General features: G+C 60.1%; 62 protein-coding genes, 1 tRNA gene, 1 pseudogene and 1 riboswitch (2 of these 65 running past the window's edge). Of the genes and pseudogenes, 40 read left to right on the forward strand and 24 right to left on the reverse strand.

Annotation, left to right across the window (positions count from 1 at the left end; all coding sequences use genetic code 11):
- Positions 1–474, forward strand: the 3' end of a protein-coding gene (locus ACP0KA_RS17445) for a transporter (protein WP_424629992.1). 528 nt of this gene lie to the left of the window's left edge; 474 of the gene's 1,002 nt are visible here — the last part of the coding sequence; the start codon falls outside the window, past its left edge; it ends in the stop codon at positions 472–474.
- A gap of 24 nt (positions 475–498) precedes the next feature.
- Positions 499–1,866 carry a carbohydrate porin gene (locus ACP0KA_RS17450; protein ID WP_424629993.1) on the forward strand — a complete coding sequence of 456 codons (1,368 nt, stop codon included), beginning with the start codon at positions 499–501 and terminating at the stop codon, positions 1,864–1,866.
- Between the two features lie 24 nt (positions 1,867–1,890).
- Here the strand turns inward: ACP0KA_RS17450 and ACP0KA_RS17455 are convergent, their stop codons facing one another.
- Both ACP0KA_RS17455 and ACP0KA_RS17460 read right to left on the reverse strand, forming a co-directional pair.
- Positions 1,891–2,139 carry a hypothetical protein gene (locus ACP0KA_RS17455; RefSeq protein WP_424629994.1) on the reverse strand — a complete coding sequence of 83 codons (249 nt, stop codon included), beginning with the start codon at positions 2,137–2,139 and terminating at the stop codon, positions 1,891–1,893.
- Positions 2,078–3,067 (reverse strand): helix-turn-helix domain-containing protein, encoded by a 990-nt coding sequence (locus ACP0KA_RS17460; protein ID WP_424629995.1) that lies wholly within the window; start codon positions 3,065–3,067, stop codon positions 2,078–2,080. Before ACP0KA_RS17460 ends, ACP0KA_RS17455 begins: the two co-directional genes overlap by 62 nt.
- Before the next feature lie 196 nt (positions 3,068–3,263).
- Between ACP0KA_RS17460 and ACP0KA_RS17465 the strand changes: the two genes are divergently transcribed.
- Positions 3,264–4,097 (forward strand): class I SAM-dependent methyltransferase, encoded by an 834-nt coding sequence (locus ACP0KA_RS17465; RefSeq protein ID WP_424629996.1) that lies wholly within the window; start codon positions 3,264–3,266, stop codon positions 4,095–4,097.
- A 225-nt stretch (positions 4,098–4,322) separates the two neighbouring features.
- Here ACP0KA_RS17465 and ACP0KA_RS17470 read toward each other — a convergent pair whose 3' ends face one another.
- From ACP0KA_RS17470 to ACP0KA_RS17495, 6 genes are all read right to left on the reverse strand, one after another.
- On the reverse strand, positions 4,323–5,153 hold the full coding sequence (locus ACP0KA_RS17470) for a class I SAM-dependent methyltransferase (protein ID WP_424629997.1): 831 nt from the start codon (positions 5,151–5,153) through the stop codon (positions 4,323–4,325).
- A 270-nt stretch (positions 5,154–5,423) separates the two neighbouring features.
- Complete coding sequence (locus tag ACP0KA_RS17475; RefSeq protein ID WP_424629998.1) at positions 5,424–5,849, reverse strand: DUF4399 domain-containing protein; 426 nt, start codon at positions 5,847–5,849, stop codon at positions 5,424–5,426.
- 14 nt (positions 5,850–5,863) lie between these two features.
- Positions 5,864–7,528 (reverse strand): SUMF1/EgtB/PvdO family nonheme iron enzyme, encoded by a 1,665-nt coding sequence (locus ACP0KA_RS17480; protein ID WP_424629999.1) that lies wholly within the window; start codon positions 7,526–7,528, stop codon positions 5,864–5,866.
- A 176-nt stretch (positions 7,529–7,704) separates the two neighbouring features.
- The gene (locus tag ACP0KA_RS17485) at positions 7,705–8,406 is read right to left on the reverse strand and encodes a DUF1045 domain-containing protein (protein WP_424630000.1); all 702 of its coding nucleotides are present in this window, start codon (positions 8,404–8,406) and stop codon (positions 7,705–7,707) included.
- Positions 8,407–8,430: 24 nt separating this feature from the next.
- The gene (locus tag ACP0KA_RS17490; RefSeq protein ID WP_424630001.1) at positions 8,431–9,627 is read right to left on the reverse strand and encodes an alpha-D-ribose 1-methylphosphonate 5-triphosphate diphosphatase; all 1,197 of its coding nucleotides are present in this window, start codon (positions 9,625–9,627) and stop codon (positions 8,431–8,433) included.
- Between the two features lie 18 nt (positions 9,628–9,645).
- Positions 9,646–10,278 (reverse strand): chloramphenicol acetyltransferase, encoded by a 633-nt coding sequence (locus ACP0KA_RS17495; protein ID WP_424630002.1) that lies wholly within the window; start codon positions 10,276–10,278, stop codon positions 9,646–9,648.
- Positions 10,279–10,484: 206 nt separating this feature from the next.
- Between ACP0KA_RS17495 and phnC the strand changes: the two genes are divergently transcribed.
- The 4 genes from phnC (at position 10,485) to phnE (ACP0KA_RS17515) (ending at position 14,076) form a co-directional block, all read left to right on the forward strand.
- On the forward strand, positions 10,485–11,297 hold the full coding sequence (phnC, locus tag ACP0KA_RS17500; protein ID WP_424630003.1) for a phosphonate ABC transporter ATP-binding protein: 813 nt from the start codon (positions 10,485–10,487) through the stop codon (positions 11,295–11,297).
- 39 nt (positions 11,298–11,336) lie between these two features.
- Positions 11,337–12,275, forward strand: coding sequence for a phosphonate ABC transporter substrate-binding protein (gene phnD / locus ACP0KA_RS17505; protein WP_424630004.1), 939 nt, complete (start codon positions 11,337–11,339; stop codon positions 12,273–12,275).
- 68 nt (positions 12,276–12,343) lie between these two features.
- Positions 12,344–13,228, forward strand: a complete 885-nt coding sequence (phnE, locus tag ACP0KA_RS17510) for a phosphonate ABC transporter, permease protein PhnE (RefSeq protein ID WP_424630005.1) — start codon at positions 12,344–12,346, stop codon at positions 13,226–13,228.
- Positions 13,225–14,076, forward strand: coding sequence for a phosphonate ABC transporter, permease protein PhnE (gene phnE, locus ACP0KA_RS17515; protein ID WP_424630006.1), 852 nt, complete (start codon positions 13,225–13,227; stop codon positions 14,074–14,076). The genes phnE (ACP0KA_RS17510) and phnE (ACP0KA_RS17515) overlap by 4 nt, the downstream gene beginning before the upstream one ends.
- Positions 14,077–14,085: 9 nt before the next feature.
- Here phnE (ACP0KA_RS17515) and phnF read toward each other — a convergent pair whose 3' ends face one another.
- On the reverse strand, positions 14,086–14,811 hold the full coding sequence (gene phnF, locus ACP0KA_RS17520; RefSeq protein WP_424630007.1) for a phosphonate metabolism transcriptional regulator PhnF: 726 nt from the start codon (positions 14,809–14,811) through the stop codon (positions 14,086–14,088).
- A 133-nt stretch (positions 14,812–14,944) separates the two neighbouring features.
- On the opposite strand from phnF, the gene phnG reads away from it, so the two are divergent.
- From phnG to ACP0KA_RS17580, 12 genes are all read left to right on the forward strand, one after another.
- Positions 14,945–15,406 carry a phosphonate C-P lyase system protein PhnG gene (phnG, locus tag ACP0KA_RS17525; protein WP_424630008.1) on the forward strand — a complete coding sequence of 154 codons (462 nt, stop codon included), beginning with the start codon at positions 14,945–14,947 and terminating at the stop codon, positions 15,404–15,406.
- 4 nt (positions 15,407–15,410) lie between these two features.
- Positions 15,411–16,028 carry a phosphonate C-P lyase system protein PhnH gene (gene phnH, locus ACP0KA_RS17530; protein WP_424630009.1) on the forward strand — a complete coding sequence of 206 codons (618 nt, stop codon included), beginning with the start codon at positions 15,411–15,413 and terminating at the stop codon, positions 16,026–16,028.
- 3 nt (positions 16,029–16,031) lie between these two features.
- On the forward strand, positions 16,032–17,138 hold the full coding sequence (locus ACP0KA_RS17535; protein WP_424630010.1) for a carbon-phosphorus lyase complex subunit PhnI: 1,107 nt from the start codon (positions 16,032–16,034) through the stop codon (positions 17,136–17,138).
- Positions 17,135–18,010, forward strand: a complete 876-nt coding sequence (locus tag ACP0KA_RS17540) for an alpha-D-ribose 1-methylphosphonate 5-phosphate C-P-lyase PhnJ (RefSeq protein WP_424630011.1) — start codon at positions 17,135–17,137, stop codon at positions 18,008–18,010. Before ACP0KA_RS17535 ends, ACP0KA_RS17540 begins: the two co-directional genes overlap by 4 nt.
- Positions 18,010–18,792: a phosphonate C-P lyase system protein PhnK gene (gene phnK / locus ACP0KA_RS17545; protein WP_424630012.1), complete on the forward strand. Its 783-nt coding sequence runs from the start codon at positions 18,010–18,012 to the stop codon at positions 18,790–18,792. The genes ACP0KA_RS17540 and phnK overlap by 1 nt, the downstream gene beginning before the upstream one ends.
- 7 nt (positions 18,793–18,799) lie before the next feature.
- A complete protein-coding gene (gene phnL, locus ACP0KA_RS17550) occupies positions 18,800–19,498 on the forward strand; it encodes a phosphonate C-P lyase system protein PhnL (protein WP_424630013.1) in 699 nt (232 codons plus the stop codon).
- A gap of 10 nt (positions 19,499–19,508) precedes the next feature.
- The gene (locus tag ACP0KA_RS17555) at positions 19,509–20,666 is read left to right on the forward strand and encodes an alpha-D-ribose 1-methylphosphonate 5-triphosphate diphosphatase (RefSeq protein ID WP_424630014.1); all 1,158 of its coding nucleotides are present in this window, start codon (positions 19,509–19,511) and stop codon (positions 20,664–20,666) included.
- Entirely contained in the window at positions 20,663–21,241 is a 579-nt protein-coding gene (gene phnN / locus ACP0KA_RS17560) for a phosphonate metabolism protein/1,5-bisphosphokinase (PRPP-forming) PhnN (RefSeq protein ID WP_424630015.1), read from the forward strand. The genes ACP0KA_RS17555 and phnN overlap by 4 nt, the downstream gene beginning before the upstream one ends.
- 43 nt (positions 21,242–21,284) lie before the next feature.
- Positions 21,285–21,710 (forward strand): GFA family protein, encoded by a 426-nt coding sequence (locus tag ACP0KA_RS17565; RefSeq protein ID WP_424631645.1) that lies wholly within the window; start codon positions 21,285–21,287, stop codon positions 21,708–21,710.
- 178 nt (positions 21,711–21,888) lie between these two features.
- The gene (locus ACP0KA_RS17570; protein WP_424630016.1) at positions 21,889–22,872 is read left to right on the forward strand and encodes a lytic transglycosylase domain-containing protein; all 984 of its coding nucleotides are present in this window, start codon (positions 21,889–21,891) and stop codon (positions 22,870–22,872) included.
- 174 nt (positions 22,873–23,046) lie between these two features.
- Entirely contained in the window at positions 23,047–23,772 is a 726-nt protein-coding gene (locus ACP0KA_RS17575; protein ID WP_424630017.1) for a sulfite exporter TauE/SafE family protein, read from the forward strand.
- A 151-nt stretch (positions 23,773–23,923) separates the two neighbouring features.
- The gene (locus ACP0KA_RS17580) at positions 23,924–25,156 is read left to right on the forward strand and encodes a DUF2336 domain-containing protein (RefSeq protein WP_424630018.1); all 1,233 of its coding nucleotides are present in this window, start codon (positions 23,924–23,926) and stop codon (positions 25,154–25,156) included.
- Between the two features lie 170 nt (positions 25,157–25,326).
- Here the strand turns inward: ACP0KA_RS17580 and ACP0KA_RS17585 are convergent, their stop codons facing one another.
- The 4 genes from ACP0KA_RS17585 to ACP0KA_RS17600 form a co-directional block, all read right to left on the reverse strand.
- Positions 25,327–25,911, reverse strand: a complete 585-nt coding sequence (locus tag ACP0KA_RS17585; protein ID WP_424630019.1) for an Hpt domain-containing protein — start codon at positions 25,909–25,911, stop codon at positions 25,327–25,329.
- 8 nt (positions 25,912–25,919) lie between these two features.
- Positions 25,920–26,465: a response regulator gene (locus ACP0KA_RS17590; protein ID WP_424630020.1), complete on the reverse strand. Its 546-nt coding sequence runs from the start codon at positions 26,463–26,465 to the stop codon at positions 25,920–25,922.
- A 103-nt stretch (positions 26,466–26,568) separates the two neighbouring features.
- Positions 26,569–27,348, reverse strand: coding sequence for an NAD kinase (locus ACP0KA_RS17595; protein ID WP_424630021.1), 780 nt, complete (start codon positions 27,346–27,348; stop codon positions 26,569–26,571).
- A 359-nt stretch (positions 27,349–27,707) separates the two neighbouring features.
- Positions 27,708–28,283, reverse strand: a complete 576-nt coding sequence (locus ACP0KA_RS17600; protein ID WP_424630022.1) for a tetratricopeptide repeat protein — start codon at positions 28,281–28,283, stop codon at positions 27,708–27,710.
- A gap of 237 nt (positions 28,284–28,520) precedes the next feature.
- Here ACP0KA_RS17600 and ACP0KA_RS17605 point away from each other — a divergent pair, with 237 nt between their 5' ends.
- On the forward strand, positions 28,521–28,742 hold the full coding sequence (locus ACP0KA_RS17605; protein ID WP_424630023.1) for a His-rich protein BRANT: 222 nt from the start codon (positions 28,521–28,523) through the stop codon (positions 28,740–28,742).
- Between the two features lie 126 nt (positions 28,743–28,868).
- Here ACP0KA_RS17605 and ACP0KA_RS17610 read toward each other — a convergent pair whose 3' ends face one another.
- Complete coding sequence (locus tag ACP0KA_RS17610; RefSeq protein WP_424630024.1) at positions 28,869–30,842, reverse strand: TonB-dependent receptor plug domain-containing protein; 1,974 nt, start codon at positions 30,840–30,842, stop codon at positions 28,869–28,871.
- Positions 30,843–31,031: 189 nt separating this feature from the next.
- A riboswitch (cobalamin riboswitch) is annotated at positions 31,032–31,275 on the reverse strand.
- Positions 31,276–31,343: 68 nt separating this feature from the next.
- On the opposite strand from ACP0KA_RS17610, the gene ACP0KA_RS17615 reads away from it, so the two are divergent.
- The 3 genes from ACP0KA_RS17615 to ACP0KA_RS17625 are packed head-to-tail and all read left to right on the forward strand — an operon-like array spanning position 31,344 to position 32,590.
- Entirely contained in the window at positions 31,344–31,778 is a 435-nt protein-coding gene (locus ACP0KA_RS17615; protein WP_424630025.1) for a hypothetical protein, read from the forward strand.
- Between the two features lie 48 nt (positions 31,779–31,826).
- Positions 31,827–32,108, forward strand: coding sequence for a SemiSWEET family sugar transporter (locus ACP0KA_RS17620; RefSeq protein WP_424630026.1), 282 nt, complete (start codon positions 31,827–31,829; stop codon positions 32,106–32,108).
- Entirely contained in the window at positions 32,105–32,590 is a 486-nt protein-coding gene (locus ACP0KA_RS17625) for a TspO/MBR family protein (RefSeq protein ID WP_424630027.1), read from the forward strand. Before ACP0KA_RS17620 ends, ACP0KA_RS17625 begins: the two co-directional genes overlap by 4 nt.
- A 171-nt stretch (positions 32,591–32,761) precedes the next feature.
- Here ACP0KA_RS17625 and ACP0KA_RS17630 read toward each other — a convergent pair whose 3' ends face one another.
- From ACP0KA_RS17630 to ACP0KA_RS17640, 3 genes are all read right to left on the reverse strand, one after another.
- Complete coding sequence (locus ACP0KA_RS17630; protein ID WP_424630028.1) at positions 32,762–33,961, reverse strand: serine hydrolase domain-containing protein; 1,200 nt, start codon at positions 33,959–33,961, stop codon at positions 32,762–32,764.
- 520 nt (positions 33,962–34,481) lie between these two features.
- Positions 34,482–35,021, reverse strand: coding sequence for a PRC-barrel domain-containing protein (locus ACP0KA_RS17635; protein WP_424630029.1), 540 nt, complete (start codon positions 35,019–35,021; stop codon positions 34,482–34,484).
- Positions 35,022–35,111: 90 nt separating this feature from the next.
- Positions 35,112–35,321, reverse strand: a complete 210-nt coding sequence (locus ACP0KA_RS17640; RefSeq protein ID WP_424630030.1) for a hypothetical protein — start codon at positions 35,319–35,321, stop codon at positions 35,112–35,114.
- Between the two features lie 476 nt (positions 35,322–35,797).
- Here ACP0KA_RS17640 and napE point away from each other — a divergent pair, with 476 nt between their 5' ends.
- The 6 genes from napE to ACP0KA_RS17670 all read left to right on the forward strand — a co-directional run bounded on the left by napE (position 35,798) and on the right by ACP0KA_RS17670 (position 40,208).
- Complete coding sequence (gene napE, locus ACP0KA_RS17645; protein WP_424630031.1) at positions 35,798–35,989, forward strand: periplasmic nitrate reductase, NapE protein; 192 nt, start codon at positions 35,798–35,800, stop codon at positions 35,987–35,989.
- 9 nt (positions 35,990–35,998) lie between these two features.
- Positions 35,999–36,301, forward strand: a complete 303-nt coding sequence (locus ACP0KA_RS17650; protein WP_424630032.1) for a chaperone NapD — start codon at positions 35,999–36,001, stop codon at positions 36,299–36,301.
- Between the two features lie 3 nt (positions 36,302–36,304).
- The gene (gene napA, locus ACP0KA_RS17655; RefSeq protein WP_424630033.1) at positions 36,305–38,800 is read left to right on the forward strand and encodes a periplasmic nitrate reductase subunit alpha; all 2,496 of its coding nucleotides are present in this window, start codon (positions 36,305–36,307) and stop codon (positions 38,798–38,800) included.
- Complete coding sequence (locus tag ACP0KA_RS17660) at positions 38,773–39,270, forward strand: nitrate reductase cytochrome c-type subunit (RefSeq protein WP_424630034.1); 498 nt, start codon at positions 38,773–38,775, stop codon at positions 39,268–39,270. The genes napA and ACP0KA_RS17660 overlap by 28 nt, the downstream gene beginning before the upstream one ends.
- A gap of 32 nt (positions 39,271–39,302) precedes the next feature.
- The gene (locus ACP0KA_RS17665; RefSeq protein ID WP_424631646.1) at positions 39,303–39,983 is read left to right on the forward strand and encodes a cytochrome c3 family protein; all 681 of its coding nucleotides are present in this window, start codon (positions 39,303–39,305) and stop codon (positions 39,981–39,983) included.
- Positions 39,984–40,133: 150 nt separating this feature from the next.
- A tRNA-Thr gene (locus ACP0KA_RS17670) sits at positions 40,134–40,208 on the forward strand.
- Positions 40,209–40,222: 14 nt separating this feature from the next.
- Here the strand turns inward: ACP0KA_RS17670 and ACP0KA_RS17675 are convergent.
- From ACP0KA_RS17675 to ACP0KA_RS17690, 4 genes and pseudogenes are all read right to left on the reverse strand, one after another.
- Positions 40,223–41,404, reverse strand: a complete 1,182-nt coding sequence (locus tag ACP0KA_RS17675; protein WP_424630035.1) for a tyrosine-type recombinase/integrase — start codon at positions 41,402–41,404, stop codon at positions 40,223–40,225.
- Positions 41,405–41,433: 29 nt separating this feature from the next.
- Positions 41,434–41,634: pseudogene (locus tag ACP0KA_RS17680) on the reverse strand (helix-turn-helix domain-containing protein); the annotation flags it as partial.
- Positions 41,595–41,978 (reverse strand): hypothetical protein, encoded by a 384-nt coding sequence (locus ACP0KA_RS17685; RefSeq protein ID WP_424630036.1) that lies wholly within the window; start codon positions 41,976–41,978, stop codon positions 41,595–41,597. The gene ACP0KA_RS17685 and the pseudogene ACP0KA_RS17680, both read right to left, overlap by 40 nt.
- 17 nt (positions 41,979–41,995) lie before the next feature.
- Positions 41,996–42,901 carry a hypothetical protein gene (locus ACP0KA_RS17690; protein ID WP_424630037.1) on the reverse strand — a complete coding sequence of 302 codons (906 nt, stop codon included), beginning with the start codon at positions 42,899–42,901 and terminating at the stop codon, positions 41,996–41,998.
- Positions 42,902–43,032: 131 nt separating this feature from the next.
- Between ACP0KA_RS17690 and ACP0KA_RS17695 the strand changes: the two genes are divergently transcribed.
- Both ACP0KA_RS17695 and ACP0KA_RS17700 read left to right on the forward strand, forming a co-directional pair.
- Positions 43,033–43,506 (forward strand): hypothetical protein, encoded by a 474-nt coding sequence (locus tag ACP0KA_RS17695; protein WP_424630038.1) that lies wholly within the window; start codon positions 43,033–43,035, stop codon positions 43,504–43,506.
- Between the two features lie 4 nt (positions 43,507–43,510).
- Positions 43,511–43,714 carry a hypothetical protein gene (locus ACP0KA_RS17700; protein WP_424630039.1) on the forward strand — a complete coding sequence of 68 codons (204 nt, stop codon included), beginning with the start codon at positions 43,511–43,513 and terminating at the stop codon, positions 43,712–43,714.
- Positions 43,715–43,728: 14 nt separating this feature from the next.
- Here ACP0KA_RS17700 and ACP0KA_RS17705 read toward each other — a convergent pair whose 3' ends face one another.
- Positions 43,729–44,163 carry a hypothetical protein gene (locus ACP0KA_RS17705; protein WP_424630040.1) on the reverse strand — a complete coding sequence of 145 codons (435 nt, stop codon included), beginning with the start codon at positions 44,161–44,163 and terminating at the stop codon, positions 43,729–43,731.
- Positions 44,164–44,219: 56 nt separating this feature from the next.
- Between ACP0KA_RS17705 and ACP0KA_RS17710 the strand changes: the two genes are divergently transcribed.
- From ACP0KA_RS17710 to ACP0KA_RS17735, 6 genes are all read left to right on the forward strand, one after another.
- Positions 44,220–44,381 (forward strand): hypothetical protein, encoded by a 162-nt coding sequence (locus ACP0KA_RS17710; RefSeq protein ID WP_424630041.1) that lies wholly within the window; start codon positions 44,220–44,222, stop codon positions 44,379–44,381.
- A 371-nt stretch (positions 44,382–44,752) separates the two neighbouring features.
- Positions 44,753–45,469: a hypothetical protein gene (locus tag ACP0KA_RS17715; protein ID WP_424630042.1), complete on the forward strand. Its 717-nt coding sequence runs from the start codon at positions 44,753–44,755 to the stop codon at positions 45,467–45,469.
- A complete protein-coding gene (locus tag ACP0KA_RS17720; protein WP_424630043.1) occupies positions 45,466–47,739 on the forward strand; it encodes a hypothetical protein in 2,274 nt (757 codons plus the stop codon). Before ACP0KA_RS17715 ends, ACP0KA_RS17720 begins: the two co-directional genes overlap by 4 nt.
- 25 nt (positions 47,740–47,764) lie before the next feature.
- The gene (locus ACP0KA_RS17725) at positions 47,765–48,358 is read left to right on the forward strand and encodes a hypothetical protein (RefSeq protein WP_424630044.1); all 594 of its coding nucleotides are present in this window, start codon (positions 47,765–47,767) and stop codon (positions 48,356–48,358) included.
- 28 nt (positions 48,359–48,386) lie between these two features.
- Positions 48,387–50,642 carry a choice-of-anchor R domain-containing protein gene (locus ACP0KA_RS17730; RefSeq protein ID WP_424630045.1) on the forward strand — a complete coding sequence of 752 codons (2,256 nt, stop codon included), beginning with the start codon at positions 48,387–48,389 and terminating at the stop codon, positions 50,640–50,642.
- 23 nt (positions 50,643–50,665) lie between these two features.
- Positions 50,666–51,223: a TIGR02594 family protein gene (locus ACP0KA_RS17735; RefSeq protein WP_424630046.1), complete on the forward strand. Its 558-nt coding sequence runs from the start codon at positions 50,666–50,668 to the stop codon at positions 51,221–51,223.
- Between the two features lie 315 nt (positions 51,224–51,538).
- Here ACP0KA_RS17735 and ACP0KA_RS17740 read toward each other — a convergent pair whose 3' ends face one another.
- Positions 51,539–51,706, reverse strand: a complete 168-nt coding sequence (locus tag ACP0KA_RS17740) for a hypothetical protein (RefSeq protein ID WP_424630047.1) — start codon at positions 51,704–51,706, stop codon at positions 51,539–51,541.
- Positions 51,707–51,807: 101 nt separating this feature from the next.
- Here ACP0KA_RS17740 and ACP0KA_RS17745 point away from each other — a divergent pair, with 101 nt between their 5' ends.
- The 3 genes from ACP0KA_RS17745 to ACP0KA_RS17755 all read left to right on the forward strand — a co-directional run bounded on the left by ACP0KA_RS17745 (position 51,808) and on the right by ACP0KA_RS17755 (position 53,113).
- Positions 51,808–52,275 carry a hypothetical protein gene (locus ACP0KA_RS17745; protein ID WP_424630048.1) on the forward strand — a complete coding sequence of 156 codons (468 nt, stop codon included), beginning with the start codon at positions 51,808–51,810 and terminating at the stop codon, positions 52,273–52,275.
- Between the two features lies 1 nt (position 52,276).
- Positions 52,277–52,528, forward strand: a complete 252-nt coding sequence (locus tag ACP0KA_RS17750; protein WP_424630049.1) for a hypothetical protein — start codon at positions 52,277–52,279, stop codon at positions 52,526–52,528.
- A gap of 258 nt (positions 52,529–52,786) precedes the next feature.
- Positions 52,787–53,113: a hypothetical protein gene (locus ACP0KA_RS17755; RefSeq protein WP_424630050.1), complete on the forward strand. Its 327-nt coding sequence runs from the start codon at positions 52,787–52,789 to the stop codon at positions 53,111–53,113.
- 183 nt (positions 53,114–53,296) lie between these two features.
- Here ACP0KA_RS17755 and ACP0KA_RS17760 read toward each other — a convergent pair whose 3' ends face one another.
- A protein-coding gene (locus ACP0KA_RS17760) for a lysylphosphatidylglycerol synthase domain-containing protein (RefSeq protein WP_424630051.1) crosses the window boundary here: on the reverse strand, positions 53,297–54,017 show its 3' portion. It continues 1,553 nt past the right edge of the window; 721 of the gene's 2,274 nt are visible here — the last part of the coding sequence; its start codon lies beyond the right edge, outside the window; the stop codon is at positions 53,297–53,299.

The raw sequence follows: 54,017 nt of genomic DNA on the forward strand, positions 1-54,017 counted from the left end.
GAGGAACGGGTGCTGTCCGACGACGTCGTCGACAAGCGCAAGGACCTCGGCCGCTTGCGGCGGACCTGCGTGCGGCTGCACCGGCAATTATCCGGCTTGCGGTTCACTTTTCATCGTCTCGAGCAGCAGGGCGGCGACGTGCTGAAACCGGCCCTGCGGCTGCGCGCGGGCAAGCTCGCGCAGCGACTCGATGCGCTGGATCACACCATCGTCGAGATGCGTGAACGCAGCCGCCTGCTTCAGGAAGAACTGCAGCTCAAGATCGAGGAACAGAGCAACAAGAGCCTGCATCTGCTGTCGGTGTTGACCGCACTGCTGCTGCCGCCGACATTGATCACCGGCGTCTTCGGCATGAACACCAAAGGGCTGCCGTTGACCGACGTCGATTCCGGATTCCTCTGGGCGGGAATCCTGATCATCGCGTCGTCCACGGCCGCCTACTACATCATGAAGCGCCTCGGGATCATGAGATAGTCCGGGGCTGTTGTGCAAAGCCGATTGTTCAAACTGCTGCGAACCGCCGCCGCCGTCGCTGCCGCGTTCGTGCTGTCGCAGCAGGTTGCGCTCGCCGCCGATCTTCCGGTGTCGGAACCAAAGCGGGCTGCAGAAGCGACGAAGACGAAAAATCCACGCGAGATTCTTGCTGACTGGGGCGTCCAGTTTAACGCGACCTATATCGCGGAAGTGTTCGGCAATCCGACAGGCGGTGTACGGCGAGGCACGATCTACACTGGCCGCCTCGATCTCGGCATGGATGTCGATCTCGAGAAAGTCATCGGCTGGACCGGCGCGACGTTTCACACAAATATGTACCAGATTCACGGGCAGGGGCTGTCGCGTGATTACGTCGGCAACCTGATGCTGGTCAGCGGTGTCGAAGCGTTGCCTGCCACGCGGCTTTATGAGTTGTGGATCGAGCAATCGCTGTTTGATGGCAAATTGCTGGTGAAGGTCGGGCAGCAGGCGTCGGATGTCGAGTTCATCGACAGCAAGTACGACGACATTTTCACCAATTCCGCGCTCGGTTGGCCGGGCATCACCGGCATCAATCTTTTGGCGGGCGGTCCGTCGCCGCCGCTCGCCGTGCCCGGCGTGCGCGTGAAAGCGCAGCTGTCGGACAGCATCACGGCTTACGCGGCGATTTTCGACGGCGATGCGGCCCCGCCGGACAGCCCGCTGGATCCGCAGCTTGCCAATCCGCACGGCGTTCTGTTTCGCGTCAATGATCCAGCCTGGATGATCGGGCAACTCAAATACAAGTTCGATCTCGGCGAGAGCAAATTGCCGGGAACGATCACCGGCGGTGCCTGGAAACACCTCGGCGAGTTCAACGACATGCGTTACTCCGTTGGCGGCTTTGCGCTGGCCGATCCGGCAGGTTCGGGCGAACCTCAGAAGCTGCGCGGTAATCAGGGCATCTTCGGCGTCTATGAGCAGATGTTTGTGCGCGCATCGTCAAGCCCGGACAAAGGAGCTGCCTTCTTCGCTCGTGCATCGGTCAGTCCGTCGGACCGCAACCTGATCAACTTCTATCTCGACGGTGGCTTTCAGTTCACCGGCTTCAGCGAGGCGCGGGCGAACGACAAGCTGGGTATCGCATTGACCTATGCAAAGATTTCGGACGCGGCGCGGCAGGCCGACCGCGATGCGAACACGTTCACCGGCATCGCAAGTCCGATACGCGACTACGAAGCGGTGTTTGAAATGACTTATGTCGCGGAAGTGCAAAGCAATTGGACAGTACAGCCGGTCTTTCAATATGTCTTCCATCCGGGCGGCGGCATCGTCGACCCTAACGATCCGACCCAGACCCACCGCATCAAGGATGCCGCGGTGTTCGGTGTTCGCTCGACGGTCACTTACTGAACGATATTGCTTTTGGAGTGATCGTCAGGTCCGCGGCACGCCCGCCGTCACCAGGCCGTCGCTCAGGCGCTCCATGAAGGCCGGCGTGAACGGCCACGCATCGCGCGCGGTGGTGACCGTGAGATCCTTGTCCTTATGCAGAAGCTTGAGGGCACAACGCCGCGCTTCGTCCCGCGCACCGGCATGAACGGCGGCCGCCACAAGCACCCGTTCAGCCCAGAAGGATTCCGGTCCCGCCACCATGCCGTCCTGAATCCATTTGAGCGCGGTCATAGCGTCCTGCGTTGAAATGGGCGCAGCCGATACCGATGAACACGAGGTGGCGTACGGGCTCGAACGGCATCAGGCGCAGCGTGATTTGGAGTTCACGCAGCGCGGCGTTGTCGTCGCCGAGATAGCCGGACAGCCAGCCGCGCCGCAGCCACGCCCATGGCGACCACGGCTCGATCGCCAGTGAACGTTCGATCAGATGATCAGCCGCGCCAAGCTTGCGGTTCAGCGTCAGAGCACCGCTGCACAGGCTCAAGACCAGCGCGTCGTGCGGCGCGAGCTTTTCTGCTTCGTCCGCGAATTGCTTTGACTGTGCGCGATCGAATTGGGAGGTCGTGTTGAAGTTATGTGCCGCGCGCTGGCCCCAGCACCAGGCGGCGATCGCTTTCGGCAAAGCGTAATGCGGTGCGAGCTCTTGCGCCTGTTCAGCGTCTTCCAGTGCCGCGCTACAGGATTGCGGTCCCACCATGAACGCCGAGCCCAGCGCCCGCCAGCTCAGGCGCATCGCTTCGTCGACAATGTCGTCATTGCCTGCCATCTGCCCGCGGATGGATTTGAGCGTGTCCGACGGCAGTTCGCCGAATTGCTCGCGATATTGCGCGGAAAAGCGGCCGAGCTGATTGAAGCCGTTGGCCGTGGCAATGTCGGTCACGCTCGCATGGGCGTCGGCCGACAACAGTTGCTGACGCGCGCGCGCCAGCCGCATGCGCCGCACCCAGCCAAGCGGCGTGGTGCCGAGATAAAGTCTGAAATGCGCTTCCAGCGTGCGCGGTCGAACGCCGGCGACCGCTGCGAGTGTTTCAAGTTGGATTGGCTCGTCCAATCGGCCGTTCAGCCAATGCAATGCATGGGAAACGCTCGCAGGCAATGCATGCCGCACGTGTAGCGTCGCGTCATCGGCCCCAGCGAACGTGTCTGACTTCACACTCATGGCACGCCTCCAATCCGGAATTGGGATCGGCGCAACCGGCGCTCAGGCCCGACAAAAAGTCTCAAAATAAAATTCGATGCGGATTCTGCACCATCCTGCGGAAGCTGCATAGCGGCACAGACAGCTCCGCGTCAGGGTGCCACACGCCCCGTGAGCGGGCGGTACAACTTTGAACAACTCTTTGGGAGCGAGTGCCATGACAATGACCATGACTGAAGTTCCACCCGGACCGGATCTCGTCGCTGTCAAGACGCGCCAGCATGGTGCGTGGTCGTCCGGCGATTATGCAGTGGTTGGTACAACCTTGCAGATCGTTGGCGAAGATCTGTGTGAAGCGATTGATTTGCGCGCCGGAAAACGTGTGCTCGATGTCGCAGCCGGTAACGGAAACGTGTCGCTCGCGGCTGCACGACGCTGGTGCGACGTCACGTCGACGGATTACGTGCCTGCGCTGCTCGAACGCGGCAAGGCGCGTGCCGCTGCGGAAGGTTTGAACATTGCATTTCAAGAGGCAGACGCGGAAGCCTTGCCGTTCAAGGACGCAAGCTTCGACGTGGTTGTGTCGACCTTTGGCGTGATGTTCACGCCCGACCAGAACAAGGCTGCCGCAGAGATGCTGCGTGTGTGCAAGCCCAAGGGAAAGATCGGGCTCGCGAACTGGACGCCGCAGGGTTTCATCGGACAGGTGTTCAAGACCCTCGGTCAATATCTGCCGCCACCGGCGGGTGTCAAATCGCCGGCGTTGTGGGGGACGCGCGACCGGCTTGGCGAACTGTTCGGCAATGGCGCAGCATCGATCCAGGCCCAGCCACGCCACTTCGCGTTCCGCTATCGCTCGCCTGAACACTTCCTTGAGGTGTTCAAGACCTATTATGGGCCGACCCTGAAGGCATTTGCCGCGCTCGACGAGACCAAGCAGCGTGGCTTGCAGGAGGATCTGGTCGCGTTGATTGGGCGTCTGAACACGGCTGACGACGGTACAATCGTGGTGCCGAGTGAATATCTTGAGATCGTGATCGTCAAGAAATGATCGGCGCAGCGGCTTGAGACATGAAAAGCCCGCCGACCCCGGCGGGCTTTTTCATCTAGTGTCCCGATTCCGAAGTTCGCACAGGCTCGCGGCTGGCTTGGATGCGAACTTCGGAATCTAAGGGACACTAGCAAGCCTACAACTCGAGTGTGGTTAGGTTCAGAAGTTCGCCGGAAGGACTCGCGGAAAAATGGAGCGAACTTCTGAACCACCACACTCGCGACGTTAGTGATGCATCGGCTTATGGGCCGAGACCACCAGCGCGGGCATCGGAACGGCGAAGCCGCCGTCGTGTTCAAAGCCCAAGATCATCTTGCGCAGATAATGTCTGATGTTTTCGAGGTTCGCTGGATTTTGCCGATTGAGAACAGCAGCGGCGCGGACGGTACCGGACGAAATCGCTTCGATGAAGGCTTCGGGAGAAGGGACGCGCCAGACCAATGGAAGTTCTGTTCCGGAGATATCTCTGAACCCCGCGCGGCCGAGCATGTCCGAGGCAAACTTCAGGTCGCCATAGCTGAAGAAATTGGGTCCCGGCGGCAGTCCGACATCGAGTGAACCGTGTTCGCGGATGGCGTCGTAGACCATCGATATGCCGATGCATTTGCTCGCTTCGCACCATGACGCATAAGCGAACCGTCCATCCGGCTTGAGCACGCGAAACGATTCTGTTGCGGCTCTTTGCGGATGTGGAACGTGAGGCATACCGAACGAGTTGACGACGGCGTCGAACTGCTTTTCAGCGAAGGGCAGGGCCTCGGCATCTCCTTCGATGAATCGGATGTGCGGATAGGTTTGTCTCGCCAGCCGGACCTGAGCCGCAGAGAAATCCAGTCCGATCGCTTCTGCGCTCACCTTGTGCGCGGCAGCTGCGACGTAACCCGCACCACATGCGACATCGAGAATCTTGTCGCCGGCCTTCAGCTTTACGGCCTGGAGGAGACCCGGGATACAGCCCGCTGTGACCTCTCCGAGATGCTGGTGATAGGAGGTCGCAAGGGCGTCCCTGTTCCAGCCCGCATGCTCGAAATCCCAGAACGTGTCGGATACGATCATGGCTTTTAACCCTCTGTTGCGTTTCCTCGATCGGCAAAGAGGCACGTGTGGCGGTTCTGAAGTCCGCATCATTCGAGTGGCGAGTCCGGAATGCGGACTTCAGAACCAAAGCCACACGAGAATAATAACCTACTAGAGTCCTTCGATTCCGAAGTTCGCAGACGAACGAGCAGCGCCATGATGCGAACTTCGGAATCGGGACTCTAGCGCGAGCGGCGAAACTCGCGCTGTCGAACATATAGACCGCAAAAACGTGCGCGGTAGCCTGGCCTATCGGATCGTGACGTTAATTTTCCTGGATACGACCGGCGGATCGAAGGGGTAGTGCTTGGCGTCTCCGAGGACCAATTGCAGCGTGTACCTTCCGGGCGGCAGTTCGATGCGCGCTTCCGTCTGGCCGGCACCGAAATGCAGGTGAGATTTGTCCTGCGGGATCGGTTCTTTGGGATTGAGCGGCTCGGTCACGTTGATGAGCAGATGATGATGGCCGGCATTGGCGAAAGTGTCGCCGGCGTGGGTGACGCCCATATTGCGCAAGCCGAACCGGGCCCAGAACGAGCCTTTGATCACCGCCCCATCCTGAGGCCAGACAAAATAAAGATAGGCATCTTTCGGCGCCGGTGTTCCCTGCGCGTAGGCTGCGAATGTCAGCAATGTCAGCGTCGTCGAGAGCATGATGATCCGGATGAGGCCCATTGCTGTCACGTCCTTTACGGCTTGTCCTCGCGAGAAAGGGCGACCCGGAAACCGTGGGTCGGATAGCGCACGACGGCGTCGTAACGGTCGCGGCTTGCGGGGCGGGCTGAGCGGGCGTCGTTGCGCCACGATCCTGATCTTATCACGCGTGAAGTACAATCGCCGTCGGAGGTCCATGCCGAACCATCGGATGGCGCCCCTTGATAATTCTTGTGCCAGCAATCCTCGACCCATTGATCGACGCCGCCGCCCATGTCGTGAAGGCCGAACGGATTGGGCTTGAGGCTTCCGACGTTCAACGGTTGTTCGGCTGTGGTATCAAGGCAATTTCGGCAATTGACGATGCCGTTCTGAAATTGGTCGCCCCACCAGTAGATGGTCTGCGTGCCGCCACGGGCGGCGTACTCCCACTCGGCTTCACTGGGCAGTCGGTATGGCTTCTTCGTCTCTTGCGAGAGCCAGGCAACGAATTGCTTGGCGTCGTTCCAGCTCACGTCCGTGATCGGCGCATCGTCGCGGCCCGTAGCGGTGAACGAACACGCCTTGGCCGCGGCGCAGGCGTTCCATTCGCGCACCGTGATCGGCGTTTTACTCATTGAAAACGGTTTCACCGACACGCGATGGATCGGCCGCTCCGACAGATCGTCGTTGCTCCCCATCGTGAAGCCGCCGCCGTTCAGCGGCACCATGTCGGGCTCCTTTGCCTTCGCTGCAGCGGGAGGCGGCGTGATCGCCGCTGGTGCAGTCGCTACCGCAGGCGGTGCTGCTGGAGCCGCTTGCGGGACCGGAGTTGCCTGCGGCACTGGAGCTGTCTGCATCGGCTTGGCTTGCGACAGCGGAGGCGTCACGGTGATGGCGGGCACCTTTGCCGTTTCCGAAGGTGGCAACGCGGGAGGCGCCTTGGCTGTCTCTGCAGGAGCCTGGAGTGGCGTTGGCACCGGCGCTTGCAGTGGCGCTGTCGCTGGTACTCGGCTCGCGATCATCTGATCACGAGGCTTGATCACGAAGTACCAGAATGCGCCGCCGGCAACGGACAGAAAGACAACCGTGGCGGCAACGAGCATCGCGGCGAGCGGCCGTATCCGGCTCTCGATCAGTGCCGATGGATCGGGCAAAACACGATAGACCCGCACTGGATCGGTGATGTTCTTCACCTGCTTGTCGCCGAGCGACTGATAGCCGCAGACGAGCTTGTGTTTGACCTGTTCGTAGATGCCGCCGGAAATGAAGATCTGCCCCGGATTGGCAATCCCTTCGAGGCGGGAGGCGACGTTGACGCCGTCGCCATAGACGTCTTCGCTCTCCACGATCACATCGCCGAGATTGACGCCGATCCGGTAGACGATCGAGCTTTCGCGCGGCTGCGATGCGTTGCGTCCCACCATGCTCTGCTGGATGACAATGGCGCAACGCACGGCTTCGACGGGACTGTCGAAGATCGCAATGAAGCCGTCGCCGGTGGTTTTCACCAGCCGGCCGTGATGCTCCAGGATCGTCGGCTCGATGAGATCACGCTCGATCCGCTTGACGCGGGCGTAAGTGCCGTCCTCGTCGAGCTGCATGAGGCGGCTGTAGCCTGCGATGTCGCCTGCGATGATTGCGGCAAGCCGGCGCGGCGACGCATCATGCGGATGCTCCCCATCATTCCCCGTTCGGAAGTGATGAATTTCACCGCGCATCGTCCAGCGCCTCACCGATCGGGAACACGCAACTTACAGGCGAGCGGTCAGATTTTTTCCGTGCAACGCACGGCCGGTTGCCGGAAGGCTACGCCGATTGGGCGATGCAGACAATTACCTCGTACGGTCGATAGGACAGGGAGGCTGTCGCGTGCGTGCGCCCATGCGTGAAACAATCAGGGCCGTTTAAGCGGCCAGTGCTCGATCACCGTGAACTGGGACGCAGCATCGTTTTGGCGCAGCAGTGCAAGGTGTTCCACTGCGATCGAACTGAGCTCAATAGCCGCGAAGCGCTTCTGCAAAGCTTCCAGCACGCCGTCGCGCCGCTCAGCCGGTAACGATCCGGTCAACGTCATGTGAAAACGAAATTCGTCGAACACATAAGGGTAGCCCCAGCGGTCGAGATACGCGACCTGCTGCTCTGACAAGGCGGCAACGTTGCGCCGGGCGCGATCCTCGGATGTCAGCGGCGTGCGAAAATCGTCGAACGTCGTCACGCAGTCGGCGGCGAACGTCTGCAAGTCTGGTGAAGGCGCGTGCGGCACAATGGCGATGAAGCTGCCGATGGCGCGAACAACCGGTGTGATGACCGGAACGGCGCGGGGCGTCTGCGCGAACCTTCCGATCGCCGAGATGAGCTCGCTCTCGGTCTTGCCCGATACCAGCGAGATCGGCGCCTTCAGTGTGGCATGAAAGCCGTACTTGCGTGGATCGACGGTGATTTGTTTCCAGTCCGCGATCTGCGCTTCGATGCCGTCGACAAAAGGCAGCGCCTTCCCTGTGAAAGAGTCATAGCCGAGCAGGCTCGCGCCGAAGCGATAAAGAACGCTGTCGGCGGAAGGCACGAAGTAGATGGCGTAGCGGGGATACTGCGGCATGCGATCTCTTGACTAGCGAAGCTTTCAGGCCGGTTCAACCCTGCGCGCAGCCACAGTTTTCGTTATTGTCATTCGCTGCGGTTCGGTGAGATAGACGAGCTGTCCGCCGGCAATCACCGCCACGATGCGTGGCCGCAGCGCCTCCTGCGCATCCACCAATATGATGTCCGCGCGCTTGCCGGGGGCGATCTCGCCGCGGTCGTGCAGGCCCGTCGCCGCCGCCGGTGCGCCGGAAACCAATGACCAGGCTTGTGGCAGTGGCACGATCCTGTCGGCCGCGAGACGGAACGCCGCGAGCAGCGGCGCCGGATAGTAATAGTCTGACGCGAGGATGGAGCAGAGACCCTTGTTCACCATCTCGGCTGCACTGGTCCAGCCGGTGTGGCTGCCGCCGCGCACGACGTTCGGCGCGCCGAACACGGTGAAGTCGCCGCCGTCGATCGCGGCGCGGGCGGTTTCCTCGTTGATCGGGAACTCCGCGATGTCGATGCCGAGCCCGCGGAAGTTCGCGCGCTGCTCCGGAGACTCGTCGTCATGGGAGAGCAACGGCACATCGTTGTCGCGGGCAATCGCGGCAAGCCGTTCGATTGATGCAGGCACGTCGTCCGCGCGCTTCATGACCCGGTCCACCAGCGCATCGAATTCGCTTTCGCTGAGGCCGGAGCGCTCGACCATGCGCGCGCGCTTCTTCGGATTGCTCATCGACGCAGTGGTCATGTGCATGTGATCGTTGAAGGCGAGCAGGCTGACGCGGCCCGTCGCCAGCCACTCGGCGATCATCGGCTCCGCATCGAGGTTGAAGGTCTCCTGCCGCAGATGGAACCGCGTGTCGGCCGCGAAGCGTGGATGCAATTCCTCGATGGCGTCGGCAAGACGGTGAGCGTTCTCGGTGCCGCGCAAGCCCGGCTCCCATGACCATGTCGCCGCATGAAAGACGGTGGTCATGCCGTTGGCGATGGCCTGGCGGTCGCTGTCCATCAGCGCAACGTCGATCGGGAAATCGACGCCGGGGCGCGGCATCATCTGCCGTTCGAAGGCATCGCCATGCATGTCCACAATACCGGGGAGGGCGATCAGGCCGCGGCTGTCGATGCGGAGCGAAGCAGGTTCGGCACGCGACGATGTTTCCGAGATGAGGCCATCCGCCACATGGATAGTTGCATCATCCACAAATTCGTTGCCGATCAGCGTCTGTCCGCCTTCGATCAAGATATCCGTCATGCTTCGTCCGATCCCGCGTTATGCCAGCGCGTTGTTGTTGTACTTCTCGACAAAGGCTTCCACCGGCAGTTTCCGGAAATCCGGCAGCGCGCTGCGAAGCTGGTCGTGGGTCCAGTCCCACCATGCCAGCGCCATCAATTGTTCTTCGATCTTTTCCGAGAACCGTCGCCGGATCGGTTTCGCCGGATTGCCGCCGACAATGGTGTAGGCAGGCACATCCTTGGTGACGACGGCGCCCGCTGCGACCACCGCGCCTGTGCCGATGTTGCGGCCCGGCAGCACGATGGCGCCGTGACCGATCCAGACGTCGTGGCCAAATGTCACATGATGGCTGCGTCGCCAGTCGAAGAACTCCGCGTCATCGCTCTCGCCCGGGAAATAGGCACTCGCGCGATAGGTGAAGTGAGCCTGCGTCGCGCGATGCATCGGATGATTGCCGGGGTTGATTCGCGTCATCGCCGCGATCGAGCAGAACTTTCCGATGGTGGCGTAGGTAATCTGGCTGTCGTTCACGACATAGGAATAATCGCCGAGCGTAACTTCAAGAAGTGTTGTTCGTGCGCCGATTTCGCAATAAGCGCCCGCCTTGCTGTCGCGGAGTGTTGCAGTCGGGTCGATGAAGGGTTCGACGGAAAGTGTCTTGCCAGCCATAGGCGGTGGAATCTCGTAGTGAGGTGAGGCAGGGATGAGGGTGTGCGTAGTGTCTTCGGTGTGTTTCGTGACAATGTCATGAAGTTCGGATGACGGCAAACCTCTTCCGCATTGCACACAGAAGTGCGCGGGAACAGTCCACGCTGTCACACAACTGTAGAATACCCGCGTTAGCGGTGGAGCTCTGTTAAGCACGGAGCCGACGAATGCTTGTAGTGGACGGATTGACGTGCCGGTTTGGTGCAAAGACGGCCGTTGATAATGCTTCTTTCTCGATCGAGCCGGGCCGGTTCGTCGGCGTGATTGGTCGTTCGGGCGCCGGCAAGTCCACCCTTCTGCGCATGATCAACCGCTTGGAAGAGCCAACCGGCGGACGCATCAGCTTCGAAGGCGTCGACGTGACGGCATTGAAGGGCCAAGAGTTGCGCCGCTGGCGTGCGCGATCGGCAATGATTTTCCAGCAGTTCAATCTGGTCGGTCGCCTCGACGTGCTGACCAACGTCTTGATGGGCCGCCTTGCAGGCGTGCCGCTGTGGCGCTCGATGAGTCAGATGTGGGCGCAGGATGACAAGGCGATTGCCATCTCCGCGCTCGAACAATTCGACATGATGCCGATGGCGGCGCAGCGCGCCGATCAGCTCTCCGGCGGACAGCAGCAGCGTGTGGCCATTGCACGCGCGCTGGTTCAGCAGCCGGATATCATTTTGGCGGACGAGCCGATTGCATCGCTCGATCCGCGCAACACCCGCATCGTGATGGACGCACTGCTGCGCATCAACAAGCACTTTGGCATCACGGTGATGTGCAACCTGCATTCACTCGATCTGGCAAGGACTTACTGTGACCGTCTGATCGGTATGTCCGCAGGCCGCGTTGTGTTCGATGGCGTGCCTGCGATGCTCACGGACTCGATCGCCCGCGAACTTTACGACCTCGAGGCTGGTGAAGTCATGGACGAAACGCCGGACTTCGTACCAGGAGCATTGGCACCCGCGCTCGGAAATGTCGCGGCTGCCTGATCTTTCTGCCGAAACTATCTGACATAACAGGGGGACTTTATGTTCAATCGTCGTACTATTCTCGCCGGCGCAGCAGCGCTTGCGTTCACTGCAACCACAGCTTCGGCTCAGGACTGGAAAGCCAAGTATCCCGAGCTCAACTTTGCCGTCGTTCCCGCCGAGAACGCCTCGGGCGTGACCGAGCGCTGGGCGCCGTTCATTGCTTACCTGAGCAAGGAACTGGGCGTGAAGGTGAACCTTCGCATTGCCAACGACTATGCGGCGGTGATCGAAGGTCAACGCAACGGCAATATCCACATTGCCAGCTATGGTTCGGCGTCGTTCTCGCGCGCCCGCCTCACCGGCGTGAAGACCGAAGCGTTCGCCAACGACCGCAACATCGACGGCAGCACCGGCTACTATTCGATGTTCTTCGTGCTGGCCAAGAGCCCCTACAAGAGCATTGACGACCTGAAGGGCAAGAACCTCGGCCTCGTCGATCCGAACTCGACCTCGGGCAACAACGTGCCGCGCTTCGAGCTGAACAAGATGCACATCGGCGATGCTGAATCCTATTTCAGCAAGGTGGTGTTCACCGGCAGCCACGAGAACGCGCTGCTCGCGCTCGCCCAGGGCACCGTCGATGTTGCCGCCAACCAGTGGACCAACGACAACGACTCGACGCTGCAGCAGATGCTCACCAAGACCATGCTGAAGAACGCCGACGGCACGCCGATGAAGAAGGAAGATTTCCGCAGCATCCACAAGTCGGCTGCGATCCTGAACGGACCTTATGCCGTTCTCGAAGACATGCCGGCTGACCTGAAGGCTTCGATTGAAAAGGCCTTCTTTGATGCACCGACCAAGGACAAGGCTGCATTCGAGCGTCTGTCGGATGGCCAGAAGCAGGGCTTCGCTCAGGCCAAGACGACCGACTGGAACGACACCATCGAACTGATCAAGTTCGTCGACAGCCTTCGCAAGAAGAAGGGCTCCTGATTGGGGCAGACGACCGGACTGCATTCGCAGTCCGGTCGTTTTCTTTGCGCTCATAGAGCTATCAACCTTTGACCATCAGCCTCACCAGCTATCCGCCCCAGCAGATCGCGGCGCTTGAAGCCGCGTATAACGCGTCGATTGCGCGCAAGCGCGTCCGCTTTCTCATCGGGCTTGTCGTTTTCGTGGCGCTGCTGATCGTCGCGGGCCTTGGCGCCGAGGTGGCGCCGGAGACATTGGTCGAGAAGATCGGAAACTTCGTCGGCTATTTCGACCGTATTCTTCATCTCGACAGCGGCGCGCGGGTCTGGACCGATCCGGCCGAGTGGTTCTGGGGATGGAAGGGCTGGCTCAAGCTGCTCGGTGAAACACTGCTGCTGAGTTACGTCGGCACCGTAATCGGCGCGCTCGGTGCGCTGTGCCTGAACTTCTTTGCCGCGGCCAATACGTCGCCGCATCCGGTGGTGCGCTTCGTCACGCGCCGCTTTTTAGAATTCTGTCGCACCGTTCCGGGCATCGTGTTCGCGCTGATTTTCGTGATCGCCTTTGGTCTCGGGCCGATGGCGGGCATGCTTGCGATTGCGATCCACTGCATCGGTGCGCTCGGCAAGCTCTATTACGAGATTGTCGAGAACATCGACATGAAGCCGTTGGAGGGCCTGCGCTCGACCGGCGCCAACTGGCTGTCGTGCATCCGTTTCGCGGTACTACCGCAGGTGATGCCGGGTTTTGCCAGCTACACGCTGCTGCGCTTCGAGATTAATGTGCGCGAAGCTTCCATCATGGGCTTTGTGGGTGCTGGCGGCATCGGGCAAGAACTCGTGGTCGCGGTGCGCAAGTTCTTTTATTCGGACGTCAGCGCGATCCTGGTGATGATCATCGTCACCGTGTTCATTATCGACATCCTCACCGGCTGGCTGCGCGGACGCCTGCTCAGCACGGGAGAGCGGGCATGATCGCGGCGGATCGCAGCCCGGCGGAACTGGCGGCGCAGTATCCCGACCTGTTTCGCGGATCGAATGCAGGCCGCGTGAAAGCACTCCTGGTTGCCGCGGCGGCGATCGCGCTGTTCTTTTTCGGCTGCTGGTATCTGGAGATTTCGATCCACCGGCTGGTGACCGGCTTCAAGCAACTCGGCTGGTTCGTCATGCTGATGATCCCGCCGGATCCCGGCACATCGTTCCCGACCTATCTCCACGCCATGGGAGAAACCCTGTCGATCGCGTTTCTCGGCACGCTATTGGCGGCGCTCATGGCGCTTCCCGTCAGCATGCTGGCGGCGAAGAACATCATTCCATCCATTTTTCTGCGCTTTCCAGTGCGGCGGTTTCTGGATTCGGTTCGCGGCATCGATACGCTGATCTGGGCTCTTGTATGGATCAACGTTGTCGGGCTCGGCCCATTCGCGGGCGTGCTGGCGATTGCGACATCGGACTTCGGTGCGTTCGGCAAACTGTTCTCGGAAGCGATGGAAGGTGCCGACCGCAAGCAGGTCGAGGGCATCCGCGCGGCGGGCGGCAGCAAGCTGCATGAGATCCGGTTCGGACTGCTGCCGCAGGTGCTGCCTGTGCTCGCAGGGCAGATTCTCTATTTCATCGAGTCGAACACGCGTTCGGCCACCATCATTGGCATCGTCGGTGCAGGCGGCATCGGCCTTCAGCTTGCCGAGCAGATCCGTGTGCTGGAATGGCAGAAGGTCTCGACGCTGATTCTGATGATCCTCGTCGCGGTGGCCGCGATTGATTTCGTCTCGAACCGGCTCCGCCGTGCAATCATCGGCCGGGCAGGCGAAGCCCGGCACTAATTTCCACCGCTAGTTTTCGATGACGAACTGAACGCGTTCAGCGGCAAAGCGCGAACGCGATATGATCAACGGCTTGCCGTTCATTTCCGTGTCGAGCTTTTCGACCACCAGCACCGGGCGGCCGAGCGCGAGATCGAGGCGTGCGGCATCGGCGGCATCGGCAATGGCAGCCGTAACGTTGGTCCACTCGCGGCGATAGTCGCGGATGCCGAAATGGGCCAGCACCTTGGTGATGGACTGCATTTTTTCATAGAGTTTGCCGCCGTCGGGAAAGCGGTCCGCATCGACCCACGTGGAGCCGACGCAGATTGGCATCCGGTCTGCTGTGCGCAGTGCATCGATCCGCAGCAAGGGCGCGCCGGTCTTGAGGCCCAGGTGTTTGGCAAGATCCTGCGGCGCATCTTCGATCGATGCACTCAGCAGCTTGCCGCTGGCTTCGTGGCCGCCGGCACTGACGATTTCGGAAAACCGCGTGCGTGAGCGCAGCGGATAGGCGATGCGCGGTGCTTCGACATAGGTGCCGCTACCACGTTCGGCGCGCACCAGTCCGCGCTCGGCGAGCGCAGCCAGCGCACGGCGTACGGTGTGGCGGTTGACCCGATGGAGTTCCGCGATTTCGGTTTCGCCGGGCAGCTTGGAGTTGCGCGGATAGGTTCCATCGGCGATCGATTGCTCGATGGAATCCGCGACGCGCCGCCACAGCGCAACGCCGGTGCTCGTTTCAGCCAAACTCATAGATGCGACAACCTTTCGCGGAGCGAGAGCCGCAACATACCGAAAATCATGCCGTCGTCACCAGATTGTCATAGCGCTGCGTTACGAAGTTGTCTATTAACATAGACAACTTGGAATCAGCAAGCTGGACATCATGACCCGATCCGAACTCAGTCCGCAGCAGAACCAACGTCAGCGGGCGATGGCTGTCCTCGCGCATATGCCGACGCAGCGGATCGCGGCGTGCCTGGGCGATGTCGATGTTCCGCCGCACGAGGCGCTGCGCCAGCCGGAGAACGGCCTCGTGATGGTGCGCGGCCGGATCGGCGGTGACGGTGCGCCGTTCAACCTCGGTGAGGCCTCGGTGTCGCGCGCGGCCGTGCGGCTGTCCTCGGGTGAAGTCGGCTTTGGCTATGTGCTGGGGCGCGATGGCGAAAAGGCGCGGCTGATCGCGCTGTGTGACGCGCTGATCCAGAGCGACGTCTTCAAAGAGCGTATTGAAGACAAGGTTCTCGCGCCCCTGCGTCAGGAACTGGAGAAAGCCCGCGCGCAGCAGGATGCGGAGACGGCAGCGACACGGGTCGATTTCTACACACTGGTACGAGGCGAGGGCTGAGATCATGACACTTGCCACTCTCCAGTCCGGCCTCGGGACAGGCTTCGCCAATCCGGTGCAGTCGTCGCAGGTGGTGTTCCGCAGCGTGATGGATGCCATGGCGCGGCCGGGAACAGTTCATACGATTGCGGAGCCGGTCAAGGCGCCATCGCTCATGATGCCCGCAACCGCTGCAGTCGCACTGGCGCTGTTCGATCACGATACATCCGTCTGGCTCGATCAGGATTTCGCACACGAGACCGACATGGCGTCGTGGCTGCGCTTCCAGACCGGAGCGCCGCTGACGGCTGAGGCCTCGCAAGCTGCCTTCGCGCTAATCGCGAAGGGCTCGGCCTTGCCGGATTTCGAAACATTTGCGCCGGGAACGCCGGAATATCCGGACCGCTCCACCACGTTGGTGGTTCAGGTGGAGACGCTGACTGCGGGCGAGGAGATCATGCTGAGCGGACCGGGCATTCAAGGCACGTCCAGTTTGCGGGCTGGCCCATTACCGCAGGATTTCGTCGCGCGCATGCAGGCCAACCGCGCGCTGTTTCCGCTCGGCGTCGATCTGCTGCTGGTCAGCGGCAATGATCTCGTCGCGCTGCCGCGCAGTATCCACGTTGCGGCGAAGGAGGCGTGAGCCATGTACGTTGCAGTCAAGGGCGGCGAACGCGCCATCGAGAATGCACACCGGCTGATGGCGCATGAGCGCCGCGGCGATCCGGCGGTGCCGGATCTGTCCCTGTCGCAGATCTCTGAACAGCTCACCCTCGCGGTCGACCGCGTGATGACCGAAGGCTCGCTCTATGACCGCGAGCTGGCGGCGCTGGCGATCAAGCAGGCGCGCGGCGATATGATCGAAGCGATCTTCCTGCTGCGCGCATTCCGCGCCACGCTGCCGCGTTTCGGTGTCACCGAGCCGCTCGACACCGCTGAGATGCAGGTGCGCCGCCGCGTGTCGTCCACTTTCAAGGACATTCCGGGCGGGCAAATCCTGGGGCCGACGTTCGACTATACCCATCGCCTGCTCGATCCGGCGCTAGCGGCGAGTGAACCTGTCGCCGCACCGGCACAGGGCACCCCGAGTAACGAGCCGATGCCGCGCGTCACCGATATCCTCGGCGCAGACGGCTTGATTGAATCCTCGCCGAAGGGAGATCCGGATCAGCCGGTCGGCGATCTGACCCGTGAGCCGCTCAACTTCCCGGCGGATCGCGATCTGCGCCTGCAAAATCTCGCGCGTGGCGATGAGGGGTTTCTGTTGGCGCTGGGCTATGCGACGCAGCGCGGCTTCGGCCGCACCCATCCGTTCGCCGGTGAAATTCGCTTTGGCGATGTCGAGGTAGAGTTCTTTGCCGAAGAGGTCGGCTTCGCGGTGCCGCTCGGCTCGATCGAATTGACCGAATGCCAGATGGTGAACCAATTCAAGGGATCGGCCACGGAAGCGCCGTGCTTCACCCGCGGTTATGGCCTCGCCTTCGGCCAGAGCGAGCGCAAGACCATGTCGATGGCGTTGGTGGATCGCTCCTTGCGCGCGCGCGAATTGGGCGAGGAGGTGCGCGCACCGACCCAGGACGAAGAATTTGTCATGTCACATTCCGACAACGTGCAGGCGACGGGCTTCGTCGAGCACCTTAAACTGCCGCATTATGTGGACTTCCAGTCCGAGCTTGGGCTGCTGCGCAAGCTGCGCAAGGAATTCGAGGCGGCGAAAGACAGTGACGGTAACCTTGCGGAGGCCGCCGAATGAACGCGCCGGTTTACAACTTCGCTTACCTCGACGAGCAGACCAAGCGGATGATCCGCCGCGCGATCCTGAAGGCGATCGCGATCCCCGGTTATCAGGTGCCGTTCGCCAGCCGTGAAATGCCGATGCCGTATGGTTGGGGCACGGGCGGCGTGCAGGTGACGGCGGCCATCCTCGGGGCGGACGATACGCTGAAAGTTATCGACCAGGGCTCCGACGACACCACCAACGCCATTTCGATCCGCAAGTTCTTCGAAAAGACCGCGAATGTTGCGACGACAACCGTCACATCGGATGCCAGTGTGATCCAGACGCGGCATCGTATTCCGGAAACGGCGCTGACCGAGGATCAGGTGCTGGTCTATCAGGTGCCGATCCCTGAGCCGCTGCGCTTTCTTGAGCCGCGCGAGACCGAGACACGCCGGATGCATGCGCTTGCCGAATACGGGCTGATGCACGTGAAGCTCTACGAGGACATCGCGCGCCACGGCCACATCGCGACGACTTACGCTTATCCAGTGAAGGTCGACGACCGTTACGTGATGGACCCGTCGCCGACGCCGAAATTCGACAATCCAAAGATGGATGATTGCGCCGCGCTGCAGTTGTTTGGTGCCGGCCGTGAGAAACGCATCTACGCCATCCCACCGCACACCAAGGTGCGCTCGCTGGATTTTGAGGATCATCCGTTCGAGACCTATCGCTTCAGCGCGCCATGCGCGCTGTGCGGTTCGAACGAATCCTATCTCGACGAAGTCGTGGTCGATGACAAGGGCGGGCGGATGTTCGTCTGCTCCGACACGGATTATTGCGAAACGCGCCGCGCGGACGGCCATCAGGGTGCTGGCTTCGGCGCCGACCATCAGGTGACATGATGCGTGACGACGATCAGCCACTGCTCATTTGCGACAGCCTCAGCAAGTCCTACGGCCGCCACCTCGGCTGTCGCAACGTGTCGTTCGAATTGTATCCGGGCGAGGTGCTGGCCATCGTCGGTGAGTCGGGCTCGGGCAAATCGACGCTGTTGCAGATGTTGTCGACGCAGCTGCAGCCGACCGGCGGGCGGGTACTTTATCGCATGCGCGATGGCGTCACGCGTGATCTCGCAACACTCGGTGAAGCCGAGCGGCGCTTCCTGTTCCGGACCGACTGGGGCTATGTGCACCAGGATCCGGCCATGGGCCTGCGCATGGCGGTGTCGGCCGGTGCCAATGTCGGCGAACGGCTGATGGCGGTCGGCTGGAATCACTACGGCAACATCCGCGATACCGCGGCGTCTTGGCTCGAGCGGGTGGAAATTCCGACCCTCCGCATCGACGATGCGCCGAAGACCTATTCCGGCGGCATGCGGCAGCGTCTGCAGATTGCGCGCAATCTCGTCACCGAGCCGCGCCTGGTGTTCATGGACGAGCCAACGGGCGGCCTCGACGTGTCGGTCCAGGCGCGTTTGCTCGATCTGGTGCGCGGGCTGGTCAACGAGCTCGGGCTTGCGGTCGTGATCGTCACCCACGATCTCGCGGTGGCGCGTCTGTTGTCGCACCGCGTGATGGTGATGAAGGGCGGCGAAGTGATCGAGACCGGTCTGACGGATCAGGTGCTCGATGATCCGCATGAGCCTTATACCCAGCTTCTCGTTTCCTCGATCCTGCCGGCGTGAGGTGCAGATGTCTCCGATGATCGAAATTTCCGGCGCGGCCAAGACTTTCACCATGCACCTGCAGAACGGCGTGCGGCTGCCGGTGATTTCCGGCGTGTCGATGCATGTGAATGCCGGCGAATGCGTCGTGCTGGCAGGGCCATCCGGCGCGGGAAAGTCGTCGATTCTGAAGATGATCTTCGGCAATTACCGCTGCGATCAAGGCCGCATTGCGGTTCGCCATGCAGGCAATGTGATTGACATCGCAAGCGCGGAGCCGCGCGACGTGCTGCGTGTCCGCAGATACACCATCGGCTATGTCAGCCAGTTCCTGCGCGCCGTGCCACGCGTGGCGACCATCGATGTGGTGGCAGAACCTCTGATCGCGAACGGTGTCGCGCGCGACGATGCCAAAGCCCGCGCCGGCGCACTGCTGCGCCGGCTCAACATTGCCGAGCGGCTCTGGACGCTGCCGCCCTCGACGTTCTCCGGCGGCGAGCAGCAGCGCGTGAATATCGCGCGCGGGTTCATCTCGGACATGCCGATCCTGTTGCTGGACGAGCCCACAGCATCACTCGATGCAACCAATCGCCAGATCGTCGTCGATCTGGTTGGAGAAAAGAAAGCCCGCGGCGTCGCCATGGTGGCGATCGTGCACGATGACGACGTGCGCAATCTGATCGCGGATCGAATTGTCGACGTGACGTCGTTCGCGGCGGCAGCGTGAAGGGGGAAAAATGAGTTCTGAAAGAAACGAAACAATTCTCAGTAATGCCCGTGTGGTGCTGCATGACCGTGTCATCGAGCGCGGCTGGGTGGCGATCGGGGGTGGCGTGATCGCAGAGGTCGGCGAGGGCGATGCGCCCGAGCGCGGCGAAGACATGGGCGGCGATCTGGTGATGCCGGGCTTGATCGAGCTGCATACGGATCACCTCGAGGCGCACTATGTGCCGCGTCCAAAGGTCTACTGGGACCCGGTCGCTGCCGTCGTCTCCTACGATGGCCAGCTTGCCACCAGCGGCATCACCACGGTTCTCGATTCGTTGCGTCTCTGGAGCGAGGAAGGCGTCGAGGACGTGGACGGCCAGGCGAATGTTCTGGCAAAAGCGATCAGCAGCGCGCGCGATGCCAATCTGCTGCGCGCCGACCACTTTCTGCACCTGCGCTGTGAAATTCCGACCCCGCGCGTCGTCGAAGAGGCTCAGGAGTTGATTGAGCGCCCGGATATTCGGCTAATGTCGCTGATGGACCATACCCCGGGTCAACGGCAATTCCGCGATGAGGGCAAACTGCGCGACTATTACCGCGGCAAGAGCGGCGGCCTCACCGATGCGCAGCTCGACGTGATGTTCGCCCAGCGTTTGGACTACCAGAAGAAATACGCCGCGAAGAACATGCGTGAGATCGTCGCATTGGCGCATAGCCATAACGTCCCGCTCGCCAGCCACGACGATACCACGGAGGAGAACGTCGGCGAGGCGATCCGTGATCGCGTGTCGGTGGCTGAATTCCCGACCACGATGGAAGCCGCACGCGGGCTGCATCAGGCGGGCGTTCGCGTGCTGATGGGCGCGCCGAACGTCGTGCGCGGCGGATCGCACTCCGGCAACATCGCAGCAGTCGATCTCGCCCGTGAAGGCCTGCTCGACATCATGTCGTCGGACTACGTGCCGTCCAGCCTGCTGATGGCGGCGATGCAACTGCCGAAACATGCTCCGGTGATCGATCTTGCCGCAGCCGTGCGGACCGTCACCAAAACGGCGGCGGAAGCCGTCGGCCTCAGCGACCGAGGAGAGATCGTTGCAGGCAAGCGAGCCGACGTGATCCGCGTGCATATGGCCAGGGATATTCCCATCGTACGCAGCGTCTGGCGTGAAGGGATTCGGGTCGCATGATCGATACAGCCACACTTTCAGATCCTCGCATCGGTCTGATCGGACCCGGCCGCCTGGTTCTCGTTGTCGGCCCAAGCGGCGCTGGTAAGGATACGCTGATCGGGCTTGCGCAGGCTGCGTGCGCGGACGATCCTGGCGTCGTGTTTCCGCAACGCGTGGTGACACGCGAGGCGTCCACATTCGAAAACAACACAGCCGTCAGCCAGACGATGTTCGGGCAGATGCTTGCCCATGGCGAATTTGCCTTCCAATGGGAAGCGCATGGCCTGCGCTATGGCGTGCCGCACGCGATCGTCGACGATATCCGTGGCGGGCGGGCGGTGGTGGTCAATGTCTCACGCACCATCGTCGAACTCGCGCGCCGGTCCTATGCCAATGTGACGGTGGTCTCGATCACCGCGCCGGCGGATATCCTGGCACAGCGTATCGCCGATCGCGGACGCGCCAGCGACGGTCAGGTCGAGGGCAGGATCCGGCGTATGGTCGTTGCCGCCGAACCGGATGTCGTCATCAACAATATCGGACCGGCCAAAGATCACGCTGCCCAGTTGTTGCGGACCATCAGAGGGCATTAGGGGCTGAATGCAACCAGCCGATCTGAACAGGGGGCACGGCAACATGGTGAGCGATATGAAGGTCCGGGCTGGCCAGTGCCATTGCGGTGCGGTGCGTTTCGAGGTGTCGCTCACCAAGGGCTTCAATTCGATCCGCCGCTGCACCTGCTCTTACTGCCGGATGCGAGGCGCCGTCATGGTCATGGTGGAAAAGGACGAGATCAAGGTCCTGCAGGGCGAGGATATGTTAACAAGCTATCGCTTCCATACCGGAGCAGCGCAGCACTTCTTCTGCTCTCGCTGCGGAATCTACACGCATCATCAGCGACGATCTGACCAGAACCTGTACGCCGTCAATGTGGCTTGCCTGGACGGGGCGAGCCCATTCGATTTCTCTGAGGTGCCTGTCATGGATGGCGTCAATCATACGAACGACACCGGCAGACCAACCCGTCAGGCGGGAACGCTCCGCTTCATCCCGGCTGGCTGACGATCGAGGGAGCCCGACAGCTGCCCGGCAGTGGTCGCGCTTAGACGGCTGACCGTCTCCAACCAGGCCGCTTAAGGACTTGCGCTGGGGTGGTTCTCTGACCCAGCTCGTTTACCTCCCGTTAACCATAATTGAGGCACCTTGCCGCAAAGGTTCCTGGGGAGCGGGCAACCAAACTATGTCTTTTGAACCATCTGTCATCACAGCGGGTCTTGATGCTGCGCGCACCAAGATCGCGAACACCATTAAAAGTGCCGCAAGCGCCACCGGCGCGAGCTTCGAATATCTCGTCTCTGCGGCGAAGATGGAATCGAATCTCGACCCGTCCGCGCAGGCGTCGACGTCATCCGCGCGCGGGCTTTATCAATTCATCGAGCAGACCTGGCTCGGCACCGTCAAAGAGGCGGGAGCCGCATTCGGCTTTGGTAAATATGCCGACGCCATTTCAAAGTCGCCATCCGGCACCTATTCGGTCAGTGATCCGGCCGCCCGCGAAGAAATTCTCAAGTTGCGCGATGATCCTGCGGCCAATGCCGCAATGGCGGGCGTGCTGACGCAGTCCAACAGTTTCAAGCTCACCGGCTCGATTGGCCGCAGGCCGACCGACGGCGAACTTTATATGGCGCACTTCATGGGCGTCGGTGGCGCGTCCAAGCTCATCACCAGTGCGCAGGAGAATCCGTACGCATCGGCGCCTGCGATGTTTCCCAACGCCGCAGCCGCAAACCGCCCGATCTTCTATAATCGCGACGGCAGTGCGCGAAGCGTCTCGCAGGTTTATTCCGTGCTGACGTCGCGTTACGACAGCGCGGCGAATTCGCAGACGACGCGCATGGCCATGGCATCGGCTGGCGAGGCACCCGGGCAATCGCGGATGGCGAACGTACCGGGTAACGCCGCGTTTCTTGCGAACTTCCCACAAGCTCGGACGCCGGGGACGTCTTCACCCCAGCTCGAGGAACTGCAGACCCCGATCTCGCCGACCTTCCGCTCGCTGTTCCAAGCCGGCGTCCGGCAGGAACCGGTGTCGAACACCGTCCGCGAACTGTGGGGTAACAAGACCACGGCGAGCAATGCGGGAGTTCCGAACGACCCGCCTAAGGATGAGGGGCCGCGTGGCATCGGCCTGTTCAGCGATCCGACCGGACGTTACAGCGGCTGATCTCTTCCGAAGATTGTTTTGATCGGCTTCGCGAGCCCCGACCGGGGATTCCCCATCGCGTGTGAACCGCCTATCTTTGCTCGTGTCCCGAATCCAAAGTTCGCCCCATCATCACTGGATGCGGGAGGGCGCGGTCGCGCGCATCTCCCGACGACGAAAAGCCGGAGGCTGCTCTTGAACTTCGTGTTCGTCCTTGCTGTCGGGCTCGTTGCCGGAGTGATTAGCGGCATCGTCGGCACAGGCTCGTCGATCATGCTGCTGCCTGTTCTCGTCTACGAGTTCGGGCCGAAGGAAGCCGTGCCGATCATGGCGATCGCTTCCATCATGGCGAACCTGTCGCGCATTCTGGCGTGGTGGCGCGAGGTCGACTGGCGCGTGGCAGGCGCTTATGTGGTCACCGGCGCTCCAGCTGCAGCACTCGGCGCGCGAACATTGCTTGCTCTGCCATCGCATGTGGTCGATGCCGCGATCGGCGTGTTTCTTATTGCCGCGATCCCGTTGCGGCGCTGGTTCGTCGCGCGTGAGTTCACGCTGTCGCTCTGGCACCTCGCCATCGTTGGTGCGGTCGTGGGGTATGTCACGGGTATCGTGGCGTCGACAGGGCCGATCACGATTCCGATCTTCATGTCGTTCGGCCTGATCAAAGGTGCACTGCTTGGCACGGAAGCCGCCGGTTCGCTCGCGCTCTACATCAGCAAGGCGCTGACGTTTCAGCGCTTCGATGCAATGCCGCCAGCAATTGCGCTGAAAGGCCTGATTGCCGGATCGTCGTTGATGGCAGGTGCTTTCATCGCCAAGCGCTTTGTGATGCGGCTCGATGCGGAATCCTTCCGTCTCATGATGGAAGGAATGATGCTGGTCGCGGGCCTCTCCATGCTCTGGACCGCGCTGCATCACTGATCCATCTGCGGACTTGCCGCGGATTTCCGGTTAATAAAAGCTCAATAAACACAGCCGTTTATGGTGAACCGTTTATTAAGTGTCATGGTTTACATTTCCTGACAGTCGGCATCGAGCCCCGATGCCTTGCAAGTTGCGTAAGCCGGTACCCATGATTGTTCGGCAGTTTATTAGTTGGGTTCGTACTGCTCCCGCAGGGGAGCGCGCAGAGGCGACACGGGCACTGGCCCGGGCCTGGTTGATTTCCGATTTATCGGATGACGACCGAGCCGCCGCCGAAGGCGCGTTGTTGATGCTCCTTGACGATGCATCGCCGCTGGTCCGCAAAGCGATGGCGGATGTTTTCGCCCGCTCAGTGGATGCGCCGCCGGCCATCGTCGCAGCACTTGCGGTGGACCAGGCGTCCGTCGCGGTGCCGATCCTCGAACATTCTCCCTTGTTGTTCGATGCTGATCTGGTTGACATCGTCGCGACCGGCAATTGCGAGATCCAGTGCGCCATTGCGCGCCGTACCGATCTTCCACCGTCGGTCTGCGCTGCGATCGCGGAAGTCGGCAGCCCCTCATCGGCGCTCGAGCTGATCGAAAATCCGCGTGCAGAGCTGGCGGCGTTCTCGCTGGAACGCATCGTCGAACGTCATGGACATTTCGCAGCCATCCGCGAGTCGCTTCTGGAATTACCGGACCTTCCGGTGAAGCTCCGGCTGATCCTCGCTGAGAAACTCTCCAGCACGCTGACTCATTTCGTCACCGCGCGTGACTGGATGAGCGCGGAACACGCCCGGCGCGTCGCGGGCGAAGCGTTGGAGCGCTCGACCATCAACATCGCCTCGCATACGCGCGGCGCGGACCTCGTCGCCTTGGTCAGCCACCTGCGTTCGGCCGGTCAACTCAATGCGGCCCTGATCCTGCGTGCGCTGCTGTCCGGCAATTTTGAGCTGTTCCAGGAAGCGTTGGTGCAACTGTCGAGCCTGCCGCGCAACCGTGTCGCAGCGCTGGTTTACGATCGCGGCGGCGCGAGCCTGAACGCTTTGCTTGCCAAGGCACAATTGCCGAAATCGACCTTCGCGGCATTCCGTGTCGCCCTCGAGGCCAGCCACGAGGTCGGCTACATCGGCACGGTCAACGGCGCCACGCGGCTGCGGCGGCGCATGGTCGAGCGTGTGTTGACACAGTGCGAGACTGCGCCCACGCCGGAGACCGAACCGCTGCTGATCATGCTGCGGCGCTTCGCAACGGAATCGGCGCGTGACGAAGCACGGATGTTCTGCGACGAAATGCTCGCGGATGATTTCGTCCACATGCTGGACGCGCACGCGACCGTCGATGCGATCCAGAGTGCGGATCAGTTTGCCGCGTATGATGATGAACTGATCGCGGCCTGAGTTCGTTAAATCCATCTCACACTGGTGATAATGCCCGGGCCTCGATCCGGGCATTCTTATTTCGGGGCACGCCTTGTCGAATGTTCGCGGGGCTAGCGGCAATCATGCGCAAAACAAAACCGCCCGGGCCAGCCGCGGGCGGTTTGCTTGTCTCTATGAGAAGTCTGCTGTTATTCGGTCGGCGCGATACTCGGAGCCAACACAGCTTCGAGATGTTCGGGGCGATCCTGGTTGACAGCGATAAGATATTCGTCGGCAACGCTGCGCAGACGCTTGCTGAGCTCGTCCGCCGTTTCCGCCTTGCTTTCGTCGCGGCGCTTCTGCTCGCGGAAGATCGCCAGAATGGCATTGATATGATGCGTGATGATCTCTTCGGGGACTTTTGCGAGATCCGGCGCATGTTCGATGATGCGGGTCAGGCTCTCGGCGGCGGCAGCGGCCGTCGGATAACCGAAGGTCGCGGCGTGGCCCTTGACATCATGGGCGGCGCGGAACATTTCGTCCTGCCGCTCCTTGTTGACGCCGTCACGTTTGATGGCGGCGTGGGCGGCATGGAGGCGGTCGCATTCGATACGCATCCATTCCTTGAACTCGCCGGAGAGATCGGCAAGCGCTTGCTCGGCGCGCGCGACAGGGTCGTCGAAATCCTTCTCCTCCACGTAGTGCACCATGGCGCGCAGGGGATTCGGCTGGGTAATGACAAGATGATCGCTGAAAGTCTCGACGTTGATATCAGAAGGCTTCTTGGGGGCCATAATGTTTCCTAGCCGGGAGCACGCGCTTTTTCGAGCAGTGAAGGCTGCTGCATAACTTCAGCCTTGCCGCCACTGCGCCGCTCGACACCAATGTAATTGGTGATGTTGTTGCGGCGGCGGTCCGGACCAAAGTAATTCTTGGTCTTGATGAAGGGGCGCGGGTTGGCCACGCAATTGAGGATGCGTTGGTAAAAGCCCTTCGCGGAGATCGGCTTGACCAGAAATTCCGTGACGCCGGCGTCGCGCGCAATCATGACGCGGCGCTTTTCCGAATGTCCGGTCAGCATGATGATCGGGGCGTAGGGATTTCCCGCGCCTTCCGGCTGCCGGATCATCTGCGCTAGTTCGAGGCCGTCGAAGATCGGCATCGCCCAGTCACAGATCACAATGTCCGGAATATAATGGGTGAACATTTCGAGGGCGGTCGCGCCATCCTCGGCTTCGTACACTTCGCGTGCGCCGAACGAGTGCAGCAGCGTGCGTATGATGCGCCGCATGTGCGGGTTGTCGTCGCAGACAAGGAAACGGAGCTTATTGAAATCGATGCGAAACATGCAGGGATCCGATGATACACTCGAAAAGGGAGTGCACCTTGCGTTAACTGTAGTTCGCTGGTGTTAACGAATGGTTATCCACGTTCGGCAAAACGCCGGTAAATTAGACGCCAAACTGCTCGCGCAGGATGCGTTCTTCGAGGCTGTGGCCGGGATCGAACAGCATGCGGATCGCAATTGTCCGGTCGGCGATGATTTCCACGCGGCAGACATCACGCGCTTCGTCGTGATCTGCCACGGCCGCTACGGGGCGTTTCTCGCTCTCGAGCACTTCGAAAACGACAAAGGCCGTGTTGGGGAGGAGCGCGCCGCGCCAGCGGCGGGGGCGGAACGCGCTGATTGGCGTCAAGGCGAGCAACGCGGCGTTGATCGGCAGGATGGGGCCCTGCGCGGATAGATTGTAAGCGGTCGAGCCGGCAGGGGTCGCCAGCAGGATGCCGTCGGCAGCCAGTTCGGCCATGCGCTCGCGTTCATCGACGAGAATCCGCAAGCGGGCGGCCTGATGGGTCTGGCGGAACAGTGCGACCTCATTGATGGCGTGGTGGATATGCACCTTGCCGTGCACGTCGGTCGCCCGCATCAGCAGTGGATTGATGACAGTGACCTTTGCCGCCTCCAGCCGTTCAATCAGCGAGTGCGGGCTGAACTCGTTCATCAGGAAGCCCACGGTGCCGCGATGCATGCCGTAGATCGGAATGCCCGAACGCATGTGCTGGTGCAGGGTCTGCAGCATCAGCCCGTCGCCGCCGAGTGCCACCACGACATCGGCGTCGTCCGGCGCGCGGTTGCCGTAAATCCCGATGAGTTGCGCGAGCGCCTGCTGGGCTTCCGCGCTGGGCCCCGCCACGAAGGCAATCCGCTCATATTTCTTTGGCGTAGTCATCTGCCGCCGTCAGCCTCAAGCCGTGTTCTGGGCCTCGTCTATACGAGGTATCCGGGCGTTGTCGAGGCGGCAGCGGGGGCTAGTGTCCCGAATCCAAAGTCCGCCTCATCGTGCTGCGCGCTCCGTAGCGGGCTTTGGATTCGAAAGGACACTAGTAAATCTATGATTCTAGTGTGGTTTAGGTTCAGAAGTTCGCTGGAAGGACTCGCAGGAAAAATCAGGCGAACTTCTGAACCACCACGCTAGTTGGCAGCCCTGCACGCGGAAATGGTAAAAGACGGCCGTGTGACCGGTGTGAATTAACTAAAAAAGGCGCCCCCGCCGGATAGCGGGGTGCCTTTTGTCTTGGTGAAAGACATTCAGTAAGCGGAGCCGGGCGTGCCGCTGGCCAGCGCTGCAGCCAGGTTGCGGTAGTCCTCGTTATCCTTGCCCGCGAGTTCTTCGATCTTCTTCAGGTGATATTCCGCACGTTCGCGGTTGCCCTGTTCGACCTGCCACAGGCCGTAATATTGCCAGGTGCGGACGTGTTTCGGGTCAGCCTTGAGCGCGCGCTCGTACCATTCCTGGGATTGATCGTATTGGCCGAGCTTGCGGTAGGAATAGCCGATCAGATTGGCGACGTCGGCGCGGTCATCCTGATTGAGTGCCCTGAGTTGCGGAATCGCGGCTGCATAGTCATGGTGGTCGTAGATGGTCGCGTAGGCCGCGCGATAACCGGCGATGAAAGCCGGATCATCCAAGGACGATTTTTTATCGCGCTTTTGGGACTTCGAGCCTTTTGAGGAGTCGGATTTGGTACCTGAAGCCGGAGGTGCGGGAGTGTCGCTGCCTGCAGGAAAAGCCCGGTCGAGGACGGGGGCCTCGATGAAGGCCGAGAGAACAACCGCCGAGAAAATCTGCTTGAAGGATATCTGCCCGATCGCCAAACCGCTCATGACAAGCCTCCTGATGATCTGAGTGAGATGATAAACTCCATCTGGCCCGTTAACCCCTGCCTCTCGGAAACATTCCGCGCGGCGCCTATAGGCGACATGACAAAAATGTCATCCAGATGAACGCCAGCCATCACGCAGCTTCAGATTGAGTTCAGCGCCCGGCGGCTAGCTTGTTCCCATGATCGAAACCCGGTCACTCGACCGGCCCCGCCTCGATCACATGAACAGGAGACGACCATGTTGAAGACGATTTCCGCCGCTCTGGTTGCGGCCTCGATGCTTGCTGCACCGGCGATGGCGACGACTGTCGTCAAGACCAAAATCGGGCACGGCGTGATCACGAAGAAAGTGGTGATCAAGCCGTCAGTCGCCAACGCGCAGGCGCGCTTCGTCAAGAAGATCCATCACAATCGTCATCATGCCCATAAGCATGTGGTCGTCGTGAAGAAGAAGTTCTGAGACATCAGAACGGATATTTCTTGAGGGCCGCTATGCAACGCCCCCGCATCTAAGCAGCTCTCGGGAAAGAAGACCGGCCTGTGATCATCGTTTTCACGATGACCGCAGGCCGAGCTGTTTCTATAACTAATGGAAGACCGGCGCGCTGGCGAAGCGGACACCGCCGAAGACACCGAAGCCGGGGCGCAGGAAGCCGTCCGGGTTGACGTATTGCTCGTTGAGCAGGTTATCGATCCGCGCAAACGCGGTCACCCCTTCAGCGACTTTATAGTTCGCGGCCAGATTGACGATGGTGTAGCCCGGCGTGACCACATTGACGGCTCCAAAGCGTGGTACGTCGAGAAAGCTGCTGAAGCTGATCGCGGTTGCCGAAAGCGTCAGGTCGTCAATCGGCGTCCAGATCGCCGTGTAGCTCATCTTGTTGCGCGGTCGGCGGGTCAGCTCCAAGCCCGTTTGAGTATCAACCGCATCCGTGTAGGTGTGATCGAAGCGAATCTTGAAACGCTCGTTGAACGTAATCGCGGCGAAAGTTTCGAAACCAGAGGTCTTCGCGGCCTGAACGTTGAAGTATTTTTGGGCTGGAAAGGTTCCGGCCGTGTTGATCAGGTTCGTGATGTCGTTGTTGAAGTAGGTGGTACCAAAACGAACACGGTCGTTGGCTATCGGCTGTTCGAATCCGACATCATAGCCTCTGCTTTCCTCGGGCTTCAGGTTCGGATTGTCGAGGCCGAAAGACGTATCGTAGAGCTGGCTCAGCGTCGGCGCCTTGAAGCCGGTGCCATAAGTTGCCTTCAGCTTCGTCTCAGTCCCCGGCACGATGAAGGCGGGCGCAATGCGATAAGTCGTATGATCGCCGAATGCGTCGTTGTCATCGACGCGAATATTGCTGACCACAAAGAAGCGATCAGCGAACTGCGATTGGAGTTCGACATAGGCGCCACGATTGCCGTTTTCCTTGGTCTGGACTGTATTCGAGTTGAAGCGCTCGATCTCATAGTCAGCGCCTGTCACAAGAGTTTGGCCCGGTAGGAAGGTGGCAACGCTGCGCCAGTCGTATTTATTGCGTTCGCCGTTGTTAGTGGAGAAGGGGGCCGGGAGGAAGGTGGTGAAGTCCTGGCCGTAGGGGTCGAAATTGTTGCGCCTCAGCTCGGTAAAGTTGGCGCCGAAATAGTTTTTCAAGCGGCCGTCAAATCCCGTGACGACGGCTTCACTACGCGTAAAGAGCTGCGTGGAGGCTGTCGTGCTCTGTTTGTCTGCCGGCTCGCCGAACGGAAATGCCGGCATGAATGGGCCAAACCCGGTAAAACCAAGAAGCGCTTCCGTGTACCGGCCCGTGAAATTGAGAGCCAGATTCTCGGAAACATCGACACCGACCTTGGTCGAGAACGTCTTGTTATCGTAAGGATTGGGGAAGCGCTGTTGGCCGGGAGGCAGCAACTCTAAGGGGGTAACCTGTGCGCCCGATGTGTGGAGTTGTTCGACGTTGAAGTTGTAGCTGACGGGTCCTTGCGAGCCGCTGACTCCGCCGGAGCTGTTGATCGTGCCGAAGCTGCCGCCTTCGACCCGAGCCCGGACAGTGGCGGGACCTTTTCCTGCCTTTGTAGTGATCGAGATCACGCCTCCGATCGCATCGGAGCCGTAAAGGCCGCTTTGCGGGCCGCGCAGGACTTCGATCTGCTCGATATCTCCAGTCAGCATGTTGCCGAGGTCGGCAGCGCCATTCGGGCTGCTTGGATCGCTGACATCGATACCGTCGAGCAGGACTTTCGTATGATTTGAGTTCGTGCCGCGGATAAAGATTGCGGTGACACCACCGGGACCACCGTTTTGCACGACGTTGAGGCCGGGCACAGCTTGGAGCGCGTCGACAACGGTGCGGCGCTGATCGCGCTCGATGTCGGCGGCTGTAATCACTGTCACCGAGCTCGCAATCTGGCCGATCGGTGTCGGGACACGGGTCGGCGATGTCACCTCAACCGTCGGAAGCGCATTTGCTTCTTGTGCAAGTGCAGAGCTCGATGCTGCCGCGCCTGCGACACATGCCGCGAGTGGAAGCGCGAGCCGCGCCGTGGTGGAAAGATATTTCGAAACAAAAGTCACGTTGTTGCCCCGCCGATGCTTGAAATCGCGGAGCCGGTGACAACACGCGCAGACACAACGATGCGCGGCGCGCGAACGCGGCCGTATGTCTCGTCGTGACTGAGGACGCGGGCCATTGGCCAAACCTCCGCAACAGTTACGTCAAGTCACCGCTGCGGAACACCGCTCCTTCGCACGCCCCGTACGACGGAAGGATGACCGGTACAGGCAGGTCTCCTGGCTCACGGATCATCGCCGTTGTCCGCCTTCCCAAGCTTTTGGCGCGTGGCCGTGGCTCAGTGGCATTGTGGACAACGGCTCACCGCTGACAGTTGCGGGGGCAGCTTCGGAATGGCCGTGAAGTCGTGTTTGCGTTATGTTGCCAACAACTGCACGGCGGCACCGAATTCCCTATTCGCCAGCTTGCGCTGGCACCTGTGCCGTAGCTGCAATCAATCTGCCGGAGCATGCCTTGTCAATGCCACAATGTCCAAGAAACCCAAGGCGTTGGACTTCCACACAATGAGTTGCAATTCGGTGACATACGCAAAGCAGATGGGATTGCTTCTGTTGGCTGCCGCGCTGGCAGGTTGTGCGTGGGCGGGCGGCAATGACGGATTGTCATATACCGCCGATCGCGGCGTCGAGAATCAGCCCTATCCCACGAATTATCGGTCCGAATTGCTCGCATTTCTGCGCACCTACATCAACGATCCGCGCGGCGTACGCGATGGAGCCATCGCTCAACCTGCCCAACGCAAGGTGGGCGGGCGGCTGCGCTACGTGACATGTCTTCGCTACAGCACGCGCAAGGCTGACGGCTCCTACACGGCGCCGAAGGAGCGCGCGGTGATGTATATCGATGGCCGCCTCGATCGCATGATCGAGGAGGTTGACGACATTTGCGCGGGCTCGACCTACGCGGCATTTCCGGAGATGGAAAAGCTGGCGCCCTGAGCCTGCGACGCATACGGAACCACGGCTCATGCCGGCTGTTAGGGAGCCATGCCGGATTATGTTTTGCCGTCGATCGGGTTGTTCGCCGCGGGCCTGACCAGCCTTGCCTATATTCCGCAGCTTTATAAGGCGTGGCCCCGCGGCGCCACCGGCGACCTCTCACTGAATATGCTGATCGTGCTGTGGCTCGGGCTTTTGCTCTGGATCGTGTACGGCCTGCTCAAACCCGATTGGGTCGTGGTGGTGGCAAACACCATCGCTCTTGCGCTTGTGGGGGCGGTGCTGGTCTGTAAGATTCGCGATCTGCGTGCAGCAGAGGGTGCGGCATGACGTTGAAATCGACGGGGCGATTGGTTCTGTGCCTGATTCTGTGTCTGGGCGTGGGCATCCTGCAGTCGATCGCCACGCGGCCTGAGATCCCGACCTGGTACGCTGAACTGGCGAAGCCTTCCTGGACGCCGCCGCCGATTGCCTTCCCGGTGGTGTGGACTGTTCTCTATATCCTGATGGCTGTCAGCCTGTGGCGGCTGTGGGACAGGGCGCCCCCATCGCGTGCCCGCTTGATCGCGATGGGATGGTTCTTTCTCCAGCTCGCGCTCAACGCCGCCTGGTCGCCGGTGTTCTTCGGCTGGCATGGCATCCAGACGGCGCTCGCCATCATCGTCGCTCTCCTGATCGCCATCGCGATGACGATTCTCTCAAGCTCGCGCGTGGACCACCCCTCGGCGTGGCTATTGGTGCCGTATCTGATCTGGGTCGGCTATGCGACCACGATCAACGCCGGGGTGGTGGCCATGAACGATTTCAGCTAGTGCGGTGGATCTGACGTTCGTATCAGTATTCACTGCAGGTCCATCATACGAGCGTCAGATCCAAAACCGCACTAGATTTATATTTGCTAGTGTTCCTTTGGTTCTGACATTCGTAAAGTGCCTGCTGCGAGGTAATACGAATGTCAGAACCGGAACACTAGCGATTTCAGTTCATGAGAAATGCTGCGCGATGGCTTCGGATGCTCGCCGCCACGCGCGGACGTTCTCGACCTCGAGCGGGACCGGCTCGGACGCGACGCGGACGATCACGAGTTCACTCACTGGATCGATGAAGACCCACTGGCCGTGGATGCCGACGCAGGCGAGCGTGCGCCGCTTTCTGTCGATCTGATAGAATTTGCTGCGATAGACCCCATCCGCGAACAGCTCGGCGAAGTCGCCGCGCGCCCATGCTTCAGGATCGCCGTTGTCGTTGATGTCGTCGATCCACCAGCCCGGCACCACCTGCCGGCCGTTCGCGACACCGCGCTGCCGGATCATCTCGCCAAAGCGGCCGAGATCGCGCACTCCGACGCAGATGCCGCCGGCGGCCCGCATTGCGCCTTCCGAATCAAGCGTAATGTAGGCGTCGGTCTCTGCGCCCAGCGGTGTCCAGAGGTATTCGCCGAGCAGATCGGAGAGGGCACGGCCTGCCGCGCGCTCATAGACCCAGCCGAGCATGTCGGTGTTGGTCGACACGTAATGGAACGTTTCGCCGTGTTTCTTGCCATCTCCCTTCTGCGTGGCGAGGAACGCGCGCAGCGGCATGACGTCCTGTCCCGGCTTGAGCGCATCCCAACCCACTGCGCGGCGATAACGCGCCACGTCGCCGTTCGGATCGTTGTAGTCTTCCGTGAACGAGATGCCGACAGACATGTCGAGCAGGTGGCGCACCGTGCAGCCGCCGTAAACAGATGCTGACACTTCCGGTACGTAATCAGTGACCGGGCGGTTCGGATTCAACAGTCCTTTGTCGGTGAGAATGCCGCCGAGCGCACCGCAGATCGATTTGCTGACGGAGAAGACGATGTGCGGCGTTGCCGCGTCCATGCCCTGCGAATACCATTCCGCGGCGATCCGCCCGCGCCGCAGCACGAGGAAGCCTTTGGTGTAAGTGTTGCGTAGCGCCTCGCGCAGTGTGGTGGGACCTTGCGCGCCGTTGAACGCCACGTGTCCGATCTCGGACAAGTCTTGTTCCAGCGGCGTTGGATTCTTTGACGCCGCGATATTTGCCGTCGGCAGCAGACGGCGGACGTTATGATAGCTCCAGCTGTTGTACGGCTGCGTGCGCCAATTTGCGAGCGTGACCAGCTTGTCCTGTGCAGGCGGAAATTCGTTCATCAGACTCTTGACGGTCGTTGCGGTGCTCATCGTGCTTGCTTGCTCTTTCGTTGAGATGAAATCTTCAATCTAAGTCGCGTCGAAAATGCGCGCCCCGCATTCTGCGGGTAAATCCGCGCAACGCAACAGACACTGCACCGCACTTGTGTCCCGAATGCAAAGTCCGCCTGATCGTGAAGCGCGCTCGGTAGAATGACCCGCAGGAAAAATCGGACGAACTTCTGAACCGGCACGCTCGTGCCAAAACGGGCAGAGAATCGGACTCGGAAAGGGAAAAACGGCAAGGGGGTTCGCGAAAAACAATGTGCGAGACTCTTAAGCTGTGCATGGTTCAAATCAGGCCATGACAAACGATGATTCTCGAGAGAACGAATCGGGGCCGATGAACACACTGCTGGTGATGACGCTGACCCTTGCGGCCGCAGTCAACGCCTGGTGTCTCTACATCTATCTCTAGTCGCTCGAGGAGCAGAATGCTCCAAACGCCAGCGGCCGGGCTCGACATTCGTCAAGCCCAGCCGCTTATACTCAACGCTACAGTACGCGTAGATTACTGATAGTCAGAGTACTTGAACTGAGGTAGCGCCTTCAGTTGCTCCTTGGTGCCGCTCATGACCGCATGGTCGGGATACCAGTTGTCCTTGCTGCTATCCTTGGTGGCTGCGGTGGATGACATTCCGCCGCCAGCTGCGCCCGTCGTCGTTGTCGACGAACCGGTGGTCGATGTGCTCGACGACGAAGCCGAGCGAACCGGCTCGTTTACGAATTTGAGCTTGTCCATGCTGACCGCGATGTCGTGCTGACCGACACCGAGGAAGCCGCCGATACCGATCACCACCGCATTGACCTTGCCGCTTTGATCCAGCAGGATTTCGCTGATATCGCCCAGCTTCTCATTGGACTCGTTGTAAATGTCGAGGCCCATAAGCTTCGAGGCGCGCCAGTTACCCTTCAGGTTCTGCTGCACGCTCGTCGATGACGATGAAGCACTCGGCGAAGGTGCAGTCGAAGTGGTGCTCTCTTGAGCAAACGCGGCGCCACCCATCAGCGCGGTGCCCACCAGAGCCGTCGCCAGATATTTCGCAATCATCGTAGATCCTCCTTCCAATATCTATTGAAATGGAAGAACCCGAAGTTGCAGCTTATGTTCCGGGAACTGAGGTGGAACGCGCCGACAAGATCAGTTCAGAAGATTGCGTCGTGAGGGGTCGCGCTGAAACGGAATTTCACCGCTTTCGATCGCGGCGTGCAGGTTCGACAATTCCGTTTCAAGATACTCATTCGCGGCAAGGAGAGCCTTCAGTGCGCCGCGAATGTCTCCGTCGCATTGAGCGATGACGTCGTCGAGGGCATTCTCATAACGGTCTTCCGGGAAGTTCTCGAAACTCATGATCGTCCTCGCTTTGTGATGCGTGGAATTCGTGGGCATAAACTGAGGCTTCAATGGTGACGGAGCCTTAACGGATCCATGAGCCGGTCGGTTGTCCACGTTATTCACAGGTAAAATGATCAAAAGGGCGCGCTTCAACTCTCGAAATCACGTCCGTGCTTTGAGGGGACGTCCAGATTGCCTGGAACCGCGCGCTTTATGACCTTCCCATGAATGTCGCTCTATCTCCCGACCCCAGCCCATCAGGGTTCCATAGAGGGGGGAAGACGGGGCAGACCGAGCCCCACCGGCCCGGCGGTGCGCCGGCACAGCGGCTGCGAACAGATGATTCAATCTTGAAGAAACTGATCGCGTTTTCGGTTCATAATGCCGCACCAAGCCTTTGCATCCGTTCCTGCTTCAGGCTTGAGATTTTTGCGGCGGTGGTATTCAATTCCTTCCAGCTCTAAACGCCCCTCCTGGACAAGGATGCGGTGATGGCTTCGGTCTCGAAGGATTCCGACCTTAGAGAAGCAACGCGCCCCCGCCGCCGGCGCGACGAACTCATCGTATTTCTCATCATCGCAGCCTTTATCTGGCCCGTCGTCTCTGTCGGCATCGTGGGCGGATTCGGCTTTCTGGTTTGGATGTCTCAACTGGTGTTGGGGCCGCCGGGCCCTCCGCATTGAGAGGCGATCATGGACGCGCAGGAGATCTCGCGGCGCAAGTTCCTGACGGGCGGGATGCACGACACGGTGCACATCTCCAGCGCCGTCATCTCGGTGCTTCCGAATCGCCGCGACGCCGTGCTGCAGGCGCTGGCAGCGCTTCCCGAGGTTGAGGTGCATCAAAGCAATGCCTCGAAGATCGTGATCGTGCTCGAGGGGCCGGACAGCGGAGCCCTTGGAGCGCGTCTTGCGGAGATATCCTCGTGGAGGGGGGTGTTATCCGCGAACATGGTTTTTGAACAGACGGAGCGTGCCGCCGACCTTGAGGAGTGACAGATGACCTTGTCTCGCCGTGACGTTCTCAAGGCGCAGGCCGCTGCCATTGCTGCGGCCGCCGCAAACATCAACATTCCGGCGGCTGCACAGCCGATCGCGCAGGGCATCGGATCGCTCGAGATCAAATGGTCGAAAGCGCCCTGCCGGTTTTGCGGAACCGGATGCGGCGTGATGGTGGGCGTGAAGGGTGACAGGGTCGTCGCGACCCACGGCGACACGCTGGCTGAAGTCAATCGCGGGCTGAACTGCATCAAGGGATATTTCCTCTCCAAGATCATGTACGGCGAGGACCGCCTGACAACGCCGCTGATGCGGAAGAAGAACGGCGTCTACGACAAGACCGGTGAACTCACGCCCGTGAACTGGGACGAAGCCTTCGGCGTGATGGCCGCGCAGGCCAAGAAGGTGCTCAAGGAGAAGGGGCCCACCGCGCTTGGCATGTTCGGTTCAGGTCAATGGACGATCTGGGAAGGCTACGCCGCCACCAAGCTGATGCGCGCGGGCTTCCGCTCCAACAATCTCGATCCGAATGCGCGTCACTGCATGGCGTCGGCGGCCTACGCGTTCATGCGCACCTTCGGCGCGGATGAGCCGATGGGCTGCTACGACGACTTCGAGGCTGCGGATGCATTCGTGCTGTGGGGCTCGAATATGGCGGAGATGCATCCCATTCTCTGGACGCGGCTGACGGACCGTCGCCTCAGCCATCCGCATGTGAAGGTGGCAGTGCTCTCCACCTTCACCAACCGCAGCTCCGACCTCGCCGACATTCCGATCGTGTTCAAACCGGGGACGGATCTCGCGATCCTCAACTACATCGCCAATCACATCATCTCGACAGGACGGGTGAACCAGGACTTCGTCACCAAGCACACCAATTTCGTGAAAGGCGCCGTGGACATCGGCTATGGGCGGCGGCCGGACGATCCGATGGAAACGAAGGCCAAGGGCGCGGCCAATCCGGGAGCGACGCAGCCCATCGACTTCGATACCTACGCGAGGTTCGTCAAGGATTACACGCTCGAGAAGGTTTCGGCGTTGGCAGGCGTTGAGCGCGGTTTCCTGCAAGAGCTGGCAGAACTGTATGCCGATCCGTCACGCAAGGTGATGTCGCTCTGGACCATGGGCTTCAACCAGCACGTCCGCGGTGTGTGGGCCAATCAGCTCGTCTACAACATCCATCTGCTAACCGGAAAAATCTCCGAGCCGGGAAATTCGCCGTTCTCATTGACGGGGCAACCCTCGGCCTGCGGCACCGCGCGCGAGGTGGGGACGTTCGCACACAGGCTGCCGGCGGATATGACCGTCACCAATCCAGAGCATCGCAAACATGCGGAAGAGATCTGGCGCGTTCCGTCCGGCTTGATCCCGGAGAAGCCGGGTTATCACGCCGTTGAACAAGATCGCATGCTGCACGATGGAAAGCTCAATTTCTATTGGGTGCAGGTGAATAACAATGTCCAGGCTGGACCCAATAACAGCAACGAGACGTATCCCGGCTACCGGAATCCCGACAACTTCATCGTGGTGTCGGATGTTTATCCGACGGTGACGGCGATGTCCGCCGACGTCGTGCTGCCGGCGGCCATGTGGGTGGAGAAGGAAGGGGGCTATGGCAACGCCGAGCGCCGCACACACTTCTGGCATCAGTTGGTGAAGGCGCCCGGCGATGCGCGTTCTGATCTGTGGCAACTGATGGAATTCTCCAAACGCTTCACCACAGACGAGGTGTGGCCGCAGAACATTCTCGACGCCAATCCGAACTACCGCGGCAAGACCCTTTTCGAGGTTCTGTATCGCAATGGAAATGTCGACCGCTTCCCGGCGAGCCAGACATCTCCGGACTACGAGAACTTCGAATCCAAGGCCTTCGGCTTCTACGTGCAGAAGGGATTGTTCGAGGAGTACGCATCGTTCGGGCGCGGCCATGGTCATGACCTCGCGCCCTTCGATACGTATCACGAGGTGCGCGGGTTGCGCTGGCCTGTGGTCGGCGGCAAGGAAACACGCTGGCGCTATCGCGAGGGATTGGACCCCTACGTCAAGCCCGGCGAAGGGATCAGATTTTACGGTAATCCTGACGGCAAGGCCAAGATCATTGCTGTGCCTTACGAGCCGCCAGCGGAATCCCCCGATAAAGAATACGACATCTGGCTCGTCACGGGACGCGTGCTCGAGCACTGGCATTCAGGCTCCATGACCATGCGCGTGCCGGAGCTCTACAAGGCGTTTCCCGGCGCACGTTGTTTCATGCATCCGGAGGACGCCCGCGCGCGCGGCATCAATCAGGGTGCCGAGATCAAATTGGCATCGCGGCGCGGCGCAATCCGAACCCGCGTCGACATCCGCGGCCGTAATCATATGCCGCGCGGCGTCGTGTTCGTGCCGTGGTTTGACGCCAGCCAGCTCATCAACAAAGCCACTCTCGACGCGACAGATCCGATTTCGAAACAGACGGATTTCAAAAAATGCGCGGTCAAGATCACTCCGGTGTGACGGCAATCGTCCGGACTCTGCTCGGAGCCGCGTTAGCCGGCTCTCTTGTTCTTGTGGCGGGCGCGATCTACGCACAGGGCGCGCCGGAGATCGTGCCGCGGCTGACAGGAGCCAGTCCGCCCATGAGCGAGGTGCCGGCACCGCCGCTCGCCCGTCCGATCACCGACGACAAGCGCGTCATGCGCAATTACCCCGAGCAGCCGCCGGTCATTCCGCATTCGATCGACAATTATCAGCTCACGCTGAAGACCAATCGCTGTCTCGATTGTCACCGGCGGCAATTCACCGAAGGTTCCGGCGCGCCGATGATCAGCGTGACGCACTTTATGGACCGTGACGGCCAGGTGCTCGCCGACGTGACGCCGCGTCGATATTTCTGCACGGAGTGCCACGTGCAGCAGACCGACGCTGCGCCGCTGGTGCCAAATGATTTTCAGGACATGATTCGGGTACGGGAGCAGAAGCCGTGAGCGCGCGGCAGTGAGCGGGTGAGGGGCAGATGATCGCCAGACTGAAATCCTTATTGCTGTGGTTCTGGCACATTGCGAGCCGGCCCAGCACATATTTCAGTCTGGGATTTCTCACGCTCGGCGGCTTCATCTGCGGTGTTTTGTTCTGGGGCGCCTTCAACACGGCGCTCGAAGTCACCAACACCGAGAAGTTCTGCACATCCTGCCATGAAATGCACGACAACGTGTTTCAGGAATTGCAGCACACCGTTCATTTCTCCAACCGCTCGGGCGTCCGCGCCACCTGTCCGGACTGCCACGTTCCCCATGACTGGACCGACAAGATCGCGCGCAAGATGCAGGCATCAAAGGAGGTGTGGGGCAAGATCTTTGGCACCATTTCGACGCGGCAGAAATTTCTCGATCACCGGCTTGAACTCGCCAAGCACGAATGGGCGCGGCTGAAGGCCAATGACTCGCTTGAATGCCGCAATTGCCATTCCGCCATCGCCATGGACTTCACCAAGCAGACCAACCGGGCCGCGGAAATTCACACCCGCTATCTGCTGTCCAAACAGCGCACCTGCATCGATTGCCACAAGGGCATCGCGCATGAATTGCCGGATATGACGGGCGTCGAGCCGGGGTGGAGCGCGCCGCCGGAGCTCCGGCAGAGTTTCCACGATGGGGATATCGAGTCGCTGCGGGAGTTTCTCGCTTCGAACAGGCTTTAGTCCGCGCCATCATCCGCCGACTGCGGGGGTATCTCCAGCCAGATCCCGATGACGCGCAAGCGCTTCATCCGGTTCCGGAAAACAGAAGTTCCCAAAGGGGCACGACGGGTCTTGTCCCGAAGCGCCGGCGCTGGTAGCTGTTCGCCGTGCGCCGGTTTAGCTCAGCGGTAGAGCAGCGGTTTTGTAAACCGAAGGTCGGGAGTTCAATCCTCTCAACCGGCACCAGTAAAATCAAACACTTAAGCGGTTTTTTTCTTTGTGAACCGCTGCTTCTGTGCCTGTTTTTGTGCCTGGTCTTGTCGCTGCAGCGTGACCCGAAGCTTCTCTTCGTGCGTCAAAAACTCAAGATACTTTTCAGTCATCTGAATCGTCGTGTGGCCCAGCCGCTGCTGTAAAACATAGATCGAACGGCCACTTTTCAGCCAATCCACCGCGGCCCGGTGGCGCAGATGATGGAAGGTAAATGGCCTGAAATCCTGTGCCTGAATTTGTGCCTGTCGGGCGACGCTACGGACAAGCCGCGCGAAGTTGCTCGACACCTGCATGTAGGGCGTCACAGGCTGCTCTTTTCGGCCGCGCGCCTCGTCCCGGTGCCAGAAAAGGAAGTCCCCCTCCAGGCTCGCCGGAAGGCCAGCAAACACCTGATAGCCGAAATCCTCCCCGCCGTCCTCGAGGTCAATGGTGCGTCGCTTGTTGCGCTTGCCGATGATGGTGTATTGGCGCGCGGTACTGTTGAACTGCGTCCGTCTGCCGAACTGCAACTCCTGCTGTCGGGCGCCGGTTTTGAGCGCGGCCAAGATCAGCTTCGCGAATAGACCGGGCGCGGCGTCGATGACCATCTGGATGTGCGCGTGCTCGGGAAGGACGATCGGGTCCCGTCGTTCCTTAAGCCGGGATTTCTTGCGCCGGCCCGGGCGGAGCCACGTCATCACCGGGTTGTCGTCGCGCCATTCCTCGTCGACGGCATAATCGAGCACGCTCGACAACGCCGTCAGGTCGCGCTTGATCGTTGCATTGGTGGCGACGATCGCTTTTTTCTTCCCCTTCGGAATCATCGGCGTCGTCTGGCGCCACGTGACGATCTCGCCAATCAGGGCTTTATTGACCTCGTCGAGATATAGGCCCTCCAGCTTCGGCTGCAGGACCGTCAGCGAGCTCGCATAGCGCTCAGCCGTCCTCGCTCCGACTTCACGCTGAATGAACGGGACCCACGCCTCCATCACCTCTTGGAAAGTCCGACGGTGATCGCCGAACTTCGCAATAGCTATCTGTCGGACGCGCTCGGCGTTGCGCCGGTTCTTCGCAATCGCTGGATCGCTTGTTCGTAGCGACCACCTGACGTCGTCGCCGTCGGCCTGAATGCGCCCCCAGAGCGTGTTGCCACGCCAGAAACAACCCTTTGGAGCCCTGCGCTTCGGCATGCTTCCCGTTCCTTGAGTTCGACGAAGGCCCGCAACTTAGCAAGGTCGAAGGTCCAAGCGCCACCAATTCGAGCGGCCCCCGGCAGTTTACCCGTTGCGGCCATCGCCCGGACGGTTCGGTCTTTCTTGCCGAGAATCGAGCAGGCGTCCTGAATCGGGACACGCTCTGGTACGGGGGCGCGCCGCTGTTTCACGATGCCGGCCCTGTCCAGCCGAACAGCTGAGGCCATATCGGGTCAAAGTGATCACATAGCGCCTGAAACGATTTCTGCGCTTCGACAGCAACCCGATCGATTTGATCGCGAGGCAGCACCGACTGCGCGAGAGCTTCTTCGCTCCAATGGGACGTCATGAAGCCTGTCCGGGCTTCCTCAATCGTCTCGTGGTAATATTCGTCGCATTGTCCGATGGTCCCAAATCTGACCACCAGCAGTCCGATCTCGCGCTGCTGCTCGGGCGATAGCCGGTCCCACGCCGCTGCCGCGTCGAATTTTTCGATCTCTTCAAATGTTGGAATCCGATCATCTAAGGGTAGCGCATCCTGAGATAGGGGTGATTGTGCTGCGTCCATCATCAAGATGCGTCTTTCGTTCAATCCCAGAGATCGCGCGTGATGGTGTCGCCGAGCGTCGTGGTGCCATCATCGAACAGCACGGCATCGAGACTTCGGTGGCCCCACTTCGATGCCAGATCGTAGGAGGAGTACTGGCTTCTCAGGAGTTTCTTGGCCATCGCGGGAATGGCATCGAGAGCGATCTCGCCGGCCCACACCATCGTCATTAATTCCTGCCGGATATCGTCGCGTATGAAAAACGGCACGTTCTGCGCCACAGCTTTTTGAATGGCGGGAATCGCATGCTCATCCATCCAGGAGTTTGTGCAGGTGATGTATTTGCTGGGAATTGCCGTGGAGCGGATGATCTGATCGGACCTACACGGCTTTTTGATGCTCCTGGGTCTGTTGAGAAGGATCATCCCCACGATCGTATCGTTTATGTCCGGGTTGATCTTTCGGAACGACTTCAAACGTTCCAAGCTTAAAATGCGATCTTTCTTGGTGTGGCCCTGGGTGCCGGTGATGCTGGCGAGAGATCGCCCGGACTTCAGCGCCTGCATCAGGCTGTCGGTCTCATCGGTCGTTAGAATGCCGGAGCACCGCATGTAGCGCCCCTCACGGCGCGCTATAGCCCGCGATTTTCGCTCGGCCGCCCTCTTGCATTCCCGGCATGTAACGCCGTTACTCAGGCAAAAATAGGTATTCTCCGGCGTCATCAGGTGCAGCTCGCGTTTGCAGAATTCGCGAGGCTCCCGCTTTAACTTGGCACCAGCCGCGATGCGCGCGCGCCAGCGCAGAGTGGCTGCCCGGCGGCAGGCTCGGCATTCCGTTTTCCCATTTGGCAAAGGGAATGTGTTTTCAGGCGTAAGCTCGTGACCGTGCTTGCAGTAGGTGTTGATTGCAGCCGGCATCCCAAATCCTCCTTTAATCAGCGCCAGCATTGGCGCAGGAGGAGGCTCAACCTGATTCGCGGCTCCATAGAGTCGCACCGGTCGGGTTCCAAAAAGGATAGACGCGGCGGCTTGAGGGGCAATGCCGCCGCGTCCCTTCTTGCCGATGTCTGAGAGGAAAAGTGACATCGGGATCACGCTGCAGCCCGATTCCGATTTCGAGAGATCAGGAAAGAGCGAGCTCGCTTTATGATGCGGGCGATGTTGTCTCCGTCGTCGTAGAGGTTGGGGCCCTCAATCCGGATCTCGGCGTACTGAAGCATCGCCAGCGCACCGTCCGTGGTCAGTGGTTTCGCCTTTGCAATCTTCTCAGACAACCGTGCGAGCTTGAGGAGGGCGGCTCGGCTCTCAGCGCGCGCGTCGGCGAGGCCAACCGCCTCACCAAGGCCGATCTGCTGAGGAAATACGGGCCGAAGTTCGGCATCGGGGCGCCGCCTGCGGCCATCGCGGATGCGGCAACGAAGCCGCGACAGTCGATGACCGTTGAGCAGATTACTGCACACTACGCGGCCCATGGTCTCGGGTTCAAACCAAAGCCGAAACGTGACGACGACCGTTACGAGGGTGTTACGTCAGACGACGGCGAGGCGGCGTAACAGCATGGCCGCGCGCAAAAGGGTTAAGCCCAAGGATAAGGCCCGGGATATCCCGGCCGTCAAATTCGACGACACCGGCAAGCTGACGATGTTGGCCGTCGGCGGTGGCTACGTCATGTGCCGGCGCCCGTGGTGCGCGCCGACGACCCGAACGATCAAGGAATGGAAGTCGCTAAGTGACAAGCCTTGGTACGAGGCGCGGACATGAAGCGTGTTTTGGCCTCATCGGTTTTGAAATTCCCGCAAGTCGTTGAGAAGCCGCTCGGCCGTGCTCGCGATTTCTTGGATCGTTTCTCGGTCGTTTTTAAGGATTTCTCCGTCGCCAGCTTTCACGACGAGCGGACCTGAATGACGAGATCTAAAATTCTCAAAATTGTACAGGCAGGCACGGAGCAAGTTGAATTGCTTGGCAGTTTTTCGAGGAAAGATTTCGAGGCTCATCCACGCCTCGTTCAAATCCGGTTCTGTGGAAAGTTTCCAAGTGCTCGGGCTGACGGTTCGTTGTTCGGTCCCCGAGGGCTCCTCAAGCCAGGCACTTACCGACTTTGCTTCATGAGCCATTACTCGAAGCGCGTGATCAAGTCGCAAACTTATCCCGAGTTCTTTGCGCCTTCGCTGGGTGACTGCCAATTCTCTGTCAAGGTCTACCTTCGCCATTGCGCCGCGGTACGCAAGGATTGCGCCACGATAAACAATGCACGCCCCGCCAGAAGGTGTCTCTACCGATCCCGAGCGCGTTCACAACTCTGGCGGGGAAGATCGGGACCATCGCCGGCAAGAACGTCGAGGTGTTGCTCGAGATGGAGTTCATGGGCAGAAACACCATCACCGTCGACGATCGCGTATTGATTGCTGCAGAGCAGTCCCAGCGGTGATTTCGATAACAGAAATCTTCTGCAATGTGCAGCACACTTATCACGAAGCACCGTATGTTGCGCATGTGTCTGCATCGACACGCTTGATGCAGGAGCTTGGCGGACCTGAGAAGGGACACGTCGAGCACGCCTTCTTAGAAGGCCACGAACCGAAAACATAACTTTCGGTACGCGCGGAGCGCCTTCGATCGTAAAGCAAGGAAAACGGCCTCACCATCGTTCAAGCCTAGTTGCCGTTGTATTGTTTTACAGCAAGCGATCGGTACCAGTCTAAAACCGCCTCGGAATAATCGGCCAAAGGGTGGGAATTGCAATATTGGCGTATTCTCGACATTTGCGCTTTTGTATCGCCATTCATATCTCTGTAGTTCTTGTCGGCGCCGATCGCGGCCGATACACAGGACGTCAACTTCCCAGCATCGAATCTGGCGAATCCAGCGACGCACCTTGAATGGCGCGCGGCGGACAGCACGGAGCAATATCTTACCGTTACGGTCAACGAGGTCGACCCCATCGATTATGTCGGCGTGGCGCGTCACAATTTCGGGACGGCTGCAATTGCGGTATCGGTCGAAGGGTTGATCGATGGGGTTTGGATAGAACTCGTCCCGCCGCGCATCCTTTCAGACGACTCGCCCCTGATGCTTCGCTTCGTTGCGCAGTCTTTGGCTCAGATCAGGTTGAAGATGGCTTCGGGTTCGGATGCTGCGCGCGCTGCCGTTCTCTACGTCGGCAAGTTGTTGGACCTCGAGCGGAAAGTTTACGTCGGACACACGCCGCTGCCGCACGGACGAAAGTCAAACATCGCAAACGGCATGAGCGAGTCCGGGAATTTCCTAGGCCGCATCGTGCTTGGTGAATGGCGAGAGTCTACCGTTCCCTTATCGCTGATCTCGCCAGCGTGGTTCCGCACATACATGGATCCATTTCTCAAGGTCGCCAAAGAAGTGCCTTTCTTCTTCGCATGGCGCCCGAGCACGTATCCGAATGAGGTCGGCTATGTGTGGTTCACCGATGACCCGAAGCCGGCGCCAGCAGGGCCAAGCAACCTCATTGCGCTTGATTGGGCGTTGAGCGGTATCACATGATGAAGTCGCTGAGCTATATAGAAATCGATATCCCGTTTTGCGGGCTGACTTATGGCGAGTCGCCATGCGCCGCGGTCCTCGGCACGACAGGCGATATCAAGTGCTTCAACACTCCGAAAACCTGTCAGGACAGAGAAAATTTCGAGGAAACCACGGTAACGCTGCGGTTCGCAGTATCGACCGAGTATCTACCTCGCGACATCGACGCGTTTCCATTCATCAAGGAGGTGTCGTTCTCGCCGGCAACAGTTTCTCTTGGTGAAAATCTTGGAACACGCGCGAGTTTGAATGTTACCCTGGTCGACGCGCCGCATTCCGATACAGGCGATGGTTTCGATAAGTATCGCTCTGAACGAGGTTACGACCCATTCAAACAAGGGACGTTTTGGGGGAAGTTCCGCGCGCGCCAGCCGTTCTTGCGTGGCCGTGCAGTGCGGTGGATCACCGGTCTTGTCGGCCAGGCACTCTCCGAAATGGAGGCCCGACATTTTGTCATCGATAGTTTCGACGGCCCGACGCCGGACGGAAAATACACGCTGGTCGCCAAAGACATTCTGAAATTAGCCGATGGCGATCGCTCGCAAGCCCCGTTGATGAACAACGGATTCCTGTCCGCCGACATCACGAGCGGCGCCACCAGCGCGACCATGTCGCCGGCCGGCATTGGCGACGCCGAGTACCCCGCATCCGGATTAGCTGCGATAGGCGGCCAAGAAATTGTATCGTTTACCCGGTCGGGCGATACACTGACCCTCACGGGTGGGCGCGCACAGCTCAATACCGAAGCGCAGAGCCATAGGGCGCAAGATCGCGTTCAGGTAATCAAACAGTACGAGTCAGAGGACGCGGCGGATATCATCAGCGACTTGATGGTGAACTACGCAGGCATCCCCTCAGAGTTCATCCCGCTCTCGGATTGGAAGACCGAAACGTCCACGTTCCTGGCGAGGCTCTACACCGCGAACATCTGCGAGCCTACCTCGGTTGCAACTCTGATCTCGGAATTGATCCAGCAGGCCTGCTTGGTCGTCTGGTGGGATGACATTTCGCGCACCATCAAGCTTCAGGTCCTTCGTAGCGTCGTGACAGACGCTCTAACTGTTACGCCCGATAACGCATTGCAGAGCTCCCTGACGGTCAAAGAGCAGCCCGACAAGCGCATTTCGCGGGTACAGGTGTATTTCGGTCAAATCAATCCGCTGAAGCAGCTTTACGATACCGAAAATTATCGATCGACTTCTGTCACGACTGACGAGCAGGCCGAGCTTGATTATGGCGGAGCGGTTATCAAAGTCATTAATTCGCGCTGGATTCCACCGCTCGGACGGACTGTTAGCGATCGGCTGGGCGCGATCACGCTCAGCCGCTATCGTGATCCGCCCCGAAAGCTGACATTCGATCTCTTTCGATATTCCTTGCCCGATCTTGCCCCCGGAGGCGGGTGCCAGGTTTCGTCTCGGTGCTTACAGGATGCGACCGGCGCGCTCGTCAATATTCCGGTGCAGGTCACGAGGTTGAACCCATCAGCCGATCGCCTTCGTTACGAGGCTGAGGAGGTTCTCTACAATCCGCCGCCGGATGAATCTCTCACGCATCTGATCGTAATCGATACCAGCATCGCAAATATCAATCTGCGATCGGCTCATGATCTGATCTATGCGGTTCCCGAAAGCGGCGTAACGGTCATTTGCCGCATCTTGTCATCCGCGAAGGTCTTTTCGAATTCAACCGGGTTGCCTTCTCTCAATGTCGGGACATGGCCCGCTGGTGTAACGCTCAAGCTCATAATCGAAGGGCATATCCGTGGCGCAGGGGGAAGCGGGGCGGACGCGCAGTCGGCCGCAGTGCCGGGAGGCGTAGGACAGGGGGGCGGCCCGGCGCTCTTTACTCGGCAAGCGATCTCTGTGGAATTTCCTCCCGGAGCAACGATTTGGGGCGGTGGTGGCGGCGGCGGCGGCGGCGGCGCTGGTGGTGGTGGCGGCGGTGGCGCCGGCATTGCTGCGGGTGCGGGTGGTGCAGGAGGCCGTGGCGGTGGACCGGGGTTCAGTGGTTCAGAATTTGGCGGCGGCGGCGGGGGTGGCGGCAGCGTCGGCGGCAGCGGTGGTGGCGGTAGTGGCGGCGGTCCCGGCTCTCTTGGCGGTGACGGCGGTAGCAGCCTCTCCGGCATACCAGGCGGTGGTGGTGGCGCTGCCGGGCGCGCGATAGATGGCCTCTCCTTCATCACATTCACGGTCACGGGCGGAAGTATCGCCGGACCCCAGGTCAACTGATCAGCTAATTTTTTAGGGTGCCACAATGACGATGGCGAGACATCAGTTTTCCGTCACGGATGATGCAGGGAACGTTATTCCGTTTGCGAACGTCGAGGTCCGCGCTGAAATACCCGGGCAGCCCTTGGTGCAATTGTACAGCGATCGCGCTGGAACCGTAGCGATGGGAAATCCAGTACAAGCGGATGAGAAGGGGTTTGTCTTCTTCCACGCTGTCGGCGGCGCGTATCAAGTCCGTGTCTATCTCGGCGATATGGAGCGCACTTGGCGATACGTTGGGATCGGCCTAGGGGCAGAGACGGACGTTGTCGCCAGCGGTCTCTTACAGTGGACAGTAACCGAGGCGGGCGATGTGACTGTCGAATCCGACGACGCGGATATCATCATCATTGAGAAGACGACGGGTGAACCGACGAACGTAATTCTCCCGGATTCGCAGACCCGGTCCCGGCCCATCCAGATCGTGGACGGCAAGTTCGACGCCGCGACCAACAACATCACACTGACGGTCGATAGTGATGACGGCCAGACCATTATGGGCGGACCCAGCTACATCATCGACTCCAACGGCGCATCGATACGCTTGACGCCGCGCACCGACGGTCGGGGCTACTTCTGATCTTTCTGCATCTCTCGAGGAAATCGAAATGAAAACGGTTCGCATGATTGCGGCTGCGCTGTCGGTTGCATTCTCGACTTCGGCGTTCGCCCAGGTCAGTCCCGGCACATCGCCACTCTCGGGTCCGAAAGGCGGCACTGGCAACGCGTTCATGCAGTTCAGTGGTCCGGCGACGCCGCTCAAGACCTATACGCTGCCGAATGCCAGCGACACCATCGCAACTCTTGCGGCGGTCCAAACGATCACTGGCGCTAAGACGTTCGCATCGGCGAAGCTGCTCCTGGCGGGCTCCACATCAGGTGCGGGGACACTCAATGCGCCGGCTGCGGCGTCGTCCTACGTTTGGACGCTACCGGCAGCGACGGACACCCTGGTCGGGAAAGCAACGGCAGACACATTCACAAACAAGACGTTCGACACGGCCGCGGCGGGCAATAGCTTCAGCATCGACGGGCTCGCGGCGATAGCGAATACTGGGACCGGATCTGTTGTGCGGGCTACGGCGCCGACGCTGGTGACGCCAACGTTAGGCGCAGCGACTGCGACCAGCATCAATAAGATCACGTTCACCGCGCCTGCGACCTCGGCGACGTTGACCATTCCTGATGGTGTGACGCTGACCGGCCCGGCGGCGTCGGGCACTGCCATGACCCTTGGCAACGCTGAAACCGTAACGGGCGCGAAGTCGTTCAATGATGCTACAGTGATCCTGAAGGGCGCGACGTCGGGCCTCACGACTGTGAAGGCTGCAGCAGCAGCAGGAACTACCACGTTGACGCTGCCGGCAGCGACAGACACGCTTGTCGGCAAGGCGACGACTGACACGCTCACGAATAAGACGTTCGACACCGCAGGAGTTGGCAACTCATTCTCGATCAACGGCCTCGCAGCCACCGCGAACACCGGGACGGGGTCAGTCGTGAGAGCGACGTCGCCGAGTCTCACAACGCCGTCGTTCTCGTCGATCGTCAATACCGGCACCCTGACGCTACCGACATCGACCGATACACTGGTGGGCCGGGGCACAACCGACACGCTCACCAACAAAAGCTTCAACACCGGCGGCACCGGCAACGTGTTCACTTTGAATGGGGCCGCGTTCGGAACAGCGACACAAGCCACGGCGGCGCTGAATACAATGATCGGCGATAGCGGCATGGGCGGCACGAAGGGGCTTGTTCCTGCGCCTGGCGCTGGTGATGCCGCCGCCGCCAAATACCTGAAGGCCGACGGATCGTGGGACGCCCCGGCTGGTGGTGGGGGTAGCGGCGGGCTGACAAACTCCGAACGTCAGAACTTTGGGCTTTCAATGATCTATCAGTCCAAGTCGTTTCCAGAGTATCGACGGACGGTGAACAGCTTCGCGACGGGCTTCAAAGGAGCGAGCGATACGGCGAACGGCATTCTCACGGCATCGTCATCGAATTACACCGTGACGGCGGGATCGGCGGGGGCTACGACGGGGAATGTCGCGCCGAGTATGGTTGGTCCCATTGATGGAAACTTTGCGCAGGCTTCAAAGGCATCTATTACCCTTGGCGGCTCGTCGATTGGAACGGGAACCAGCGTCTTTCACGGCTTCCGATGGGTTGCGACAGGGACCGGCACGATTGCGACTGTCACCATCAATATCACAAGCGTCGCAGCAAGTGGGAATGTCACCGCTCGCCTGTACAGCAATGGGAGCGGGCACCCAGGCACACAGATCGGGACGGCCAGCAACACTGTAAACATAACAGGCGCCGGGAACGTTACATTCACCTTCTCTTCGCCCCCGTCCGTCACAAGCGGCACGACGTATTGGATTGTCCTCGACTGCTCAATAAGCTCAACCGCGAATATGGCTCTCACTACAGCGGCGGCAATCGCGGGGTACGACTCCGGCCGCAACTCGACGGCTGTCGGTGTTTCGCCTGATAACTACGGGTCGAGCGATACCATTAAGGTCCAAATCAACTATACGACGACAACAAGCAATATGACGCTTGTGACAGCGATGCAGACAGCAGACGCGAGCGTAAGCAGCGGTCGTGTTCTAATTGAGTTTGATAACGTCGCGTCTCCGACGCTCAACACGGATTTGACCGTAGAGGTTACATGTGACGGCGGCTCGAATTGGTCGAGCGCGTCCATATCGTCGGTCACATCAAATAGTCAAGGCGGACGGAAGGTGGTCGAGAGCGTTGATCAGGCTTGTACGAGCGGCACTTCGTTTGCGGCTCGGGTGAAAACACTCAACAGCAAGAATGTCCCGATCTACGGGCTAAGCCTAGCCGTTCACTAAATCCCACAAATCGGAGATTTCCCATGCCCGACCTCGCATCCCTGCGGGAGCGATTACCGCTGCCCGCTGAATACGCCTGGCTGTCGAAGGAGCCGGGTCCGAAAATGCTTCTTGAGGCCCTGTCTTTGTTTGGGACGCTGGAAGGGCCTGGGGCTAAGGATAACCCGACGATCATGGCATGGGCTGCAGAGCTCGCCCTGTCGAAGACCTACAGCCACGACTCGATTCCGTGGTGCGGCTTGTTCATGGCTATCGTCGCCAAGCGGGCAGGGAAGCAGCCGGTTGATAGCTCGCTGTGGGCGCTGTCCTGGGCGGACTTTGGCAAGCTCGCGCCAGTCCCGATGCTGGGTGACGTGCTGACCTTCAAGCGCAATGGAGGCGGCCACGTCGCCCTGTACGTCGGGGAGGATTTCGGCGCCTATCATTGTCTCGGCGGCAACCAATCCGACAAGGTCTGCATCACGCGAATTGCGAAGTCGCGCCTCTACCGCGCGCGCCGGCCGGATTATCAGGCCCAGCCCGACAACGTTCGCAAGGTCATGCTGGCCTCGAGCGGCAAACTTTCGACCAACGAGGCCTAGCTACCGATCGTTTTGAGGTGCTTGCTGTTTCGCCGTCGGCGGCGGGCTGCGGTTCCAAACATCGAAATACCGAGGAAACAAAAGGAATATCGCCAGCGCGGCCGCGGTCAAAAGCAGAAGGCCGCCCGCTATGCCGGAACCGATCCCAACAAATAAGTCAGATTTCCTCAAGTCCTTCATCGGTTCTTTTACCGCGGCAAGGGCTACGGGGCAAATCTCATGGCTCGGAAGCCGGCGACACCCGTCATAGCCGCCATCCCCTTCGGGGCGAGACGCGCGATTGATCTATGTTCCTATACATACCTTCCCTGAAGATCAGAAAAAGAAATCCATCGGCTTCAAGTCGCCGACTGCAAGATAGTAGATCAGGCACAGGCAAGTAATGGCTGTGATCGAGAGAGTAAGCAGGTCAACAGCGAAAATGGCCTTAAGTGCACCGGCTTTCCTCTCTGTGTTCACAAGCTCCTCGGACATCTTTCTCATCTTAATCCTATCCGCGACCGGCACTTCGAATGCCGATGCTAATCAGTGTTCCCGCGCGTAGGCGGGTTACCTGCGCATCTTTCAAAAACTAAAGGTGAACTATGAACCGTCTCTTTAAGGCGGCGCTTTGCGCTGCCGTGCTCTGCGTTGCCGTCAGTTCCGCAGCGCGTGCCGACACCACGATTGCCGTTGGCGACATCTGGTCGGACGTTGTTCCGTACATCGTCGCCGCGATCGGCGCCGTCATCACGTTCCTCGTCGGCTGGGTGCTGAACCTGCTCAAGACGAAGCTTGGTGTCTCGATTGACGACAGCATGCGGGCAAGCCTGCAGACCGCGGCGACCAATGCAGCCGGCCTGGTTCTGAACCAGCTCGGCAATCAGCTACAGGGCGTCAAGGTCGACGTAAAAAGCGCATTGATCGCGGATGCCGTGAACTACGTTATCAAGGCCGCTCCTGATGCGATTGCACACTTCGGCCTGACACCCGACGCCATCGCCCAGAAGATCCTCGCGCTTCTGCCGCAGGTCGCGAACACGACCACTACGGCTGCGACCCCGAGCGCGTAACGTGGCGACGCTCACAACATGGCTGGCCTCGCAAGGGGCCAGTCTTCTGCTCGGGTGGCTGGCTCAGTTCCTGCTCAGCGCATGGGACAAATACACCGCGAACAAGAACACGTCGGACCTAGCTGCTGCGAACGCTACGGTCGCAAGCCAGCAAGCTACCATCGATGCTCAGCAGGCCGAACTTCAGGCGCAGGCCGATGCGCCGAAGTCTGCGGCGGATGCGATATCGCGCCTCAGGGAAGGCTCGGCATGACCTCGATCACGTGCACGGGCTTCGCGCTCGGCTTTGCCATGCTGACTTGCGAAATGCCGGCGACGGTGCCGCCGGCTGTCTGCCCTCCAGTCCGAACTTGGACGCAGGAGTTTCAAAACCAGGTCGCTGCTGAAATCGAGGCCGCGCCCAACAGTGCCTTAGCTCAAGTGGCCGTTCAATCGATCGGTGACCGCGACGTTGCGCGCGCGTGCGCGGTCACGAGGCGAAAAAAGAAACCTTCAAAATAGGATTGGGCTGATGGACCCTGTATGGAATGTCGTCACGGTGGGCACGGTTACGCTCGCGTTCAATGTCATCATGCGCGCGTTCGGCGGTGGCTGGGGATTATCCGGGCGTCTCACGAAAATAGAAACCAGCATGACGGCCATGCAGGCCGAAATCAAAAAGCTGGTCGAGGTGCTAAAGGAAGTGGCGAACATGAACACATCGATCCGCGTCGGAGAGCAACGACAGATCGACACCGATCGGCGGGTTACGGCGCTGGAAGACGACTTCCGCGAATTGCGGAAGGGCAACGGCTGGATCACCCATCCGCGGTCCAGTGTCGAGGGACAATATGGATGACGTTGGCTGAGCCGAAGTTACTCAAAGGTCCGCCGCACCCGTGAGGACTGAGAGGCACTCTTTTTGCTTAAGCACTCTGACGTCAGGCGGGCATCTGCCAAAGCAATAACAGGCAGATCGCTGCGACTATCCACCAAGCAACGATCGAGAGATTGATCTGCACGAGCCGACTCCTAAGACCGATCATCGCAAGTGCCAACAAACGAGAAGCACCACGGATAGGGCAGCCACTGCACCGATGAATGTTCGATCCTTCAGTGTCGAAGTTGTTGCCGGCGCGGAAGTCGCCAAGCATAGCCCTAAGACGAACCAGAATATGCGCTGGTAACTGAAATCTTGCACTAGTCCGCCGATGCCCATCAGGGTCAGGCACCCCAGCGCAGTGAAGCCCCATCGAGCGTCGTCAGTCGGCAACAGCTTAAACGCGCTGAACGTGAGTAGCCCGGCGCTTGCGAGAAGGGCGATCAGGCCAACCATCCCCATTTCAGAAAGGAACCATACATAGATCGAATGGATGCTTTTGGGGTTCAGGTCCACCTTCTTTGATGTCTCGAAGTATCGGCCTATTCCGGCGCCAAAGATGGGGCTCTCCTTCCATGAAGTTAGGCCGCCCACGATTGTATCGGCTCGTTCCAGGTCTGCATAAGGATGGTTTAAACGCGTGGTCTTGGTCTTCGCCGACTCTGAAGGAGAGATGTTGTGTGTTGGCGGTGGGAGCTGGTTCGCTGTGTGCAGCGAAACAGGCGCAGAGAAGCTAAGCGCCAGAAATATCGCGGCCACCCCAATCGTAGAAGTTGGCAGAGGAACTGCAAATCTCGACCGGAAATAAGCATAGGAAGCGACGTCGAGGGCGGCGAGCAAGAACACAAATACTATGGCGGTTCGAGACTCGGTTAAGAACATC

The organism is Bradyrhizobium sp. SYSU BS000235, assembly GCF_049747295.1.
Lineage (GTDB): Bacteria > Pseudomonadota > Alphaproteobacteria > Rhizobiales > Xanthobacteraceae > Afipia.

Bases quoted from the DNA above. Each gene is read 5' to 3' on its own strand.
- ACP0KA_RS17455 (WP_424629994.1), bottom strand. From the start codon at position 2,139: ATGACCGCGCTCAAATGGATTCAGGACGGCATGGTGGCGGGACCGGAA.
- ACP0KA_RS17460 (WP_424629995.1), bottom strand. From the start codon at position 3,067: ATGAGTGTGAAGTCAGACACGTTCGCTGGGGCCGATGACGCGACGCTA.
- ACP0KA_RS17465 (WP_424629996.1), top strand. From the start codon at position 3,264: ATGACAATGACCATGACTGAAGTTCCACCCGGACCGGATCTCGTCGCT.
- ACP0KA_RS17470 (WP_424629997.1), bottom strand. From the start codon at position 5,153: ATGATCGTATCCGACACGTTCTGGGATTTCGAGCATGCGGGCTGGAAC.
- ACP0KA_RS17475 (WP_424629998.1), bottom strand. From the start codon at position 5,849: ATGGGCCTCATCCGGATCATCATGCTCTCGACGACGCTGACATTGCTG.
- ACP0KA_RS17480 (WP_424629999.1), bottom strand. From the start codon at position 7,528: ATGCGCGGTGAAATTCATCACTTCCGAACGGGGAATGATGGGGAGCAT.
- ACP0KA_RS17485 (WP_424630000.1), bottom strand. From the start codon at position 8,406: ATGCCGCAGTATCCCCGCTACGCCATCTACTTCGTGCCTTCCGCCGAC.
- ACP0KA_RS17490 (WP_424630001.1), bottom strand. From the start codon at position 9,627: ATGACGGATATCTTGATCGAAGGCGGACAGACGCTGATCGGCAACGAA.
- ACP0KA_RS17495 (WP_424630002.1), bottom strand. From the start codon at position 10,278: ATGGCTGGCAAGACACTTTCCGTCGAACCCTTCATCGACCCGACTGCA.
- phnC (WP_424630003.1), top strand. From the start codon at position 10,485: ATGCTTGTAGTGGACGGATTGACGTGCCGGTTTGGTGCAAAGACGGCC.
- phnD (WP_424630004.1), top strand. From the start codon at position 11,337: ATGTTCAATCGTCGTACTATTCTCGCCGGCGCAGCAGCGCTTGCGTTC.
- phnE (WP_424630006.1), top strand. From the start codon at position 13,225: ATGATCGCGGCGGATCGCAGCCCGGCGGAACTGGCGGCGCAGTATCCC.
- phnF (WP_424630007.1), bottom strand. From the start codon at position 14,811: ATGAGTTTGGCTGAAACGAGCACCGGCGTTGCGCTGTGGCGGCGCGTC.
- phnG (WP_424630008.1), top strand. From the start codon at position 14,945: ATGACCCGATCCGAACTCAGTCCGCAGCAGAACCAACGTCAGCGGGCG.
- phnH (WP_424630009.1), top strand. From the start codon at position 15,411: ATGACACTTGCCACTCTCCAGTCCGGCCTCGGGACAGGCTTCGCCAAT.
- ACP0KA_RS17535 (WP_424630010.1), top strand. From the start codon at position 16,032: ATGTACGTTGCAGTCAAGGGCGGCGAACGCGCCATCGAGAATGCACAC.
- ACP0KA_RS17540 (WP_424630011.1), top strand. From the start codon at position 17,135: ATGAACGCGCCGGTTTACAACTTCGCTTACCTCGACGAGCAGACCAAG.
- phnK (WP_424630012.1), top strand. From the start codon at position 18,010: ATGCGTGACGACGATCAGCCACTGCTCATTTGCGACAGCCTCAGCAAG.
- phnL (WP_424630013.1), top strand. From the start codon at position 18,800: ATGTCTCCGATGATCGAAATTTCCGGCGCGGCCAAGACTTTCACCATG.
- ACP0KA_RS17555 (WP_424630014.1), top strand. From the start codon at position 19,509: ATGAGTTCTGAAAGAAACGAAACAATTCTCAGTAATGCCCGTGTGGTG.
- phnN (WP_424630015.1), top strand. From the start codon at position 20,663: ATGATCGATACAGCCACACTTTCAGATCCTCGCATCGGTCTGATCGGA.
- ACP0KA_RS17565 (WP_424631645.1), top strand. From the start codon at position 21,285: ATGGTGAGCGATATGAAGGTCCGGGCTGGCCAGTGCCATTGCGGTGCG.
- ACP0KA_RS17570 (WP_424630016.1), top strand. From the start codon at position 21,889: ATGTCTTTTGAACCATCTGTCATCACAGCGGGTCTTGATGCTGCGCGC.
- ACP0KA_RS17580 (WP_424630018.1), top strand. From the start codon at position 23,924: ATGATTGTTCGGCAGTTTATTAGTTGGGTTCGTACTGCTCCCGCAGGG.
- ACP0KA_RS17585 (WP_424630019.1), bottom strand. From the start codon at position 25,911: ATGGCCCCCAAGAAGCCTTCTGATATCAACGTCGAGACTTTCAGCGAT.
- ACP0KA_RS17590 (WP_424630020.1), bottom strand. From the start codon at position 26,465: ATGTTTCGCATCGATTTCAATAAGCTCCGTTTCCTTGTCTGCGACGAC.
- ACP0KA_RS17595 (WP_424630021.1), bottom strand. From the start codon at position 27,348: ATGACTACGCCAAAGAAATATGAGCGGATTGCCTTCGTGGCGGGGCCC.
- ACP0KA_RS17600 (WP_424630022.1), bottom strand. From the start codon at position 28,283: ATGAGCGGTTTGGCGATCGGGCAGATATCCTTCAAGCAGATTTTCTCG.
- ACP0KA_RS17605 (WP_424630023.1), top strand. From the start codon at position 28,521: ATGTTGAAGACGATTTCCGCCGCTCTGGTTGCGGCCTCGATGCTTGCT.
- ACP0KA_RS17615 (WP_424630025.1), top strand. From the start codon at position 31,344: ATGAGTTGCAATTCGGTGACATACGCAAAGCAGATGGGATTGCTTCTG.
- ACP0KA_RS17620 (WP_424630026.1), top strand. From the start codon at position 31,827: ATGCCGGATTATGTTTTGCCGTCGATCGGGTTGTTCGCCGCGGGCCTG.
- ACP0KA_RS17625 (WP_424630027.1), top strand. From the start codon at position 32,105: ATGACGTTGAAATCGACGGGGCGATTGGTTCTGTGCCTGATTCTGTGT.
- ACP0KA_RS17630 (WP_424630028.1), bottom strand. From the start codon at position 33,961: ATGAGCACCGCAACGACCGTCAAGAGTCTGATGAACGAATTTCCGCCT.
- ACP0KA_RS17635 (WP_424630029.1), bottom strand. From the start codon at position 35,021: ATGATTGCGAAATATCTGGCGACGGCTCTGGTGGGCACCGCGCTGATG.
- ACP0KA_RS17640 (WP_424630030.1), bottom strand. From the start codon at position 35,321: ATGAGTTTCGAGAACTTCCCGGAAGACCGTTATGAGAATGCCCTCGAC.
- napE (WP_424630031.1), top strand. From the start codon at position 35,798: ATGGCTTCGGTCTCGAAGGATTCCGACCTTAGAGAAGCAACGCGCCCC.
- ACP0KA_RS17650 (WP_424630032.1), top strand. From the start codon at position 35,999: ATGGACGCGCAGGAGATCTCGCGGCGCAAGTTCCTGACGGGCGGGATG.
- napA (WP_424630033.1), top strand. From the start codon at position 36,305: ATGACCTTGTCTCGCCGTGACGTTCTCAAGGCGCAGGCCGCTGCCATT.
- ACP0KA_RS17660 (WP_424630034.1), top strand. From the start codon at position 38,773: ATGCGCGGTCAAGATCACTCCGGTGTGACGGCAATCGTCCGGACTCTG.
- ACP0KA_RS17675 (WP_424630035.1), bottom strand. From the start codon at position 41,404: ATGCCGAAGCGCAGGGCTCCAAAGGGTTGTTTCTGGCGTGGCAACACG.
- ACP0KA_RS17685 (WP_424630036.1), bottom strand. From the start codon at position 41,978: ATGATGGACGCAGCACAATCACCCCTATCTCAGGATGCGCTACCCTTA.
- ACP0KA_RS17690 (WP_424630037.1), bottom strand. From the start codon at position 42,901: ATGCTGGCGCTGATTAAAGGAGGATTTGGGATGCCGGCTGCAATCAAC.
- ACP0KA_RS17700 (WP_424630039.1), top strand. From the start codon at position 43,511: ATGGCCGCGCGCAAAAGGGTTAAGCCCAAGGATAAGGCCCGGGATATC.
- ACP0KA_RS17705 (WP_424630040.1), bottom strand. From the start codon at position 44,163: ATGGCGAAGGTAGACCTTGACAGAGAATTGGCAGTCACCCAGCGAAGG.
- ACP0KA_RS17720 (WP_424630043.1), top strand. From the start codon at position 45,466: ATGATGAAGTCGCTGAGCTATATAGAAATCGATATCCCGTTTTGCGGG.
- ACP0KA_RS17725 (WP_424630044.1), top strand. From the start codon at position 47,765: ATGACGATGGCGAGACATCAGTTTTCCGTCACGGATGATGCAGGGAAC.
- ACP0KA_RS17730 (WP_424630045.1), top strand. From the start codon at position 48,387: ATGAAAACGGTTCGCATGATTGCGGCTGCGCTGTCGGTTGCATTCTCG.
- ACP0KA_RS17735 (WP_424630046.1), top strand. From the start codon at position 50,666: ATGCCCGACCTCGCATCCCTGCGGGAGCGATTACCGCTGCCCGCTGAA.
- ACP0KA_RS17740 (WP_424630047.1), bottom strand. From the start codon at position 51,706: ATGAGAAAGATGTCCGAGGAGCTTGTGAACACAGAGAGGAAAGCCGGT.
- ACP0KA_RS17745 (WP_424630048.1), top strand. From the start codon at position 51,808: ATGAACCGTCTCTTTAAGGCGGCGCTTTGCGCTGCCGTGCTCTGCGTT.
- ACP0KA_RS17755 (WP_424630050.1), top strand. From the start codon at position 52,787: ATGGACCCTGTATGGAATGTCGTCACGGTGGGCACGGTTACGCTCGCG.